We start from the raw sequence: 57671 nt of genomic DNA on the forward strand, positions 1-57671 counted from the left end.
AAACGTAGGGTTAAGCAAACACAACACACAGCTTAAAGATGAAATTTAGCCGCCTGAACGTAATGACCACAACCATTATTATTACCGACATCACCATTGTTGGGGCAGGCTGCTAAGTAAAAGAAATTAAAAAAAGGCCTGTATCCCAACAGATACAGGCCTTTTTTTATACCAGTTTTTTATAATTCGGAGAGGAAGGGATGCGAGTATTAAAGTTTGGTGGTTCTTCACTGGCTGATGCAGACCGTTTTTTACGGGCGGCGGATATCATCGCCAATAACGCCCAGCAGGAAGAAGTAGCCGTCGTTCTATCGGCGCCGGGTAAGACAACCAACAAGTTGGTTGCGATTATCGAATGCGCGATGCGAAATGGCGAAGCAGAATTACAAATTAAAGAGTTAGAAGAGTCATTTCGCGAACTGTTTCAAGCGATTAAAAAAACATTGCCAAGTATCGATGGCAGCGCTTTTCAGCAGCAAGTACAGACATCGATGCTGACTTTACGTCAGTTCGTGCACGGAATTAGCTTATTGGGTATGTGCCCAGACAACGTTAACGCTCGAATCATCAGTAAAGGTGAACGCGTATCGATTGAGTTGATGAAAGCGGTCCTAGAAGCCAACGGCCAACCAGCGCATTTGATTGACCCGGTTAAATACTTACTTGCGAAAGGCCCACACCTTGAAGCGATGGTCGATGTCGACCTCTCTACTCAGAACTTCCGTCACAACCCTCTTCCAGAAGGTCACGTCAATATCATGCCAGGCTTCACAGCGGGTAATGAAAAAGGCGAATTGGTCACCCTTGGCCGTAATGGCTCTGACTACTCGGCAGCAGTGCTGGCCGCATGTTTACGCGCGGATTGCTGCGAAATCTGGACTGACGTCGACGGTGTCTACAACTGCGACCCACGCCTCGTTGAAGACGCACGCTTATTGAAGTCATTGAGCTATCAGGAAGCGATGGAACTTTCTTACTTTGGCGCCTCGGTTCTGCATCCCAAAACCATCGCACCGATTGCCCAATTCCAAATTCCATGTTTGATCAAAAACAGCTTTAATCCCCAAGGCGCGGGTACTTTGATTGGTCAGGACACTGGTGAAGATAAACTGGCAATCAAAGGTATCACCACGCTAAGTGATTTGACCATGGTGAACGTGTCTGGCCCAGGCATGAAAGGCATGGTTGGCATGGCAAGTCGCGTGTTCGGCTCAATGTCGGCGGCAGGCGTTTCGATTGTTCTTATTACGCAATCTTCTTCTGAATACAGCATCAGTTTCTGTATTGAAGCGGCCGATAAAGCCCGCGCTCAACGTGCACTGTCGGATTCCTTTGAACTTGAATTGAAAGACGGCTTACTTGAGCCTGTTGATTTCATCGATGATGTGGCGATTGTTACGCTAGTCGGTGACGGTATGCGTACGTCTCGTGGTGTTGCTTCGCGTTTCTTCTCTGCGTTGGCGGAAGTGAACGTCAATATCGTTGCGATTGCTCAGGGCTCATCTGAGCGCGCAATCTCAGCGGTCATTCCAGAAGATAAAGTCTCAGAAGCGATCAAAGCATGTCACGTCAATCTATTTAACTCTAAGCACTTTATCGATGTGTTCGTCATTGGCATTGGTGGTGTTGGTGGTGAGCTTGTTGACCAAATTCAGCGTCAGCAGCTTAAGTTGTCTGAGAAAGGCATCGTGATTCGTGTTTGTGGTTTAGCAAACAGTAAAGGTCTGCTGCTCGATAGCGAGGGTTTACCTCTAGAGCATTGGCGCGATCGCATGGCGGGTGCAACCGAAGAGTTTAGCCTCGCGCGCTTAATTGCGCTGGTACAACGTAATCACATTATTAACCCTGTGCTGGTGGACTGTACGGCCAGTGACGTGATTGCTAACCAGTACACTGATTTCTTATCCGCCGGTTTCCACGTTGTAACACCAAACAAGAAAGCCAATACCGCGAGCATGGCTTACTACCATCAGTTGCGTGAAGTTGCGCGCCGTTCGCGTCGTAAGTTGATGTATGAAACAACGGTAGGTGCTGGTTTGCCAGTCATCGAAAACTTGCAAAACCTCATTTCTGCAGGTGATGAGCTGGAGCGTTTTAGCGGCATTTTGTCTGGTTCACTGTCGTTTATCTTCGGTAAATTGGATGAAGGTATGACGCTGAGCCAAGCAACCAACATCGCGAAAGACAACGGCTTTACTGAGCCGGATCCTCGTGATGATCTCTCGGGTATGGATGTAGCGCGCAAACTATTGATTCTGGCTCGTGAAGCGGGTATCGCTCTGGAGTTGGAGGATGTGATTGTCGATCAAGCACTGCCGCCAAGTTTTGATGATTCCGGTAGCATTGAAGAATTTATGGCTCGTCTACCACAAGCTGATGCTTACTTTAGTGACTTGGTCGCCAAAGCCAAAGATGAGGGCAAAGTGCTGCGCTATGTGGGTGAAATCGCCGATGGAAAATGCCGAGTGAGCATTGCTTCGGTCGATGAAAATGACCCAATGTTTAAGATCAAAGATGGCGAGAACGCGCTGGCATTTTACAGCCGCTACTACAATCCAATTCCATTGGTATTACGTGGTTACGGAGCAGGGACGGAAGTAACCGCAGCGGGCGTGTTCTCCGATGTAATGCGAACTCTGGGTTGGAAATTAGGGGTTTAATTGAATGAGTAGTGATATGGATGTAGTGGTGTATGCTCCAGCATCAATTGGTAACGTCAGTGTTGGCTTTGATGTTTTAGGCGCAGCCGTTTCGCCAGTCGATGGCACTTTGCTGGGCGATCGCGTTGAAGTGAAGGCATCGAATGAGCCATTCAGTTTGGCAACCGCAGGAAGTTTTGTTGCAAAATTGCCCGACAATCCGAAAGAGAATATTGTTTACGACTGCTGGCAAGTCTTTGCTCGCGAGCTAAAAAAGAAGTCTGTTGAGCTTAAGCCTTTAGCCATGACGCTTGAAAAAAATATGCCGATTGGTTCTGGGTTAGGTTCGAGCGCTTGTTCTATTGTTGCCGCTTTAGATGCATTAAACCGTTTTCATGGTCAACCACTTTCTGAAATGGAGCTTTTGGCTCTGATGGGCGAAATGGAAGGCCAGATCTCAGGTGGTGTGCATTACGATAACGTGGCGCCATGTTATCTCGGTGGCTTGCAATTGATGCTTGAAGAGCTTGGTATCATTAGCCAAGAAGTCCCTTGCTTTGATGATTGGTACTGGGTGATGGCTTATCCGGGCATCAAGGTTTCGACTGCTGAAGCGCGTGCGATTTTGCCATCTCAGTATCGTCGCCAAGATATCATTGCTCATGGTCGTCATTTGGGCGGTTTTATTCACGCTTGTCACTCAAAACAAGATGAATTAGCCGCCAAGATGATCAAAGATGTCATCGCTGAGCCATATCGTGAAAAACTGCTGCCAGGTTTTGCCAAAGCACGCGAGTACGCTGCTTCTGCTGGTGCGCTGGCTACCGGAATTTCTGGTAGTGGCCCAACGCTGTTTAGTATCTGTAGGCAGAAAGATGTCGCCGAGCGTGTTGCCAACTGGCTTGAAAATAACTATGTCCAAAATCAAGAAGGATTTGTCCACATTTGTCGCCTCGACAAACAGGGCTCAAAAGTAACGGGAAGTAAGCTATGAAGCTTTACAATATAAAAGAAAATGATGAACAAGTTTCCTTTGGCCAAGCCGTGCGCCAAGGGTTAGGCCGCAATCAAGGGCTATTTTTTCCATCGTCTCTGCCAAGTTTTGACGATATCGATGCGCTGCTTGACGAAGATTTTGTCAGCCGCAGCAGCAAAATTCTTTCTGCTTTGATTGGCGATGAACTGAGTAAAGAGCAAGTCAGTACGCTAGTTGAGGCTGCTTTTCAGTTTCCAGCGCCTCTAAATAAAGTCAAAGATGGTGTCTACGCGTTAGAGTTGTTCCACGGTCCAACTCTGGCGTTTAAAGACTTTGGCGGCCGTTTTATGGCGCAATCTTTGGCGGCGGTATCGAATGGTGGAAAAATCACTATTCTGACTGCAACCTCAGGTGATACCGGTGCGGCTGTCGCGCACGCTTTCTACGGTATGCAAGACATCAACGTGGTGATCCTGTATCCGAAAGGCAAGATCAGCCCACTGCAAGAAAAGCTGTTCTGTACGCTGGGCAAAAATATCCACACGGTTGCAGTGGATGGCGATTTTGATGCTTGCCAAGCACTAGTGAAGCAAGCGTTTGATGATGCTCAATTACGCCAAGATGTTGGTCTAAACTCGGCTAACTCAATCAATATCAGCCGCTTAATGGCGCAGATTTGTTACTACTTTGAAGCCGCAGCGCAATTGAGCAAACAAGAGCGTGAAAACTTGGTGATTTCAGTACCAAGCGGCAACTTTGGTAACTTAACCGCAGGCCTACTTGCTAAAGCGCTCGGTTTACCAGTAAAACGTTTTATCGCGGCGACCAATGCCAACGATACGGTGCCACGTTACCTAGAAACCGGTAAATGGGATCCCAAGCCAACAGTGGCAACCACATCCAATGCGATGGATGTGAGCCAGCCGAATAACTGGCCGCGCATTGAAGAACTGTGCCGCATTAAAGATTGGGGCTTAGAAACGCTAGGCAAAGGCGCGGTCAGCGATGAGCAAAGCGCGCAATCGGTTAAAGAGCTGTTTGAACTAGGCTATTTGTGTGAGCCACACGGTGCGATTGCTTATCGTGTTTTGGATGAGCAACTGCAAGCAGGCGAAACCGGCCTGTTTTTGTGTACGGCCCATCCGGCGAAATTTAAAGAAGTGGTGGATGACATTCTGGGTGAGAACATCGAATTGCCAGCCCCGCTTGCCAAACATGCGGCGATGGAGCTTTTGTCTCAAGATCTGAATAACGATTTTGAAGCGCTAAAAGCGGTACTTTATCAAGTGCAGTAAGCGAAGTTTGGTCAGTTAAAAATAAAAAGGTCGCCTCGAGCGACCTTTTTTTACGTCTTCTAAGTTAGCGATTGAGCGCAAAGGTTGGTAGAGATAGGTGCCAACGAATAGCGCCCAGGCGTATCACTAGCGTCGAAAGCACTCCGGAAAGAAACGCGCTTGAGGTGCTGTAACCCAGCGCCAACGCACTGGTATGGAAAATACCGCCAATAATACAGGCTGTTGCATACACTTCACTTCGTAACACCATCGGAACTTCACGCGCGAGGACGTCGCGAATGATGCCGCCGCCGCAACCGGTGATTACGCCCATGATAATGGCCACGAGAGGTGAGCTTTGGTAGTTCATGGCTTTTTCTACACCAATGCCGACAAACACCGCCAAACCAATCGCATCGCACACGGGTAAAACCCACCAAGCAATACGTTTTGGCCGTCTGACCACCAGCATGGTTAGTACGCAGGTGACGAGTATCACCCACAAATAATTATTGTCGGTTACCCAAAATACGGGCATTGCGCCTAGCGACATATCTCGAATCGTCCCACCGCCAATCGCAGTGACGCTGCCTAATACGATTACGCCAAATGGATCCATTTTGATTCGCCCCGCTAACAGCACTCCTGATATGGCGAAAATAGCGGTGCCGAATAAGTCGATCAGATAAAGAAGTGTTGAATCCATAAAAGTAAGTATGCCGTTGCGTATAGACCTTTAATGTGGCGGATTGTACGCAAAATCATACTTAAGTGTTAGCGATTTTCTCGTACCTTTTTGAAGTGTTCGCACACTTCGGTAATGGCGTTGAGGGTGCGTGGGGTCGGGCGGTTAATCCAATCTGAATTGAGCGACCAAACGTAACCGTTTTTGACGGCAGTAAGCTGCTTTTGCCAAGACTGCCACATGGTGCCGTTTTTGATTGCGTGTTCGGAAGTGAAGATAACCTCTGGGTCACGAAGAATCACTTGTTCAATGCCCACTTTTGGATAGGGAGCTGAGCTATCGGCAAAAATATTCTCACCACCACAAAATTCAAATACTTCACTTGGCCATTTGCCTTTTGCCAACGTGATGACGGGTTTTTCCGCCAATTGATAGAAATATTTTACTTTGTCGTCGGTGGCGTATTTTTTCTTGAGCTCGTTAAGTTTAATGCGAAAGTCGCTGGCGGCTTGATGGCCGATAGTCGGATCATCGGCGTACTGGCTAAGTTGCTCGATGTTTTCGGCAATGTCTTCAAGTGAATCGGTTTGGGTGTAGTAAATGCTAAGGCCAAATTGTTTGAGTTTTTCCAGCTCGCGGATTGGATTTCCGGCCGGCCAAGCGATGATCAAATCTGGTTGCAGCGCGATGATTCGCTCGATGTTGATGCCCTGATAACTGGAAACCGCTTCGAGTTTTTGCGCAGCAGGAGGGTAATCACTGTGATCACTAACAGCAACAATTTTATCGCCTAAACCAGCGGCAAATGCCAGTTCTGTCGCGTGAGGAGCGAGGCTGATGATTCGTTTAACAGGTTGTTGCGCCCATACCGCTGAACTCAAGCAGCTCAAAAATAAAATGAAGGCCGTTAGGTGTTTTTGCATTCACACTCCTTGATAAATTAATCCCATCACAAGGCTTTGAATTACGACCCAGATTGCCGCTCGCCAAATCAGTAAGCGTCTCACTTGTGCGAGATGAATTGCCGACGGTGCAATACGTCCGCCAAGTTTGGCGCGAACGGTTTTTTTGTCATCGTAAATTGCGGGTCCGCCTAGCGACAGCTCCAGTTTGCTGCCGACCGATATCAATAACCAAGCCGGGCCGGGGAGTGGCCAAGAGCTTGATTGTTGGCGGATTGCATGCCAAATGTTGCTGGTGCGATGGCCCAGGCTAATCATCAGAGCATACAGTTTTAATGGGAGGTAATCCATTACAGCGAGCACTTTTATTACCGCTAAACCAAACGGTAAAAAACGGCTGCGTGAAGGAGACCAAGCGCGCGCGAGTTCGACCAGCAATCGGTAGCTTATCGCGCCAATGCCGCCGCCGACACCGTACCAAAATAGCACGCCGATGACATTGCGGCCGTAGCCCATGATCAATGTCTCTGCGCCTGCTTTTCCTAGCCCAAGGGGGGATAACGCTTGAGTTTCGCGGTTGAGCCACGGGGTAATGAGTTGCTTGGCGTGCGGTTTGTGTTGTTGCGCCAGGGCGTGGGTAAATTGAAAGGTGAATTTGTCGGTGTTGCGCCAATCGATAGCAAGCAGCAGCAGCGCCAAATTAAACAGTTCCGGTTTCCACACCAAAGGTTTGAGGGCAATCAAAACCGCCAATAAAGGCAGCATCATCAGTAGCATCGCTAAAGTGCCAGAAAGCTGACGTTGTGTGTAGCTGCTGTTGTTATTGACTTTATTCGCGAGCTGCTCGGCAAATTTGTGCCACAGCGTGGCGGGATGAGCTTCGCGGGGCAGCGGCAGTAGAGTGTGGATAATAAGAGCGCCCCACATGACGAGGAGCGCACCGTTGGCATAAATATGGTGAAAAAAATCGTTCATCTAAACGCCTAAAGTTAGCCGAGGATATCCACCATTTTGAACACCATTTCCGAAGAACTTTGCGCAGCAAGTGGCAAAAACTCTTCAAAGCTCATTGGCGATTGTTTATCTGCCACATCAGAGATAGCGCGAACCACCACAAATGGCATATTGAACTGATGACAGGTTTGCGCAATGGCAGACGCTTCCATCTCAACCGCAATCACGTTTGGGAAGTGTTGGCGAATAAAGGCTTGTTGATCAGGACGGCAGACAAAAGCATCGCCGGTACAAATCAGACCACGTACCGCGTGTTTGTCGCCGATTTCTGCGAGTGCTTGTTCTGCGGTTTGAATCAGTTTTTCATCGGCAGCAAAAGCGGCAGGTTGGCCAGCCATTTGGCCCATTTCATAACCAAATGCAGTAACATCAGCATCGTGATGACGTACTTCGGTTGAGATGACTACATCACCTAGGTTAAGCGTTGCATCAAAACCACCAGCAGAGCCAGTGTTGATAACGACATCTGGCTGAAATTGTTGAATAAGAAGCGCAGTGCCAACGGCCGCCGCGACTTTACCAATTCCGGATTGTAGCAATACGATTTGCTTGCCATTCAGCTCGCCAGTATAGAAAGTACTGCCGCCGATGCGTGTCTCTTGAAGCTGTTGTAGTGCGTCTTTTAGAATGGCGACTTCTTGTTCCATCGCGCCAATAATGCCGATTTTCATATAGGTTCTCTTGTGGGCATAACTATCGATAGCGAAAAGTGTATCATGAATTTTTCATCGGCCACGATTTTGCGAAAAATCTCTTGGCTTTAGCGCTCAATTTGGGCGCGAAATAGCAGTTGCGATAGTGATTCGATTCTCCTATAATTCGCGGCTCGCGTGTCGGCTGAATCAGAGATTGGCTGGCACAACGATAAACTTAACTCTTTAGGAGAGAATTATGTCTCTGAATGCAGAAACTAAAGCAGCAATCGTTGCTGAATACGCGCGCGCTGAAGGCGATACTGGTTCACCAGAAGTACAAGTAGCTCTACTGACTGCTTCTATCAACCATCTACAAGGTCACTTCAAAGCTCACAAAGGCGATCACCACAGCCGTCGTGGTCTACTACGCATGGTTTCTAGCCGTCGTAAGCTTCTAGACTACCTTAAAGGTAAAGATCTAGATCGTTACCACGACCTAATCAAACGTCTAGGCCTACGTCGCTAATCAGTGGCTGCATAGTACAGTTTGTTAAAAAAGGGGCTTTATGCCCCTTTTTTGTTGGCTATTATTTACTCGTCTAGTGTTATATGCCTAAGCTTTGCCGCCTGAAATTAGCATCTTGTAGCAACCGGGTATATACTACGCACGGCGAATTCCTCGCAAAGGATTCGCGTTCAATACTCACTACATTACAGTCAACCAAGTCGACCAAACGGTCGCGGCTATTCAAAGCGTGTTTGCGGATGTTTTTCTCATCGAGAACTCAGCGCGTTTTTACTAGTCGCGATTCGTAATGTGTGAGAGCAAAACTTACATAATCTGAGCACAATACTCAGAGCAAGGAATCAACATGTTCGAAAAACCAGTTGTTAAAACGTTCCAGTATGGTAACCACACGGTTACTCTTGAAACGGGTGTTATCGCACGTCAAGCAACAGCAGCAGTTATGGTCACTATGGATGACACCGCAGTGTTTGTTTCTGTCGTTGGTAAAAAAGAAGCGGTAGAAGGTCAAGACTTCTTCCCACTAACCGTAAACTACCAAGAGCGTACTTACGCGGCAGGTAAAATCCCTGGTGGCTTCTTCAAGCGTGAAGGTCGTCCTTCTGAAGGCGAAACTTTGATCGCTCGTCTTATTGACCGTCCGATTCGCCCACTATTCCCTGATGCATTCAAAAACGAAGTTCAAGTTATCGCAACTGTGGTTTCTGTAAACCCAGACGTTCAACCTGATATCGTTACTATGATCGGTACTTCAGCGGCTCTAGCTATTTCTGGTATTCCGTTTAACGGTCCTATCGGTGCTGCGCGCGTTGGTCATATCGATGGTCAACTTGTGCTGAACCCAAGCAACACTGAACTTGCGTCATCTAAACTTGACCTAGTGGTTGCTGGTACTGAATCTGCGGTACTGATGGTTGAATCTGAAGCAGACAACCTAACTGAAGAAGAAATGCTATCTGCAGTGGTATTTGGTCACGACCAACAACAAGCTGCGATTAAAGCGATCAACGAGTTTGCTGCTGAAGTTGCAACTCCAGCTTGGGATTGGACTGCGCCTGCTGAAAACACTGAGCTTAAAGCAAAAATCGCTGAGCTTGCTGAAGCGAAATTGGTTGAAGCTTACCAAATCACTGAAAAGATGGCGCGTTATGACCGTATCCATCAAATCAGCGACGAAGTTAACGAGCGTCTACTAGCGGAAGACGAAGAGCTGAACCTTAAAGAAGTTCACACTATTTTCCACGACCTAGAAAAAACAGTGGTTCGTCGTAGCATCATCGCTGGCAACCCACGTATCGATGGCCGTGAAAAAGACATGGTTCGTGCACTTGACGTTCGTACTGGTGTACTTCCACGTACTCACGGTAGCGCACTGTTCACTCGTGGTGAAACTCAGGCATTGGTTACTGCGACTCTAGGTACTCAACGTGATGCACAAATCATTGATGAGCTAACTGGTGAGCGTAAAGACCACTTCCTATTGCACTACAACTTCCCTCCATACTGTGTGGGTGAAACTGGCTTTGTTGGTTCACCAAAACGTCGTGAAATCGGCCACGGTAAATTGGCGAAGCGCGGTATTGCTGCGGTTATGCCTTCTGCAGATGAGTTCCCATACACAGTTCGCGTTGTATCTGAAATCACTGAATCTAACGGTTCATCTTCAATGGCTTCTGTATGTGGTACTTCTCTAGCGCTTATGGACGCTGGTGTGCCAATCAAAGCGTCTGTTGCGGGTATCGCAATGGGTCTTGTGAAAGAAGGCGAAGACTTCGTGGTTCTTTCTGACATCCTTGGTGACGAAGACCACCTAGGTGACATGGACTTTAAAGTAGCGGGTACAGCAACTGGCGTAACTGCACTGCAAATGGACATCAAGATCGAAGGTATCACTAAAGAAATCATGCAAATTGCGCTTAACCAAGCTCAAGGCGCACGTAAGCACATTCTTTCTGTGATGGATCAAGCGATCTCTGGCGCTCGTGATGATATCTCTGAATTTGCTCCGCGTATTCATACTATGAAGATCAGCGCAGACAAGATCAAAGACGTTATCGGCAAAGGCGGTGCGGTTATCCGCGCACTGACTGAAGAAACCGGAACCACTATCGAAATCGAAGACGACGGTACTATCAAGATTGCAGCAACTGAAGGTTCGGCAGCGAAAGAAGCGATTCGTCGTATCGAAGAGATCACTGCAGAAGTGGAAGTGGGTCGTATCTACACTGGTAAAGTTGCGCGTCTTGCTGACTTTGGTGCTTTCGTTACTATCCTTCCAGGTAAAGATGGTTTGGTTCACATTTCTCAAATCGCAGACAAGCGTGTTGAGAAAGTGTCTGACTACCTAACTGAAGGTCAAGAAGTTCAAGTTAAAGTACTTGAAATCGACCGTCAGAACCGTGTACGTCTAAGTATGAAAGAAGCGGTAGAAAAGCCTGCTGAAGAAGCTGCGCAAGACAACGCTGCACCAGAAGCGGAATAAACACCGCGCTTTTATGACGAAAAGCAGGGTTTTTACCCTGTAAACGTAAAAGCATGTTATAAAGGGAGCCCATCGCTCCCTTTTTTGATGCAGATAAAACGCTGACGGGAGGTCAGCAACAGGAGTATATATTTGTGAAATGGTTTCATACCGCTGCAATTAGCTTATCGCTGTTAGTCGTTTCTGGCTGTGCCTCTATCACTGGTAATGACGAACCGCAATGGCTATACCCGCCGATGGCTGTGCCTTTGCAGGCTGGCATTCAACAGGAAGTTCAAATTGCTCGTTTAACTCAGTTGCTGCAAAGAGCGGATCTTTCAGACCAAGTTCGAGCCAAAATGTTTTATGAACGTGGTAGCTACTACGATAGCGTCGGACTAAAAGATTTAGCACGCCTTGACTACGATCAGTCGCTGTCTTTGGAACCAGCTCAGCCTGAGCTGTATAACTTGCTTGGCGTGTACTACACCCAAGTGGGTGAATTTGATGCGGCTTATGACTCCTTTGATTCTGCATTAGAGCTTGATCCTCAAAACAGTTATGCCGCGCGTAATCGCGCCGTGGCGCTGTATTACGGCGATCGTATTCACTTAGCGATTGAGGACATCACCAAACACTACGAAGAAGATCCTTCAGACCCATTTCGTTCATTGTGGTTGTACATCATCAAATCTGAGCAAGATCCAAAGCAGGCGAGAGCCGAGCTTGAGCAAAGCTACCAAGAGCGTGATGATCAGTGGGGCTGGTTATTGGTTGCCATCACGTTACATGATGTCAATGATGACCAAGTGTTCAACGCAATTTTGCAAGGCACTCGTGACAACACCTTATTGGCTCAGCGCTTAACCGAAGCCTATTTCTACTTAGCTAAACGCTATCAGCAAGAGGGTGACTACGCGCAAGCGCTGTCATTGTATAAGCTCGTGCTGTCATTTAACGTTTACGAGTACGTGGAGCATCGTTATGCCTTGCTTGAATTAAGCCGTATCTATCACACCGTGCGTGATGAGCAGAAGCAGCAACAAGGTGATGATAACAGCGAGCAACAATAGCTTGTAAAACCCCAATAGACTGTACAAAACAATCGTCTGTAAAAACCAATAGACACTTAGCCGCTGCATTGAGTAGCGGCTTTTTTATGTTCTCTAGTTGCGAAACCCAATGCCTAAGCTTAAAATAATTAGCCTTGCTAACTAAATCAGTGACTCATGAGTTTAGAAAACAGCTTAGAGCAGTTAGAACGCTTCGCTTCCAAAGTGTGGCGTAAAAACAGTAAAGAAGATCCCATCTCGCAACTGAGTTTTAACGAGTACGATTATTTGAAAGTTGTACAGTTGGCGAATGAGCCGATTCGTTTAACCGATTTAGCCGCAGAGATGGAAGTGACGAAACCGTCCGCTTCAAATATGGTGACACGGTTAGTTCGCAAAGGGCTCGTAGTGCGCTGCGCTAGCCCAGAAGACGCAAGAGTAAAGCGCGTGATGTTAACGCCGCTCGCTCTTGAATATATGGATTATGAAACCAAGGTGTATCAAATTTTGGCACAGCAAGTCGTGAAAGGATTAACCGAAATAGAGACAGGGCAGCTTAACGCGCTTCTGGAGAAAGCGTTAAGTCGCTCTGAAATATAATTTTTCGCTCACTTAGTTAGCTTGGCTAATTAAATGAGCCAAGTGTGAGTTGTGGGTAGTGATATGAATCCATCTATTTATAAGCAATTTTGGCGCTATACCATTCCGACCTTAGCCGCCATGCTAGTCAATGGCCTCTATCAGGTCGTAGATGGGATTTTTATTGGTCGATATCTCGGCGCCGATGGTTTAGCGGGCATTAACGTCGCCTGGCCTGTCATCAGTGCGGTACTGGGGCTTGGTATGTTAATTGGCGTTGGTACGGGTGCGTTAGTTTCTTTGCGTCAAGGTGAAGGACAAATGGCGCAGGCCAAAAGTGAGTTAACCACCGGATTGTCGCTGTTGGTGATCGTCACGCCATTGGTGGCACTGAGTTTGTGGCGTTATAACGATACGTTTCTTGCTTGGCAAGGCGCGCAAGGCGGCGTGTTCGAGATGGGCAAACAGTACTTAGATGTGCTGATTGTGACCTGTATCTTTACGCTTGGCTCAATCGCGATGCCATTTTTGGTACGTAACGATAACAGCCCGAATTTTGCGACTGTGATGATGATTGTTGGCGCGGTGACCAACATTGTGCTCGATTATGTGTTTATCGTGCTATTGGATTGGCAATTAATCGGCGCTGCTCTGGCAACCGGGATTGCGCAGATGGTGGTGATGCTGGGTTGTGTTGGGTATTTTTTCTCGCCGCGAGCACAGCTACGTCTAACGCTGCGTCACTGGCAGGTCGATTGGCGAGGTATTCCGCGAATTTTTTCGATTGGGACTTCGAGCTTTTTTATGTATGCGTATGGCTCAATGATGGTCGGGTTACATAACTATCTGTTTGTGGAGTATGACAGTGCCTTGCTAATTGGCGCATACACCATCATTGGCTATGTCGTCACGGTTTATTACCTTGCGGTTGAAGGCGTCGCAAACGGTATGCAGCCATTGGTGAGTTTTAATCATGGCGCGAAAAAGCCGGCCAATATTTTAACGCTACTCAACATCAGTTTGGTGACCACAATTACTCTCGGAATCGTCTTTGTACTGTTGTTAAACAGCTTTCCGCAGCAAGTGATTGCCATCTTTAACCATAGTGATGACGAGTTGATTCGCAGTACCACTCATGGCATTCATCTGCACGTGTGGGCACTGTTTCTGGACGGCTTTATCGTGATTGCCGGCGCCTATTACCAAGCCACGAATCGTGGTGGCAAAGCCATGTTTGTTATTGTAGGTAATATGCTGATTCAACTGCCATTTCTGTATGTATTACCGAAATGGTTGGGGGTTGACGGCATTTGGCTCGCGTATCCGCTGTCAAATGTCACCTTAGCTTTGGTGGTGTTGGCGATGCTCTATGCTGACCGTAAGAAAATCAAAGCGCAGCTAGCTGCGCCTGCGACAAGCAACGCGTACGCTCAGTAATTTCGACATAGCCATTTAAATATCAAAAAACGCCACGGATAACGTGGCGTTTTTAGTTTCAGGCGCTGGTTGTAATTTAATTCACGCTGGTTTCTAAACCTGCGAGTTGATACCAGTAGCCGTTACACTGATGATGGGGCAGTTTGACAGGATGAGTGCCATCTTCATTGGCGATAAACTGACTGAGATGACTAAAGGTTTCATCGCCAAGCGGGCTTAAACGCACCACATCAACCAAATCACTCATTTCTGGCAGAGCATTGATCAAGTTGTAGCAGTAGCCTGATTGGGTTTGAATACCATTAAGATTAAACACTTGCTGGCCTTCTTGGCTCGCCACTTGCAGCCCAGTTGGGTATTTGATGCAGCAGGTTTCACACTCATCTTTGGCTCGATTTTCCGCCCGCGCGGTAAAACAGCGCGCCGAGTAGGCCAGTGGTAAGTAACCGTGGCTAAACACCTCGGTTTCAAATTGACCACGAATATTGAGCTCTTGACACTGAACTAGAACGTTACTGAGCCATTCTTTTGATAGCTCAACCGGCATACACCAGCGGATCATGCCTTGTTTTAAAAACAGTTTAAGCGTGTGGGCGTTGTAAGTGTTCACTGCCGGGCCAACCACAAAAGGCACCTTGTGCTCGCTGGCGAGTTGAATCGCCGATACATCATTGGCTTCAATCGCAAAATCGCCGTTATCGATGTATTTCTTGAGGATATTGACCTCACTTGGCGCTTCTAATAACGCCATGGTCGATAGCACCACTTGCTTGCCATTTAACGCCAGAGACTTGGCTACCTCAAGCCAATCGCCATGTTTGAGTTCCCGACGTTTCGAGCACACCGATTCGCCAAGATAGATGATATCGGCTGGGCTATTCGCGGCTTGGTGATAAAACGCTTCGACGTTTTGTTTTGGCCAGAAGTAGAGTAGCGGCCCTAGTGAGTATTTAAATTTCGATGACATAACGACTCCTTACTGCCACTTTCTATGATAGGCGCCCAACGTGGTTTGGGTACCTTCTGACACATTGGCGAGCGCGTTATCCCAACTCGGTTCTACGCGATAGTTGTCTGGCGAGGCGAGGTAATGATCGATCGCCGCGCGCCAGGTGCGAGTCACTTGTTCTACGTAAGCCGGGCTGCGTTGTCGCCCTTCAATTTTGACCGAAGCAACATTGGCGGCAAATAGCTCGGGCAGCAGTGATAGCGTATTTAGGCTGGTGGGCTCTTCTAGGGCGTGATAGCGCTTAGACTGATTGTCGATATTAGCGATAAATCGCCCCTTACACAGGGTTGGGTAGCCCGCGTTTTCACCATGCTGGTATTTGTCGATCAAAATGTTGTTGAGGCGAGATTCTAAACCGTCTGTGGTTTCTTGCCAGCGAACGTATTTCGCCGGCGAGCAAGCGCCAACGGTATTCGGCGATTCTCCGGTAAAATACGAAGACAAATAGCAGCGACCTTCTGACATAATGCATAAGCTGCCAAAAGCAAACACTTCTAACTCGACATCGCTAACCATGTTACGTGACAGTTGCTTTACTTGATGAATAGACAACACGCGCGGTAGCACCACGCGTTTGACATTGAAGTTTTGCTTGTAGAATTCAATGGCGGCAACGTTAGTCGCAGAGGCTTGGACGGAGAGGTGTAATTCCAAATTTGGATAGCGTGAAGAGGCGTATTCCAGTAAGCCAATATCGGCGATGATCAGCGCATCGACGCCCATATCTGCAGCCAAATCGACCGCGTTAGTCCAGCGAGAAAAGCGTTGCGGCTGGGCAAAGGTATTTAATGCGACGTGAATTTTTTTGTCGTGATCGCGGACGTATTGCACCGCTTTATCCAGTTTTTTGCCACTGAAATTCAGGCCCGCAAAATGGCGCGCATTGGTGTCATCCTTAAAGCCGATATACACCGCATCGGCACCGCAATCGACGGCGGTTTTTAAAGCAGGAAGGTTGCCTGCAGGGCATAGAAGTTCCATTGTTTCCATTCAAGATCATCAACATAGCCCCACATTCTAAGAATTGAGTTTTGAAGCAAACTTGATATAAGGCAGGTTTGGGTCAGTTAAGCGATGAAAATGCCTTTCATCGCTAATTTTTGTGACGTCGGTTTTGAGCAAACAGTTCTTCCACTTCGTGCTTGGGCTGCGGACGGTGAAAGTGGAAGCCTTGGATAGAGTGGCAATTCAAATTTGATAGCAGCGTCGCTTGCTGTGACGTTTCTACGCCTTCTGCGACCACATTTAGCTCCAACGATTTACCTAAGTTGATGATGTTTTCAATTACGGTAATTTGTTTTGGTAGCGTATCAATGCCAACGATAAAAGCACGGTCGATTTTCAGTTCATCGATCGGAAAGCGTGCCAAATACGAGAGTGATGAATAGCCGGTTCCGAAGTCATCAATTGAGAGTGAGAACCCGAGTTTTTTGATCGCATTGAGCATTTGCAATGTGTGTTCACTGTCGCTCATCACTGCGCTTTCAGTCAGCTCAAAGGTAATGTCGCTAGGATTAAGATTGGTGCTGCGCAGCAGCTTTTCCATGTAGTTAATCAGCTTCGGGTTACCAAATTGCTCGGGCGACAGGTTGATGGCTACACGGCCAGGTAAAATCCCCTGTAGGCGCCAACGTTTGACGGTATTAAACACATCGCGCATCACCACTCGGCCAAGATGTTCAATTAAACCGGCACGCTCAGCCACCGGTATAAATGCTCCGGGGCTAATATAGCCCTCAACCGGATGCTTCCAGCGCACCAAGGCTTCTGCACCGTTAATACTGAAATCGCGAGCGTTGACTTTGGGCTGATACCACACTTCCAAGCCATTTTGCTGCAGCGCTTTTTGCAATTCAATTTCCAGCCATAACCGCATACGCGCTTCTTTGTTCATCTGATCATTAAACTTCATCAGACGATTGCGTCCACGGTCTTTGGCTTCGTACATGGCGGTATCGGCATTTTGCAGCAAAATACGTGCATCAGTGCCATCTTCGGGGTAGGCCACGCTGCCAATCGAACAGGCTAGGCGTTTGCTAAAGTGGTGCAGATCGAAAGGTTGGTTAATCGACGAAATAATACGTTCTGAAAGGGTCTCAGCCATACGGCTGTGCTCTGGATTTGGCAAAATTAAGCCAAATTCGTCACCACCGAGATGGCCGACAACCGCAGAGTTTGGCAATAATCGCTTAAGGCGTTGTGCCACTTCTTTGATCACCCGGTCGCCGATGTGGTGACCTAATGAGTCATTGATATTCTTGAAGTTATCAATGTCTAAATAGAACAGCAGCAGCGGCGTTTTATTGTGAATAAACTGCTCAAGTCGTTTGGTAAAACCGAGGCGATTGAACTCACCAGTCAGCGAGTCGATATGAATATCTTCACTGGATAGCGCGGATTTAGTAATCAAATCACCATCTTGAACCAACACCAATTGCTGTGACTGTTGGCCAAAGAGCAGTGCTTGTTGAGCGCACAAGGTAATGCGCCGTTCAAAGCCACATTGCGAACTCGACAAACAGCTCAGTGGCTGTTCGCTGAGTAGGTTAACCAGCGGAGTGGCGAAAGGCGACTTCGTTTTCTCATCGACAAATAGCCGTGAGAGCTCTTCACCCAGCATTTCGGCGGGTTGACGAAAGCCAAGTAACCTTGCGCAAGCAGGGTTTGCCGAGATAATACAGTCATTTTCGACCAGCAATACGCCTTCGCTGAGTAAGTGCGTTAACTTACTAAATTTACCCTCAGATTCTTCGAGTGAACGAATCAGAAGATGTTTTTCCGTGGTATCAATAGCGTGAAATACGATGTGCGTAATGCGCTCATCCTGTGTGACTGGCGTGAGGCTAAAATGCAGGCTAGTTTCTAAATCAATCTCATCTAAAGTGATCTCGGCTTCTAAAGATTCGCCTTGAAAAGCTCTTTGATAATAAGGCTTTAAATGCTGGTAAAAGCTTGGGCCAAGAATATCACTGTCAGTCATGCCGATCATTTCAGACGCGACTAATCCGGCTATTTCACAGTAGCGCTCATTGACCATCGAATATTGATGTTGCTCATCCAAAATGGCGAAGAAAAATGGGCTGTTTGCTGTGAGCTCAGCAAACCAGTTGAGTAGTTGTTGTGAAGGCATTAATGATTCACCGGATCTCCAATCAGCATTGATTATTCAGACTGCGAATAATTATGCATGTCAAAATAACTATAACTGTGATCGCCTTAAAATTAAAGGCTTACAAGCCCGCAGGACGTTTTTTTGATACAACACAGGAATCGAATTTCGCGCATGTTTTATGATGCGTTCATGATTGATTTAACCTAACGGATAAGCCTCGTGATAAACAAGATTCGCACTCAATTAGTTCAAAATGCAGCAACAATTTTGAGATCTCCAGTCCAATTACTGCCAGTGACATTACAAAATCGTGCACTATTAGAGGGCATGAAAGCGGTATTTTCTGAAGCACTGGAAGACGGAGATTTTGAGTTTTTACAAGGTAAGTGGCTGAAAGTAGAAATAAAAGATATGAATCTGGCTTGGTTTATTAGTTTTAATAATGACAAGTTGGTTGTGGCGGATAAGCCTCAGCAACAGGACGTTTCGTTTAGCGGCAATCTCAATGACTTGGTGCTTATCGCAGGGCGCAAAGAAGACCCAGACACACTGTTTTTTCAGCGTCGATTGCAAATCGAAGGCGATACCGAACTAGGTCTAGAAGTCAAAAATCTAATGGATAGTGTGGATCTAGATTTACTGCCTAAGCCATTACAAATGTTGATGAATCAACTAGCGGAATTTGTTTATAAAGGAGTACAATCGCCGAAACCGACAAATGAGGTAGCGAATGCTTATTCGAACTGAAGCGCCAGCCGACATCCTAGTGATTGATCGACTGCTTAAATCGAGCTTTGACACTGATGCCGAAGCAAATCTGGTGATGACATTGCGTGAAAATAGTCAACTGACGTTGTCACTGGTCGCGTGCACCGATGACGGTGAATTGGTCGGGCATGTGATGTTTTCGCCGGTTATGCTCGATGGTCAAGATGACGGATGGCAAGGTCTAGCGCCACTGTGTGTTGCACCTGATTACCGTGGTCAAGGCATTGGTCGCCGTTTAGTTGAAGAAGGCTTAACATCACTCGGTGAATTGGGGTACCCAGCTTGTGTGGTACTGGGCAGTTCAGAATATTATTCACAATTCGGTTTTGAAGCGGCGCACCACTTTGATATGCGCTGTGAATGGGATGCGCCGCTCGACGCATTTCAAGTCAAAGCGCTGTATCCCGATGTGCTCAAAGACCGCCATGGTCTGATTACTTACAGCCAAGAGTTTTCCGTTTTATAGCCGCGCTTAGGTTTATAAATGCGATTAGGTTTATAACAGCGCTAGGTTTATAACAGTGATAGGTTAAGGCTTTTTGTTTGGGGCTTTTTGAATCTTTAGGCCCCAGACTTCCAATTTGGTGGTTTTGTCATTGGCAAACGAGCCTAAGGTTTTGCCTCCCCAGTTACTGTAACTGAGATTGAGCTTAGTCAGCTGGCTTTGCCTCGTTCCCGGTAGAGACAACGCACGAGTGGAAACGCCCTTGGTGAGAATATTAAAGGTTTGATAGTCGCGTTTTTCACCTGTTGTCATTTCGATATTCAGTGATTGAATGTCGACATCCCCTTGAACACAAGTGATTTTGATATGGCTGAAGTCACGGCGGCTGATGATCTTTTTCAAACTTAAACGTGCTTTTTGACTGCTAGGCGATAAGGTTACTGTGTCGATAAGCTCCCAATATGGCTGACTTTGATTAGCGAAACTTGTTGGGCTGATTAAGATTAGATATCCGAGCAATACACACAGTTTAAGATATTTCATCGTGCCTCTGACTTTTGAAAAAAAAATTGTTAGGATGGCGGCTCTTTCAGCAAAATGATTAGACGTTCATGTCACAACATACACTTTCGTACTTGCAAGAGATGGGGATCACTTCATTTCAACTGTTACATCCCGAAAGATTAGTAGGTTACACACCTAGTGAACTTATTTTGCCAGAATCCTGTCAACTGCTTTTGGTTTCTCCTCAATTTCCCGAAGGTGATTCAGCGCAGTTGTTTGAAAACATTTTAAAAACCATCAAACTCACCGTCGCCCAAGCGGCCCACATTTATCCTGCTCAGCTTGCTTCACTTCACCAGCATCAACTGAAATGGGTGTGGTTTGCCGGATGCCAAAGCCAAGCGCTTGAAGGTGTCAATCTGCTCAGCTCTGATAGCTTAGCGCAGATAGATGGTGATACTCAGCGCAAGCGAGCGCTGTGGCAGCAAATCCAACGTTATCAATAGAGTCCTTATGTCCACAAAATTGGTTGCTCTTCAAGCTCAATACCTTGAGCGTATCATTGAAATAGAGCGTGCGGCTCATTCTCACCCTTGGTCTGAAAGCTTATTAAGCGACATTCAAAGTCGCGGTGCTTGTCATCATGTGCTTTTGGTCGATGAGCAGGTTGTGGGCTATTTCTACGCTCAGAATATCGTTGGCGAAGTCACCTTGTTGAATATTGCGGTGGCTCCTGAATATCAAGGGCGTGGCTTTGGTAAAGCGTTGCTTAACGGATTTCTTGATATGTGCGAGGCTGCGAAGGCAGAAAGTGCTTGGCTGGAAGTGCGTGAAAGTAACCACAATGCTTACGGTTTGTATGAAGCGACAGGGTTCAATGAAGTGGATCGCCGCCGTAATTACTACCCAACGGCGCAAGGCAAGGAAGATGCGATCATTATGAGTTACCTGTTCTTCTAAGCTTGTTTCCCCTCAAGCTTTACGCCGCTCAAGAATATAGCCGCCTTTCGTCAAACGCTGCGTAGCGGCCTCACAGCAAAGCGGCTTATCAAAGACAAATCCTTGAAACTGTTGACACCCCAAGGCTTTAAGTGCATCAAATTGGGCGAGATTTTCTACCCCTTCGGCAATCACAGCCAGATTCAGCCGACTGGCGATCATAATGATCGAATCGACTATCGCTTGATCGTTTTCATTGTCGACTAAATGTGTGACAAACGAGCGGTCGATCTTGAGTACATCGACCGATAAGTGCTTGAGATAGCGTAGTGAAGAGTAGCCGGTACCAAAGTCGTCGATGGATATTTTGACCTGGAGCGCTTTGAGTTCGGCCATTTTTTGAATCGCGCTTTCGATATTTTCCAGCAATAAATTTTCGGTAATTTCCAACTCGATATGTTCGCCAGTCACGCCCGCATCGTTTAAGCATTGGCGAATGTGAGCGACAAAATTTTCTTGAGCAAATTGCACTGGGCTGATGTTGATCGCCAAACGTTCAAAGTGCCTGGGTAAAACCGCGAGGCGTTTCCAGTTCGCATACTGGTGGATGGCGTGTTCAATAATCCAATTGCCGATTTTTAAAATCTGCCCAGTCTCTTCGGCCACCGCCATAAAGTGACCGGGGTACAACAACCCTTTTTGTGGATGATTCCAACGAATTAATGCTTCAACGCCAATGATTTGATGGTCAAGGTTTACCTGTGGCTGATAGTGCAACTCAAGTTGCTGGAGTGAAAGCGCTTCATGTAACCCGCGTTCGATTTGTTGAAATGCTTCCACTTGGGCATGCATGGTGGGTTCATAGAACATAAAGTGATTACGCTGAGTTGCTTTGGTGCGATACAGCGCGGTATCCGCTTGACGCAAAATATCAATGTTATCGCCAATCTCAGCTGGAAAGGTGGCAATGCCGATACTGACCGTACAGTAGAGCTGATGCTCGTTGATGGTAAATGGATTGGAAATCAGTGTTAGCACTTGCTTGGCAATTTCTTCGGCGCGGCTTTTCGCAACACAAGGCAGCAAAATCGCAAATTCATCTCCGCCAATACGCGCGGTCAAACAGCCGGGTTTAATCCACGCCGCCAAACGTTCGGCAATCGCTTTAAGAAGCATGTCGCCAATGGTATGACCTAATGAGTCGTTGATGGTTTTGAAGCGATCTAAGTCGAGGTAAAACAGCGCTCCAGTTGATTGGGTGAGCTCGGTTTGATCTAAGGTTTCATCCAATTTTTGCAGCAGCAAACTGCGGTTTGCCAGCCCGGTGAGTGAGTCGTAATACGCCAGCTGATTCAATTTTGCTTCGGCAATTTCACGCTCTTGCCAAATATGCTGAAAAGTTGACGCTAAGTGGCTTAATTCATCTTTTCTGTGACTAAGAGGAATAGGAGTGGTCTGTTTGCTGTTTTGCAAAGATTGAACCCAATTGACCAGCACCATTAATGGCTTAGACAGTTTGTAATAAAAAAATACCAGTAAAATGCAAGTGAGAACTATGGTTCTTAGCAGATCAAACAGCAGCAGTTCGTGAGCTTTGGAAACAAACGTTTTCGCCAAACTGGAGCCATCGATAGTAAAACTCAATCTACCCTGCACCAGGTCGGAATCTGGTTGGTGAAGTGCAGTGGTAAACAGCGTTGAATCAGGCGTTAAGTAATTTGATAACGCGTTGATCATTATCCCATGTTGTTGATTGTCGCGTTGGCGCGCCGCGAGAGTATCACCGTAATCATCGACGATCTTAACGCTATTGACTGCAGGATCGCTCATCAAGGCGACGACCACCTGATTGGCGAGTAATGGATTAAGATGATACGTAGCTTGGCTGGCACTGACGTAGTGCTGCATTAATTGCAGTTGGTAATGTTTTTGGATGCGTTGTTGCTCTTGGTTGAGATCCAGCAAAATCATGTACACGCTAAACACCAATCCCAGCGCCACAGAGACGAGAAAGACAGTTTTGGCTTGGCGAACAGCGAGGGATGAAGAACGATGCATTGTGAACATTACAACCTGCGGAGTCTGGATTACTCCTTTAGTTATAGCTTAAAAAATTCGATGTTTTTAACTTGCCCAGCGCAAAGAATTTTGGCGGGAAACAAGATGGATTGTTGCTCAAGTGCACAAGATAGGGGAGAATACCGCGCAATTAATTTGAGCTATTGGCATCCCTGAAATGCCGATATCAAGCCTAAAAGAGCCGTAGTATGTCAAATGAAGCCTTTTTAAGCGAAGTATCCAAACGTCGTACGTTTGCGATCATTTCGCACCCGGATGCGGGTAAAACCACAATTACTGAAAAAGTTCTGTTATTCGGACGCGCAATTCAAACCGCAGGTACGGTGAAAGGTCGTGGATCAAACCAGCATGCAAAATCTGACTGGATGGAAATGGAGAAAGAGCGTGGTATCTCGGTAACCACCTCTGTGATGCAGTTTCCTTATAACGAATGTCTGGTTAACTTGCTTGATACTCCAGGGCACGAAGACTTCTCGGAAGATACCTACCGTACTTTGACCGCGGTTGACTCTTGTTTAATGGTGATCGACGCGGCGAAAGGTGTCGAAGATCGTACTCGTAAATTGATGGAAGTAACGCGCCTGCGCGATACACCAATCATCACTTTTATGAACAAACTTGACCGTGATGTTCGTGATCCAATGGAAGTGTTGGATGAAGTAGAAAACGAACTGGGTATGATGTGCGCACCGATTACCTGGCCAATCGGCTGCGGTAAAGAGTTTAAAGGTGTTTATCATATTCATCGCGACGAGACGATTCTTTATGAATCTGGTCATGGCCATGAGATTCAGGAAGTTCGTATCATCAAAGGTTTGGATAACCCAGAGCTCGATGAACAAGTGGGTGCCGATTTGGCACAAAGCGTCCGTGAGGAGTTGGAACTCGTTATTGGTGCTTGTCCTGAGTTTGATCTTGAGTCATTCCTGACGGGTGAACTAACGCCAGTTTATTTCGGTACTGCATTAGGTAACTTCGGTGTTGACCACATGCTCGATGGTTTGACTGAATGGGCACCAGCTCCGAAAACTCGTCAGGCAGTTGAGCGCGAAGTGGAAGCAACAGAAGAAAGCTTCTCGGGTTTCGTGTTTAAAATCCAAGCTAACATGGATCCAAAACACCGTGACCGTATCGCTTTCATGCGTATTGTGTCGGGTACTTATACTCAAGGTATGAAGATGAACCACGTGCGTATTGGCAAACAAGTCAATATTTCCGACGCCGTGACCTTCATGGCCGGCGACCGCTCTCGTGCGGAAAATGCCTACGCGGGTGACATCATTGGTCTACATAACCACGGTACGATTCAAATCGGTGACACCTTCACCCAAGGTGGCTCGTTGAAATTCTCGGGTATTCCGAACTTTGCACCAGAACTGTTCCGCCGTATTCGCTTAAAAGATCCGTTGAAGCAGAAGCAATTGCTTAAAGGTTTGGTGCAGCTTTCTGAAGAAGGTGCCGTGCAGGTGTTCCGCCCATTGCAAAACAACGATCTGATCGTTGGCGCAGTAGGTGTGCTGCAGTTTGATGTGGTGGTTGCGCGTTTGAAAGCTGAATACAACGTTGAAGCGATTTACGAAGGCGTTAACGTTGCGACAGCGCGCTGGGTAGAATGCCAAGATGGCAAGAAATTCGATGAGTTCCAACGTAAGAACCAAGCGAACTTAGCCCTAGATGGTGGTGATAACCTTACCTACATTGCACCAACTATGGTTAACCTCAACTTGGCTCAAGAGCGTTTTCCAGATGTTGTCTTCCGTGCAACACGTGAACACTAATTACAAGCTGATATAAGGCTGCGATGATTTATCGCAGCCTGTTGTAAATGTAAAAATGCCGCTCATTGAAGCGGCATTTTTTATGTGCTGAACACACTAAGCTTGCGTGTTGAGTCGCTTATTTTTTCTTAGCGACTTTCTTTTTGCTTTTCGCAGCGGCTTTTTTCTTGTCGTCTTTTTTCTTTTTCTTCTTAAACACAGGCTTTTTGTGTTTTGGACGTAATCCGTCAACAAAGCGCTCTTTGATATCTTCTTTCACGTAGCGAGCCACGCGATCCATCATTGGTTGGTCGTGGGCTTCAACCAGAGAAATGGCATTGCCTTTTTTACCTGCTCGCGCTGTACGACCGATGCGATGCAAATAAACATCGGCGCTGCGAGGCATGTCGTAGTTAATGACGTGGCTGATATCAGGAAGGTCGATACCGCGCGCTGCAACGTCGGTGGCTAGCAGTACGTTGACTGCGCCATCACGAAAACGGGCAATCGCGTTGTTACGACGATCTTGAGGCATTTCGCCTTGAATCCAAGCACATGGAATTTCCGCGCGTTCCAATTCGGTACGCAGCTCAGCCAAGCGTTCGCGAGTTTTCAAAAACACGATAGAGCGTTCAGCCTGGCTGGTCAGAATAGCTTTGAGCAATTCGAGTTTATGTTCGGCGGTGTCGGCGCGGTGATACCACTGGGCAATCTTTTTGCGCTCGCGACGTGAAGGCTCGGCATCCAGTTCTGCAGGCTCATTAAGTAGCCCAGCACTAAAACCTTCTACTCCTTTGCCTTCAAGCGTTGCCGAAAACAGCAAGGTTTGTTTGCGCCAGCGACATTCGGTTGAAAGCTTATCAACCACAGGGCCGAAACCCATATCCAACATACGGTCGGCTTCATCAAGGATCAGCCATTCAATCGCGCGACAATCAAAACGTTCCGCTTCGATGTATTCCATCAAACGGCCAGGTGTCGCTACCACGATATCTTGAGTCTTGGCCAGAATATCGGCGTGTTCTTGGTATTGAACGCCACCAGTGATAGTAAAGATATTTAGCGAGGTGTGTTGTGCCAGAGCACGAGCTTGATCAGCCACTTGCATCGCCAATTCGCGAGTTGGAGTTAGGATCAGTACGCGAGCCGGCCCTGGTTTACGACGCGGAAAATCTTGCAAAAACTGCAGCGCAGGAAGCACAAATGCGGCAGTTTTACCCGTTCCGGTCGGCGCAGAAGCTAACACATCACGGCCATCCAAGGCGGCTGGAATGGCTTGAGCTTGGATTTCGGTTGGTCGGCTGAAACCCATGCTTTCAATGGCTTGAAGCAAGTTTGGGTCTAGATCAAGTTCAGCGAAAGTTTTGATCACGTTAGTATCTCCGCAGGCCTAGTGGCGAAATAAGGGATAATTCAAAACGCCGTATTATACGGGCATTAGTGAGCAGGATCACAGGTAATTCTACATCTTTAGATAAAAATCTTTGGTCAAAGCGGTAAATTGGCCGCTGTAAGCTTGCTTTTCTCGAATCGTCAGCGTGCTTTTAACGCAGGTTTGCTGGTGTTTTCTCAGTTCGATCAGCAGTCGATTCGGCGCTTTGTGCTCGGTTGGCGATACTTGGCACACGCGAGATGCAAACAGCCCGTGGTGCTTGGCGCTTGCGATAAATGCTCGCCCTTCAACGACAGGTAAAATAAAACTCGCCTGTCCGTCTTCAGTCAGCCATTTTGCGCAGTTACTCAGCAGGATTTGATGGTCGAGATGATCACTATGACGAGCTTTGGCCCGCTGCGGCATTTGCGCTTGCTCACCGCTTAAAAAATAGGGCGGATTACAGATAATGACCTCAAAAAGATTGTCAAATTGCGCCTCTCGCGCATCGCTCTGAATGAGGGTAATTCGGCTTTGCCATGGGCTGCGTTCGATATTACCTGTGGCCGATGCTATCGCACAATCATCGATCTCAATCGCCGTAATTTGTGCGTGGGCTCTACGCTGTGCACACATCAAGGCTAACAAGCCTGTTCCGGTACCAATATCAAGTACCGTTTTCGCATCGTTAAGTTGAGTCCAAGCACCGAGCAGTACGCCATCAGTACTGACGGCCATTCCGGCACTTCCTTGTTCAACGGTAAATTTCTTGAAGGAAAAACGTTTGTTTTTCAATGTGCTATGCCTTGTATTTAACGCTATTAATTATGTGAAAATTAGATTGTTTTTCTGATTTTTAGTCTAACTCAGGATGATTGTACTAAATCTGATACAGTAAAATAGGAAAATTCTTAGAATTAAAATTCGAATATTCTTATTTTATTGGCTTATATATCTGGTTTTATAATTGTTGTCTGGATTTATATAGCGTTTTAATGGTTGAACTTGCGTATTGCTGGTTAGTTCGTCATGATCCCGCTCCCAGATTTTGCCCTGGGTGGGGTTGGAAAACCATTTTTACCCCGACACAACATCAATAATTTATATAAAAAGGGTTAGCTGTGAAGCAGACTTTAAAATTTTCAGACGTAACTGCAGTCGGCTTTATGCTGTTTGCATTTTTTCTAGGGGCGGGGAATATTATCTTTCCTCCATTTGCCGGGCAACTTGCCGGTGATCACCTGTTACCTGCCATGGTCGGTTTTCTACTCACTGCCGTGGGGCTACCTTTGGTGACTATCATTGCTATCGCATTAGCGGGTGGTACTTGGGAGCACATGACTCGCGATTTGCCGAAACAGGCTGCGACACTGATGGCGGCGCTGATTTTTATCATCATTGGCCCTGCTTTTGCCGCGCCGCGCACCGGTTTGGTTGCATTTGAAATGGGCGTTAATCCTTTTATTAGCGATTCAACTCAACTGCATCTGACGCTATTCTCCGTGCTGTTTTTTGCTGTCGCTATGCTGTTTGCTTGGTATCAAGGCCGCCTTATCGACATGATCGGCAAAATCCTCACACCAGTGTTGTTCATCGGTTTGATCATTTTGGCGGTAAGTGTGTTTGTTAATCCGCAAGGTGAAATCATGCCAGCGCAAGGTGAGTACCTGACGCACCCATTGCAAAAGGGCTTCCTTGAGGGCTACAACACCATGGATACCTTCGCTTCGCTGATGTTTGGCGTACTGATGGTAGATGCGCTGCGCGGTAAAGGTATTACTGAGCGCCGCGCGACGACCAAATACTTGATTAGCGCAGCATGCATTGCCGCAGCAGGTTTGGCGTTTGTGTACATTTCGCTGTTCTACCTAGGCGCAACCAGCTCTGCTGTGGCCGCTGGGGCGGATAACGGCGGTATGGTACTAAGCCAATACGTTCAAGCGCTGTTTGGCAGTCATGGTCAGCTGGTGCTCTCGCTGATTGTATTGCTGGCGTGTTTAACTACCGCTATCGGCCTGATTTCAGCGTGTTCGGATTTCTTTAGTACCCATACGCCGCTGTCTTACAAAACTTGGGTTCTGATTACCGGTATTGCGTGTGCGGTCGTTGCCAATGTCGGGCTTGCCCAGCTTATTTCTCTGTCGGTTCCGGCTCTGTTTGCTCTGTATCCGGTAGCGATCGCTTTGGTGGCGTTAACCTTCCTACGCAGCAAGTTTCCAAATCCCCGCTTAGCGTACCGTTTTGTTTTGCTGGTTTCGTTTCTGTTTGCATTGATTGATGCGGCGAAAGTGGCAGGTGTTAATGTCTCAGCACTGCATTTCCTTCCACTATTTGATGTTGGTATGGGCTGGGTACTGCCAACGATTGCTGCGATTGTAGTGATGTTTTTTGCGGGTAAAGCCACTGAGCCGCAAACCGTTCAAGACAACGCATAATAGCCGTCTTTGATTGTAAAAAATCCCTTGCCTTTGCTTAGGTGAGGGATTTTTTTTGTCTTAATGGAATGCCAATACCACAGAGTTGTCTTGGTGTCTGTGGTGGCGACAAAAATCCCTGTATCTTCCTCACATTTTTCAGTAGAATTCTGCGGTTAAATTCTACGCTAAAATGTTGAGCAAACATGTTTGAAATCAATCCTATTAAAAATCGTCTTCAGGACGTGTCTGAGCGCACGAAAGTCCTGAGGGGGTATCTTTGACTATGACGCCAAGAAAGAGCGTCTAGAAGAAGTAAACGCAGAGTTAGAGCAACCCGATGTCTGGAACGAACCTGAGCGCGCCCAAGCCTTAGGTAAAGAACGCGCGTCTCTTGAAGCCGTGGTTGAGACAATCGTCGAGTTAGATCAAGGCGTCGAAGACGTTGATGGTCTGCTTGAGCTAGCGGTTGAAGAACAAGACCAAGAAACCTTTGACGAAATTGAACCTGAACTCGCCGAGCTTGAAGAGAAGCTGGCGAAATTAGAGTTCCGTCGTATGTTCTCGGGTGATCACGACAGCTCTGACTGCTATATCGACTTACAAGCCGGTTCTGGCGGCACTGAGGCCCAAGACTGGACCAATATGATGCTTCGTATGTACTTGCGCTGGGCAGAAGCCAAAGGCTTCAAAGCGGAAGTGATTGAAGTTTCTGAAGGCGAAGTCGCTGGCCTAAAATCGGCCACGGTACGTATTTCTGGTGAATACGCATACGGTTGGTTGCGCACTGAAACGGGCGTGCATCGCCTAGTTCGTAAGTCGCCATTCGATTCAGGCGGCCGTCGTCATACGTCATTTGCATCTGCGTTTATCTACCCTGAGGTTGATGAAAACATCGATATCGATATTAATCCGGCGGATTTGCGTATCGACGTTTACCGCGCATCAGGCGCTGGTGGTCAGCACGTTAACACCACAGAATCGGCGGTACGTATTACCCACTTACCGACCAATACTGTTGTGCAGTGTCAGAATGACCGCTCTCAACACAAAAACAAAGACCAAGCGATGAAACAGCTGCGCGCTAAGTTGTTTGAGCTGGAACTGCAAAAGCAGAATGCCGAGAAACAAGCTAACGAAGACGCCAAATCGGATATCGGTTGGGGCAGTCAAATTCGTTCATACGTGTTAGATGACTCGCGCATTAAAGATTTACGTACTGGCGTTGAAAACCGTAACACGCAAGCGGTTTTAGATGGCGACCTAGACAAATTTATCGAAGCTAGCCTGAAATCAGGCCTGTAAGCTTTTCACCGACCACAGACAGGATAGATCGAAAATGACTGATGCTGTTCAAAACGAAAACCTTCAAGAAGAAAACAAGCTGATTGCTGAGCGTCGCGCGAAACTCGATGAAATTCGCAAGAATTGCAAAGCAAATGGTCACCCAAATGATTTCCGTCGTGACAGCCTAGCTGGCGACTTACAAGAACAATTCGGTGAAAAGACCAAAGAAGAACTCGAAGCGCTTAATCACGTTGTCGCGATTGCGGGCCGTGTGATGGCAAAACGTGGTCCATTCTTGGTAATTCAAGAAACCTCAGGCCGCATTCAAGCTTATGCTGCGAAAGATGTGCAAAAAGAGCTTAAAGCGAAATATCAAGGTTTGGACATCGGCGACATCATCGGTGTGAAAGGTGCGTTGCACAAGTCTGGTAAAGGCGATCTTTACGTCAACATGGAAGAGTACGAATTGCTGACCAAAGCGCTGCGTCCTCTACCAGAGAAATTCCACGGCTTGACTGACCAAGAGATGCGTTACCGTCAACGTTATGTTGATTTGATTGTGAACGAAGATTCTCGCCACGCGTTTATCATTCGCTCTAAGTTAGTGTCTGCGATCCGTAACTTCATGAGCTCAAAAGGCTATTTGGAAGTTGAAACGCCGATGATGCACGTGATCCCTGGCGGCGCAACGGCGCGTCCATTCGTAACTCATCACAACGCGCTCGATATCGACATGTACTTGCGTGTTGCTCCAGAGCTGTACCTTAAGCGTTTGGTGGTAGGTGGCTTTGACCGCGTATTTGAAATCAACCGTAACTTCCGTAACGAAGGTTTGTCTCCGCGTCATAACCCAGAATTCACTATGATGGAATTCTACCAAGCGTACGCCGATTACAAAGACTTGATGGATCTGACTGAAGAGATGTTAAGTACCGTGGCGATGGAAGTGCATGGTTCAACTTCAATGCCTTACGGTGATGAAACGGTAGAATTTGGTGGTACTTATGCCCGCATGAGCATGTTTGAAGCCATTAAACACTACAATCCAAACCACGAAGCGATTCAAAACCTGACCGAACAAGATCTGCAAGATCGTGAATTGATGGTGTCGATCGCCAAATCGGTTCACGTTGAAGTAGAAAGCTTCTGGACATGTGGTCAATTGCTTGAAGAGATCTTTGGTGAAACCGCTGAACCGAAATTGATCCAGCCAACGTTCATCACAGGCTACCCAGCTGATATCTCGCCATTGGCGCGTCGTAGCGATGACAACCCATTCTTCACTGACCGCTTTGAGTTCTTCATCGGTGGTCGTGAAGTTGCTAACGGTTTCTCTGAGCTTAACGACGCAGAAGACCAAGATGCGCGCTTTAAAGCTCAGGTTGATGCGAAAGATGCCGGTGATGATGAAGCGATGTACTACGATGCTGACTACATCACAGCACTTGAGCATGGTTTGCCGCCAACAGCGGGTCAAGGTATCGGTATTGACCGTCTCACGATGCTATTTACCAATACTCATACCATTCGTGACGTGATTCTATTCCCGGCAATGCGTCCACAAGCGTAATAGTTCGCCGCTAAAGTCGAAATGTTAAAAAAGCCATCGTCAGATGGCTTTTTTTATACGGCGAATATTTGCTCAATTTTCTATTCTGTTTTTCTATATGTCTTATGAATGACGCGCAATCGTTGCAATAAGTTTGTGAATGAAGGTCTCGTTCTCTTTGCGAAAACAAGTTATTAATCGCTTTGTCTTGAAGATGAGACAGATTATTTTCGCAAGTCTCGATAATGTAACGTCTAAACGACATGCGTTAGTTGGCGCTGTTTACAAACTAATAATTAAACATAAGGAACAGATAAATGGGTACTCAATTCCGGATGGATTCTGTCCCGGGTTCACTTATCGTCGTCGGTGGCACTTATGAACCTTGGCTTTCGGTTTTAGAGCAAGTCGGTTGGCGTTGCACCCAGTGTGCGGATTTACGTAAAGCAGATGCATTGTTTACAGAAACAGGTCCTTGCATCGGCATTGTTGATCTTAGCCACGATGAGTTCAGTCTTAATGGTATTGCGAACCTTGTGAGTAATCACAAGCAAGTTCGTTGGTTGGCGTTTATTCGTGAGTCACAGTTGAGCTCAGACACCATCTGCCAGTTCATCGTGAACTTCTGTATCGACTTCTTTACTGCGCCGATCCCAGATGCGCAATTGCTTAGCACCATTGGTCACCAATTGGGTATGCTCAAGCTTGAGAAGAAAGTATGGCCACACTACGGTAACAACAACGACATGGGCTTAATCGGCGATTCTATTCCGATGAAACGCCTTCGCGATCAAATTAAACGTATCGGTCCAACCGACGTGAGTATTTTGATTTATGGCGAAAGCGGTACCGGTAAAGAAACCGTTGCTCGCGCAGTACACAAAACTTCCGCTCGTGCGCAGAAAGAGTTTATCTCAGTCAACTGCCGTGCGATGTCAGAACGTCGCCTTGAGTGCGACCTATTTGGTATTAATCGCGAAGATGAAGCACAAATCTCAATGCTAGAACGTGCAGACGGTGGCACAGTGCTTCTCAATGACATTCTAACCCTACCGAAGTCGCAACAGCTTAACTTACTACGTTTCCTTCAAGAGGGCACCGTAGAGACCTCTAGCGGGCGTAAAGAGGTTGACGTACGAATTCTGGCGGCGAACTCGGCGGATATCGAAAAAGCATTGATTGACGGTGATTTCAACGAAGAGCTTTATCACTACATCAACGTATTGAGAATTAACGTACCTAGCCTTAAAGAGCGTGCAGGTGATATTGCGATTCTGGCGCGTCACTTCCTGCAAGAGTACTCAAAAGAGTTCAATGCCCAAGCGCGCAGCTTCACCGAAGATGCAGTACGTGCGCTGACTCGCTACCATTGGCCAGGTAACGTTCGCGAGCTGATGAACCAAATTAAACGTGTGGTTCTGATGTCGGAAACCGTCATGCTGGATGAGCCTCATCTTGACCTGCCAAAACGCAGTGATGGTAAACGTAGCTTGAAGAGCATTCGTGAGCGTAGCGAACGTGATGCTCTGCTATTGGTGCTTGAATCGCACGCAGGACAAGTGTCGATGGCGGCCAAAGAATTGGGTGTGTCACGTGCAACCATGTATCGTTTGTTAAACAAACACAACCTAATATCTTCAGATAGCACAATGTAGTGCTTATAAATGAATGACTTAAAGCCATACTTATTGAAGTGTGGCTTTTTTTTGCACCAAATAAAATGCCAAGGAATAAGATATTCTTAAGTGAAATATATCGATTAATTACTATCAAGTTCGGTGATTTTAGCGCAAAAACGTTTTTTTCACTGGGTGGGAAATATTTGATTGAATAATCATCTTATTCGCATACTATTTAACCATGAGCTCAGGGCTCATATCACATCTAAGTTTTGGACTAATTAATTGCTAGGAGGCGCAACATGAAACAACAACACGTTATTCATCACGTTTGCGCTTCGGTATTGGTCTTTGCTCTCGCAAAGGGCAATGATTTTATGCGCACCCAAGATCTGCGAATTTCGCGAGATCGCCGCGCGGATAAACCCGCAGATTAGTTAGTCCGTAACCTCTAAAGGCTGCGGAAGATGGCAGCCATGTATAGAGCGTTATTCCACACCCTTTTTGTCTCTGACTGTCATTTTCCCAGTAAATTTTTTATCTGGAGAAAACCAATGAGTCATTCAATTTATTTAAAACTTGCCACTCTATTCGTGGTGGCGGATCTCAAACGTGAAGAGCGTATTTGGAAGCGAAAAGTACGTCGCAGTGCGCATGATTTGCCATGGACAAATCAACATTTGCTACGCGATATCGGTTTAGACAGCGATGGTCGCCCGGTCGGATTTTCACAACCTGACACTGTCATCGCTAAACGTCGTGTTCATCATCTGCGTCGAATATTAAGTGCGCGAATACCGACGTAATAGTAAAGGGGTAGGCGAAAGCCTACCCCTGTAATTCGTAATACGCCCCGGTATTTATTAAGGGCAAGGGTTTGAGTAAACCGTGCTGATTTGTTGAATTTTAGTCAGCAATTCGTCACTTAGCGTGACATCCAAACTATCAATATTGGCTTTGAGTTGTTCCATGGTCGTCGCACCGAGAATCGTTGAAGCTACGAAAGGACGCTGATTGACAAACGCAAGAGCCATTTGCGCTGGATCGAGTCCAAACTCGTTAGCCAAATCGACATACGCTTGTGAGGCAGCAACACCTTGCGGTTTAGAGTAGCGTTGAAAACGTTCAAACAGAGTCAAGCGTGCACCGGCAGGTCGCGCGCCATTAGCGTATTTTCCAGTCAGCATTCCCATCGCGAGCGGCGAGTAGGCGAGCAGTTGGACACCCTCAAAGTGGCTGATTTCCGACAGACCAACTTCAAAACTGCGGTTGACCAAACTGTACGGGTTTTGAATTGAGACGATACGTGGCAAATCGTGTTTTTCTGCCAAACGCAGTAGCGTCATTACTCCCCAAGGGGTTTCATTTGAGACGCCGATATAGCGAATTTTGCCGGCTTTGACTAACTCTCCCAACGCTTCCAGAGATTCAATTAAAGTGACCTCTTCTTTGCCTTCTGGCATCGGGTAATTGAGTTGACCAAAGGTGTTGGTTTGACGCTGCGGCCAATGCAATTGGTACAAGTCGACGTAATCGGTTTTGAGCCGCGTTAAGCTGTCGTCAATCGCTTGATGGATATTGCGGCGATCGAGACACAAGTTATCGCGAATATACGGTACGCTACGTGGGCCGGACACCTTGGTCGCCAACACCACTTTTTCACGCTTGCCGCTTTTTTCTAGCCAGTTACCGATATATTGCTCTGTCAGTCCTTGGCTTTGCGCATTCGGTGGTACTGGGTACATTTCAGCGGTGTCGATAAAGTTGATTCCACGCTCAAGCGCGTAGTCAAGCTGTTGAAAGGCATCGGCTTGAGTGTTTTGCTCGCCGAATGTCATGGTACCCAAACACAGCTTACTAATTTCTAACGTTGAATGAGGCAGCTTAGTGGTTTGCATGTCACTTCCTTGATCAATGTGAGTTCTTTTGATCCCCACTATATGTGAAATTTCAGTAAGATGGAAAGCGGCATTCAGCACAAATTCGCATTTATTATCAGCTTAGCTACACTTTGGGTGGAGGTGAGTTATGCACAAATACCAATTGACTAAGTGGCTCCACGGAGAGCACAAGGATCGTCATCAGTCGCCAAAAGTGTATCTTATTGGGTGCTCTGATCTTTCGCAGTATCTGTTGGCCGTTGAGTACAAGCAGCGGCTTGAGCCTATCAAACAAGGATCGCGTATGGTGAAATACCCTTCGCTCACTCGAGCTAAGCAGGCGCTAAGCCAAATGGGCGTCGAGCGCGCTTACCTGCGTTTACATAATGCGTATGATGAATGTGGCGCAGGGCAGGGCAATCGGTATTGTGAAATGGCTTTGGCGCTCAGCGATTAATTTCGTGCTGCATGAATTTAGTTCCCTGCCGCATGAATATAGTGGTTTTGCAGAATTTGATCCGTGAATTGGGTTCTGAGATAAAACCCGCGCGGTCGAGTCTTAATGATTCGGCCGCTTGAGCCATACGCATCAGTCAGCGCTCTGCCATTCGCGGCTTTAGGCCGCAATTGCAGCACTTCACCATGTTTGGCGGTGATCTGTTCGACTTCGCCTAACACGATCATTTCCATTAATTCTTCCCAATCGGATTTCAATTGCTGCTCCTGCTCGGCGCTTGGCGACCAAATCAGCGGCGAGCCGACACGTCTTTCAGCCAGTGGAATTTCACGCTCACCTTCCACCGGCACCCACAAAATTCGCGACAATTTATTGCGTACGTGGCTGGTTTCCCAGGTGAGTCCGTGTACCCCCACTAAAGGGGCGACGCACACAAAGGTCGTTTCCAGCGGTTTACCTGAATAGCTGATGGGTATGCTTTTTAGTTCAATGCCCAGCTTTTCAAAATCTTGCGTAGGTTTACTACCAGCGGTCGCGCCTAAGTGCCACTCTAGCAATTGCCCGACCCAACCTTTGTCGCGTTTTAAGTCGGGCGGCACCGGCATGTTGGCTTCATCAGCCAGTTGCTCAAAGGTGATGCCAGCAATGGCAAAGGCACGATCTAATAGCTCTTGTTCGGTCTTGGGTTCTGATTTCATGTGTGGGGTGTTTTGACAAAAAATGCATTGTAACAGAATCGGTTTTTGGCATAACAGTGCGACGTGAATAAATAACGATCAATACGCACAAAAGATCAACACTTAACCGGTTATCCACAGGTGACGGGGGCTAGAGTCGATAAATTGAGAATGCTGGATCAATTAACAGGGGTTAATTGGGATTAAATTGCTTGATATTTCAAAGAATATCCAAAAATGCCATGTTGGAGTGTGGATAAAAGTCATGGTGGTGGATCTTTAACCGATCTGTTGTGTATAGGATCAAGCGATGGGTTGATAATGAGAGATTGATTTAAAAAAATAAATAACTTTATGTTTTTAATAGAAAATGGTCGTCTATGTATTTGGCTATCATTTTGGTAAATAATTCAATCTAAAGTATAAGATCGCTTTTACGCGAATTTTTCACATAGTTATACACAGAAAAGGTGAATAAATGTGGGTTATTAGCGCTTCCGGTGTTGATAACCTCAAATAAGATTAAAAGTTATCCAGACTATGTCGATGACATCATAAATTAAGCCGGAATAACGCTAGGAAGTTTGCTCCGGCTGGGGATATGTGGAAAAATCACAGCTATTAAGATTTTATTAGAGGTTGGCCAGTGATAGATGGCGATGGTTACCGCTTAAATGTGGGAATTGTGATTTGTAACAACCATGGTCAGGTCTTCTGGGCAAAACGATACGGACAACACTCATGGCAGTTTCCTCAAGGGGGAATTGATGATGGTGAAACTCCTGAACAAGCAATGTTCCGCGAGTTGTATGAAGAGGTTGGTCTTACAAAAAAAGACGTAAAGATCGTCGCTTCGAGCCGACATTGGTTGAGGTATAAATTACCAAAACGTTTGGTTCGTTGGGATTCAAAACCGGTCTGTATTGGCCAAAAACAGAAATGGTTTCTGCTGCGTTTGGATTGTGATGAGTCACGAATCAATATGCAAAGTGGAAACTCTCCTGAATTTGATGGTTGGCGTTGGGTCAGTTATTGGTATCCAGTGCGACAAGTCGTTTCTTTCAAGCGCGATGTATATCGCCGTGCGATGAAAGAGTTTGCATCAATGGCAATGCCGTTTAAAGAACGTAAAACCAAAGGCAAACGGAAAAATCGAAGAGGATAGACATGCTTTCTCAGCTGAGAGATATCGTAGAGCAGGTTTCAAAAGTCGAAGACGTCCACCAGGCGTTGGAAATTTTTGTTCAGCAAACCTGTTTAGCGATGCACACGGATTGTTGCACTGTCTATCTTGCTAATGAACAAATGCATCGTCTTGAATTGATGGCAACCCAAGGCCTGAAATTTGAAGGCGATGAAATTCACATCGACTTTAACGAAGGTTTGGTCGGCTTAGTCAAGCGAACGGCTGAACTGCTAAACCTTGCTGAAGCGTCAAAACACCCCAATTTTAAATACTTTTCTGAACTCGGCGAAGAGATCTATCAAAGCTTTCTTGGTACGCCAATTATTCATCGTAAACAAGTGCTTGGTGTGCTGGTGGTACAGCAAAAAACACCGCGTCAATTCGATGAAATGGAAGAGTCTTTTCTCGTTACGCTAGCCGCGCAGTTGGCGGTGATTGTGGCGCATGCTCAAACGCAAGGTGCTTGGCGACTAGAGAAAAAACAGCAAGAAATTGTCGGGATTCCGGCATCAACTGGTATCGCGATTGGTGAGCTGTGGTGGGATGATAGTCAACCTAAGTTGGCCAATGTTTATCCCGCTTCGACATTAGATGTCGATAAAGAACAAGAGTGGCTACTGCTTTCGATTGAAGCGGCGCTAGGCGACTTTCGACGTATGCGTAAGAAGCTCGACAGCGAAATTCATAAAGACACACTGGCTATCTTTGACCTTTTTACCCACTTGCTCAATGATCCGATGCTGAGAAAAGATCTCAAAGCGCAGATTCAAAAAGGGGATCGCGCTGACTGGGCACTCAGACAAGTGGTTGAGGCTTACTCCAACCGTTTTGCCAAAATGTCAGATGTGTATTTGCGTGAGCGTGCGCAAGACATTCGCGAGCTCGGGCAACGCCTGCTGTACTTTCTCTACAATACCGAAAACGAAGAGCGCAGTTTTGAAAACCCAGTGATCTTAGTGGTGCAAGAGCTTACTGCCTCGCTGCTTGCCTCTGTGCCTAAAGATAAGTTATTGGCGGTCGTTTCGCTTGAAGGTGCCGCCAATTCCCATGCGGCGATTTTAGCTAGAGCTCTTGGTGTACCGGCGGTTATGGGCGTCAACATGAACCTCAAAACTGTTAACGGTCGCAAAGGCATCGTCGATGGTTATAGTGGTAAAGTTTTCGTCGCGCCAAATAAGCAATTGTTGCGCGTTTATAAGTCGCTGCATAACGAAGAGCGCCAATTGGCGAGCTTGGTCAATGAACGAATTGAAGAGCCAGCGGCGACGCACGATGGTCAACGGATTGAAGTGCTGCTCAACTCCGGGCTTAGTGCGGATGCCAATATTGCGATTAACCAAGGCGTCGATGGCGTAGGACTTTATCGCACCGAAATTTCGTTCTTATTACAGCATCGTTTCCCATCAGAAGAAGAGCAGACTCAGCAATATCAAAGCGTATTACGTAGCTATCCAGATAAGAAAGTCGTCATGCGTACTCTGGATGTTGGCGGCGATAAAGCGCTGCCTTATTTGCCGATTGAAGAAGATAATCCATTTTTGGGTTGGCGCGGCATTCGCTTTACTCTCGATCACCCAGACATCTTTTTAATGCAAATTCGCGCCATGATGCGCGCCAGTGCCGAGTATCAAAACCTCAATATTTTGTTGCCTATGGTATCTGGTGCCCAAGAGCTCGATGATGCATTAGCGATCATTGATCGCGCTTATCAAGAGATCTCCAAACTTGATCAGCGCGTCAAAATGCCGCAGATCGGTGTGATGGTCGAAGTGCCTTCGATGTTGTATTTGTTACCGCTTATCGCCGATAAGATCGATTTCGTCTCGGTGGGTACCAATGACCTTACCCAGTATTTGCTGGCGGTTGACCGTAATAATGCTCGCGTGGCGGGCGTTTATGAAAGCGTGCACCCCGCTGTGGTGATGGCGCTGAAACACATTCAAACCACTTGCCAAACGCTGAATCTACCAGTGTGTGTCTGCGGTGAGCTCGCAGGCGACCCAATTGGCGCTTTGTTATTGGTAGGATTGGGCTATCGAACCCTCAGTATGAACACATCAAACGTCGCTAAAGTGAAATACCTACTTCGTAACAGCGACATGGCTGAATTGGAAGCATTAGCGCAGCAAGCATTAAAGCACCCCTACGGTAAAAATATTTATGCTATGATGCAGGCCTTTTTTGAAGATAAAGGTTTTGCCGGATTTATTCGCGCGGGCAAGAAATAGCGATTCAAATAAAAGCTGGCGACGAGTTTGCTTCGACGCCTTGTCTTGGTGTTTGCTGGCTTGAACTTTTATCTAGTGCGAAATAAGCGCGAATGCTTGCTTTGGCCATTTTCACTTAGCTTCTTGACTCGGTCTTCACGAGTGAGCTAATGGCCACGGAAAAGCGGTGACGAGTTTTTCTGCTGATGGCTGGAACTAAGCGAGCACAACGTCATCTTATAATCTAAATCAATAAATTAAGAGTAGTTTTTATGTCTCAGGGATATATGGAATTTCCAAATATCGACCCAGTTTTAGTCTCGATTGGTCCGCTTTCGATTCGTTGGTACGGCTTAATGTATCTGGTTGGATTTGCCTTTGCTATGTGGCTTGCAAATCGCCGCGCTGATAAAGCGGGCAGTGGCTGGAATCGTGAGCAAGTGTCGGATCTACTGTTTGCCTGCTTCCTTGGGGTTGTGATTGGTGGTCGCATCGGTTACGTGCTGTTTTACAATTTCGGTCTATTCCTTGACGACCCATTGTATTTGTTCAAAGTGTGGACCGGTGGTATGTCATTCCACGGCGGCTTGCTTGGGGTAATTACCGCCATGATTTGGTACGCGCATAAGAATGGTCGCACCTTCTTTGGCGTCGCCGATTTTATCGCACCTTTGGTTCCGTTTGGTCTTGGTATGGGCCGACTCGGTAACTTTATGAACGGTGAACTGTGGGGACGTGTAACCGATGTACCATGGGCGATGATTTTCCCAAGCGGTGGCCCACTGCCTCGCCACCCATCTCAGCTCTATGAGTTCTTCCTTGAAGGTGTGGTACTGTTCCTCATTCTTAACCTGTTCATTCGTAAGCCGCGCCCACTTGGTGCTGTCTCAGGTCTATTTTTAATGGGTTACGGCATTTTCCGCTTTATAGTTGAGTATTTCCGCGAACCCGACGCACAATTGGGTCTATTTGGTGGTTTCATTTCGATGGGACAAATTTTATCAACGCCAATGATCTTCCTCGGTATTGCGATGATGGTATGGGCCTACCGTCGTGGTCTGTACCAAGATGTGGCAGTAAAAAACAGCAAAAAAGTTAATTAAGGTTTTGATGTGAAACAGTATTTAGATCTTTGTCAACGCATTGTTGACCAAGGCGTTTGGATTGAAAATGAACGGACTGGTAAACGCTGTTTAACCGTCATTAATGCAGATCTTAGCTATGATGTGGCGAATAACCAGTTTCCGCTGGTGACTACGCGCAAGAGTTTTTGGAAAGCGGCTGTCGCTGAGTTACTTGGTTACATTCGTGGTTACGATAACGCGGCAGATTTTCGCAAGCTCGGCACCAAAACCTGGGATGCCAACGCGAACTTAAACGATGCTTGGCTTAATAACCCATATCGAAAAGGTGAAGACGATATGGGTCGAGTGTACGGCGTTCAAGGACGTGCTTGGGCAAAGCCTGATGGCGGCCATATCGACCAATTGAAGAAGATTGTTGATGATTTGACTCGTGGCGTCGATGACCGGGGTGAAATTCTCAATTTTTACAATCCGGGCGAGTTCCATATGGGGTGCTTACGCCCGTGTATGTACAGCCACCATTTTTCGTTGCTTGGAGATACTTTGTATCTGAATAGCACTCAACGCTCTTGTGATGTGCCACTTGGACTCAATTTCAACATGGTTCAAGTGCATGTCTTTTTGGCAATCATGGCGCAAATCACGGGTAAGAAGCCAGGAGTGGCTTACCACAAAATCGTCAATGCGCATATTTATGAAGATCAGCTTGAGCTGATGCGCGATGTGCAATTGAAACGAGAGCCACTTGCCGCGCCAACCTTCCACATCAATCCAGATATTCGTTCGCTTGAAGATTTAGAAACTTGGGTAACGTTGGATGACTTTAGCGTTGAAGGCTACGAGTGCCACGATGCGATTAAGTATCCGTTCTCAGTGTAATGAAGTGAGAAATAAAAAAAGAGCCCTTAGGGGCTCTTTTTTTTGCGATGGTATTGGGTATTCAAACGTAGCCTTTAAGCAGATAAGGCCAAAATTGCACCTGGTATTACGATAAATACAGAGAGCAAGTAACCCGCCACAACCGACTTATTTTTTACCGCCATCTCAGCAATCGCTTCCGCGCCTTTTAGTGGCAATTCGCGCAGTACTGGAATACCAAAGATGAGCAGTGTCGCAAGCACGTTAAACGCAAGGTGAACTAGGGCAATCTGCAACGCAAATACCGCAAACTCTCCTGAAACCGCTGTTGCAGCGAGTAGGGCGGTGATACAAGTACCAATGTTCGCACCGAGTGTGAACGGGTAAATATCACGTACTTTCAAAACACCAGAGCCAACCAAAGGAACCATTAAACTGGTTGTTGTGGATGATGATTGTACCAATACTGTCACGATTGAACCCGATACGATACCGTGGATTGGGCCGCGACCGATGGCGTTTTTCAAAATATCGCGAGCACGGCCAACCATCAGGCTCTTCATCAATTTACCCATCACTGTGATGGCGACAAAGATAGTCGCAATACCGAGTAAAATCAGCATTACTCCGCCAACGGTATCGCCAAAGCTGTGGAGTGGCTCTTTAATCAAGCTGACAACTGGTTTCGTGATCGGTTTAATGAAGTTAAAACCTTTCAAACTCATGTCGCCAGTGGCGAGAAGTGGTGAAACTAACCAGTGTGAAATTTTCTCTAAAATGCCAAACATCATTTCGAGTGGTAGGAAAATCAACACCGCGAGTAAATTGAAGAAGTCATGCACTGTTGCACTGGCAAAAGCGCGCTTAAACTCTTCTTTACAACGTACGTGACCAAGGCTGACGAGCGTATTGGTTACTGTGGTACCGATATTCGCACCCATAATCATAGGAATGGCGGTTTCAACCGGTAATCCGCCAGCAACTAAACCGACGATGATCGAGGTCACTGTGCTGGAGGATTGAATCAGCGCGGTGGCAACCAGACCAATCATTAAGCCAGCAATAGGGTGGGATGCAAATTCAAATAGAACTTTCGCTTGATCGCCAGTTGCCCATTTAAAGCCGCTGCCGACCATAGATACTGCGAGTAGCAGTAGATATAACATGAATGCCAAGTTAGCCCAGCGCAGCCAACGCATGCTGTTTGCAGGTGTTACTGCTGTTGTCGCTTGGTTCATAATAATTTCTCCGTGGACCCAATCTAATACAAAAGTCGTGGGTTGGTAGTTAAACTCGGGGCGATAGTAGAGCGGAAATATTTCAGTAATATTACAAAGTGATGTCATAAACAGAAATTAACTGTGCTTTGTATAGTGTAATGAAAAGTGGAACTAAATTATGTTGTTAACTATATGATAATTAAGTGGTTTATTGCTTTTTCTGTAATGTGACTGAATTCACGTTTTTGATGATATTTTTTCATTTTAGCTAGTCATACTCGGCGGTTGACAGAAATAAATCGTCATATAAGCTAACTTATAATTCGGTAAAACTTACGTATTAATTTAAAATCTTCGATAATTCCGATTTATGGTTGTCATGTTTGTATTCGGTGAATTATTGAGCCTATTTAAAGGTCTTTAATGCCATGTCACATTTGAACTATAACCATCTCTACTATTTTTGGATGGTATGTAAACAAGGGTCGGTGACCAAAGCTGCTGATGCGCTGTTCCTCACTCCGCAAACAGTCACTGGGCAAATCAAAGCGCTTGAAGAACGCATGTCAGGCAAGCTGACTAAGCGCAACGGTAGAACGCTTGAGCCTACTGAACTGGGGCAGCTTGTCTATAAATACGCCGATCGAATGTTTGGCTTAAGCTATGAAATGCTCGACATTGTCAATTACAGCCAGCGTTCAAATATGCTGTTTGATGTGGGCGTGGCCGACGCTTTGTCAAAGCGTTTAGTCAGCAAAATTTTGATGACCACTGTTCCTGAAGACGACAGTATTCATCTGCGCTGTTTTGAATCCACCCACGAAATGCTGTTAGAGCAACTTTCCCAGCACAAGCTCGATATGATTTTGTCTGATTGTCCCGTTGATTCAGGCCAGAGCCCGGGCTTGTATAGTAAAAAGCTTGGCGAAAGTAGTATGAGCTTTTTCTGTACTGGCAATATTGATGACCTCGAGTTTCCCCAAGGTCTAGAGCAGCGTAAGTTGTTGATCCCGGGTAGTCGTACTTCGATGGGGCGTAAAGTGCTGCAATGGTTTGATAAACAGGGATTACAGCCTAATATCCTCGGCGAGTTTGATGATTCGGCGTTAATCAAAGCGTTTGCTCGTTATCATGACCAAGTGATTTTTCTTGCGCCGACCTTGTACGCAAAAGAAGTTGATGATGAGCTTTCACTAAGAACCATAGCCCAACTTGATGATCTCAAAGAGGAATATTACGTTATTTTTGCCGAGCGAATGATTCAGCATCCAGCGGTAAAAAATGTTTGTGATGCGGATTTTCGCAATCTGTTTGAAACTTAGTTTATTCACTAAGCGATATCGATTATTATTAAACCTACTTTATATCTATTTTATAAAATCCAACACTAACTTTTGTATGGTGTACTAGGATAAGTTGTTATTCCAAGGGGTTAATCGCCAATGAAGCTAGAACAAATGGAGCAAAACTCTGCGAAAGCGGTGGTATTGCTCAAAGCCATGGCGAACGAGCGACGACTGCAAATACTGTGTCTGTTGCACGACAGTGAATTATCGGTTGGGGAGTTGTGTGCGAAGCTGGCTTTAAGTCAGTCTGCGTTATCGCAGCACCTTGCTTGGTTAAGACGTGATGGCTTAGTTGTGACGCGTAAAGAAGCGCAAACGGTGTTTTATACGTTGAGCAGCAGTGAAGTCAAAGAAATGATTCAGTTATTGCACCGTTTATATTGTGAGTAACTGATAATGACGAGTAACTGAGAAAATGAAGAAATAAAAAAACCGGCTGACGCCGGTTTTTTTCACTGTCTATCAAAAGCGAATTAAAGCGCTTTGATACGAGCAATGAAGCGAGACTTATGACGAGCTGCTTTATTCTTGTGAATAAGGCCTTTAGTTGCCATACGGTCTAGAATCGGTGTAACTGCAGCGAAGGCTGCTGTAGCCGCTTCTTTGTCGCCTGCTTCAATAGCAGCAACAGTTTTCTTCATGTAAGTGCGCATCATAGAACGACGGCTAGCATTGTGCTGGCGACGTTTCTCAGCTTGGATAGCGCGCTTCTTAGCAGATTTACTATTTGCCAAGGGTCTAACTCCCAAAAACTTAGTTCGGTGACATTTTAAGGGCGAGGAATATCCCCTATTTGCTCTTAAATGTCAAATGATTTGTGCAAAAACCCAGCGAGTCCAAACAATCTTTGGATTCAAAAGGTCTTCACGGTTAAGATGGCGGGGATTCTAACAGTATTTTTTTTCCAATGCTAATAATTATCTGCTCTTCTCGATGACTTTAGGTCTTCCGAGCAGCTTCGTCGGTTGTATTTATATATTGAGGTTACTGTGAGTAAAGGTCTGCTCAAGTCCGGTGCTATTGTCAGCGCCATGACGCTCGTTTCGCGAGTGTTAGGATTAGTTCGTGATGTGGTGGTTGCCAATTTAATGGGGGCAGGGGCAAGCGCTGATGTATTCTTCTTTGCCAATAAAATCCCGAACTTTTTACGTCGCCTTTTTGCTGAAGGTGCATTTTCACAAGCTTTCGTTCCAGTCTTAACGGAATATCATGCAACGGGAGACAAAGACAAAACTCGTGAACTTATTGCCAGTGCCGCAGGGACGCTCGGGGTTATCGTTACCTTAGTTACGCTTGTTGGTGTGCTGTTCTCCGGTGCGATTACCGCAGTGTTTGGCGCGGGTTGGTTTATCGACTGGTTACACGACGGCCCGGCTGCAGGTAAATTTGAGCTTGCCAGCTTTATGCTTAAAATTACTTTCCCATATCTATGGTTCATCACTTTTGTCGCGTTATCTGGGGCAATTTTGAACACTATGGGTAAGTTTGCCGTGTCATCATTCACGCCGGTATTTCTAAATATCACCATCATCGCGGCGGCGCTGTTCATTTCACCTAAATTAGCTCAGCCCGAGATTGGCCTTGCGATCGGTGTCTTTATCGGCGGTATGGTGCAGTTTTCGTTTCAAATTCCATTTCTGATCAAAGCGGGCGTTTTGGTTAAGCCTAAGTGGGGCTGGCATCATCCTGGGGTGGTAAAAATTCGCACCTTGATGATTCCAGCGTTATTTGGTGTCTCGGTCAGTCAAATCAACTTGCTGTTTGATACGTTTATCGCCAGTTTCCTTGCCACCGGTTCGATCAGTTGGCTTTACTATTCTGATCGCTTATTGGAATTTCCACTTGGCTTATTTGGTATTGCGATTGCAACTGTGGTGCTCCCCGCTTTATCGCGCAAACATGTAGACGCAGAGGCAAAAGGCTTTGCTCATACGATGGACTGGGGTGTGCGCATGGTGACTTTACTTGGCCTGCCAGCCATGCTGGGGTTGATGGTGCTGGCCAAACCTATGTTGATGGTACTGTTCATGCGCGGTGAGTTTTCCGCCGAAGACGTTCATCAAGCGTCTATGTCGTTGACCGCTTATGCCTCAGGCCTGTTGAATTTCATGTTGATCAAAATTCTCGCGCCAGGCTATTACTCGCGCCAAGATACCAAGACGCCGATGAAATATGGCATCGTTGCGATGATCTCGAATATGGTATTTAACGCAATTTTTGCATGGTTCTATGGATATGTTGGCTTGGCGATAGCAACAGCGCTATCTGCTTTTATTAACATGGCGCTTCTTTATCGTGGCTTACATATTCAATGTGTCTACCGTGTATCACGTCAGACGGTATGGTTTATTGCGCGTCTTATTATTGCAGGAGCCATCATGGCTAGCGTGGTGTATTGGCGCTTGGAAGATATGTCGGTATGGCTTTCGTGGGGGCTGTCACAACGCGCGCTTATGTTAGTGACGTCGATTGCCATGGCGGTGGGAATTTACCTGCTTAGCCTATTGATTTTAGGGATTCGATTAAAAGACCTAAAAGCAGCGACAGATTAAGTACGATTAGTATATAATCCGTCGGTTTCACCCTTAGCCAACTAAACACGGGATATTTAGCAGCATCCAATGGAATTGATTCGAGGTAGACATAATATTCAATCTAGACACCATGGTTGTGTGTTGACGATAGGAAATTTTGATGGCGTCCATTTAGGTCACCAACAAGTGTTACAGCAGGTCAGTGAGCAAGCCAAACGTTTGGGTTTGCCGTCGACTGCCATGACCTTTGAGCCTCAGCCGTTGGAGTTGTTTGCTAAAGAAAAGGCACCAGCAAGGTTGACCCGTTTACGCGATAAATATGTGCAGTTAAGTAAATTGGGCATTGAGCGTTTATTGTGCATCAATTTTAATGCTCATTTTGCTAACTTGACTGCGGACCATTTTATCCGTGACTTGTTGGTAAAGCGTTTGGGTGTTAAGTTTTTGGTGGTTGGTGATGACTTTTGTTTTGGCAAAGGTCGAGAGGGCAACTTTGCGATGCTCGAACAAGCCGGGAAAAAATACGGTTTTGAAGTCGTTAGTACTCATAGCTTCTGTTTAGAACAGTTAAGGGTGAGCAGCACCGCCATTCGCGATGCGCTGGCTTGCGACCAACTGGATGAAGCGGCCAAAATGCTTGGCCGTCATTACAGTATCAGTGGTCGAGTATCGCACGGCCGAAAATTGGGCAGAACAATTGGTTTTCCCACGGCAAATATTCCGCTGAAGCGTCGAGTGTCTCCTGTCTCTGGAGTCTATGTTGTCCAAGTGTTAGGGCTTGGTGATAAACCGCTTGGTGGCGTTGCCAATATTGGCAACCGTCCTACGGTTAACGGCGTACGTCAGCAGCTAGAAGTTCATTTATTCGATGTTCAAGCCAATTTATATGGCAAACAGTTAGAAATTGAACTTTTACACAAACTTCGTAACGAAGAAAAATTCGCTTCTTTTGAAGCACTAAAACAACAAATTGAATTGGATGCTGAGGCAGCAAGGGCGTGGCTGCATCAGTGAGAACGTGAATTCTGATGGATTCACATAATGTCTAACATCCGCCCAAAATAACGGAATTAAGAATCGATGAGTGAGTATAAAGATACCCTGAACTTACCGGAAACAGGGTTTCCAATGCGCGGCAATCTGGCCAATCGCGAGCCAGAGATGCTTAATCGTTGGTACAAAGAAGACCTTTACGGTGCAATCCGTGAAGCGAAAAAAGGTAAAAAATCTTTTGTATTACACGATGGCCCTCCATATGCGAATGGTGACATTCACATGGGACACGCACTAAACAAGATTCTTAAAGACATTATTATTAAATCCAAAACGTTATCGGGTTACGACTCACCTTATATTCCAGGTTGGGACTGTCACGGCCTGCCTATCGAATTGATGGTAGAAAAGAAAGTTGGTAAACCAGGTCAAAAAGTGACAGCTGCAGAATTTCGCGAGAAATGTCGTGAATATGCTAATGGTCAAGTTGAAGGTCAAAAAGAAGCGTTTAAGCGTCTAGGTATTCTTGGTGAGTGGGATAAACCGTACCGCACCATGGATTTCGCGACCGAAGCGAACATAATTCGTGCGCTTGGTAAGATTGCTGACAACGGCCACTTGCTGAAAGGTTTCAAACCAGTTCACTGGTGTACTGACTGTGGTAGTGCGCTTGCTGAAGCGGAAGTGGAATACAAAGATAAGACCTCTCCGTCTATCTACGTGCGCTTTAAGTCAGTCGACGAAGCGGCGCTGCTTGAAAAATTCACTTTAGAAAACGGCCACGCAGGTGAAGGCACGATTTCAACGGTTATCTGGACTACCACTCCGTGGACCATGCCAGCGAACCGCGCGGTTTGTTTACGTGATGATCTTGAATATGCGCTAGTACAAGTGGAAGGCGAAACGCCCGAGCGTTTGATCGTAGCCGCTGAGCTAGTCAAAGATGTGATGGATCAAGCTGGCATCGAGCATTACCACAACCTTGGTTTTGTGAAAGGTGAAGCGCTTGAGCTTTCTCAGTTCCATCACCCATTTTACGATTTTACTGTCCCAGCGATCCTTGGCGATCACGTGACGACAGAATCAGGTACAGGTGTGGTTCACACAGCACCAGGCCATGGTCAAGAAGACTTCGCGGTTGGTCAAAAATACAATCTTGAAGTTGCAAACCCAGTTGGCTCTAACGGTGTTTACCTGCCAGATACTGAATTCTTTGCTGGTCAACACGTATTCAAAGCCAACGATTCGGTTATTGAAGTGCTTAAAGAGCATGGCTCATTGCTGCATCATCACGCATACGAGCACAGCTATCCACACTGTTGGCGTCATAAAACGCCGATCATTTTCCGCGCCACACCACAATGGTTTGTGTCGATGGACAAAGCGGGTTTGCGCGCTAAAGCACTCGAAGCTATCAAAGGTGTGCAATGGATTCCTGAATGGGGTCAAAACCGCATTGAAGGCATGATGGAAGGTCGCCCTGAATGGTGTATCTCTCGTCAACGTACTTGGGGTGTGCCAATTGCACTGTTCGTGCATAAAGAGACTGCAGAGCTGCATCCAAATACGCCAGCATTGATTGAACAAGTGGCGAAACTGGTTGAACAAAAAGGCATTCAAGCATGGTGGGATGTGGATAGTGCTGAGCTACTTGGCGCTGATGCTGACAACTACGAAAAAGTGCTCGATACCCTAGACGTATGGTTTGATTCAGGTGTGACTCACTCTTCTGTGGTTGATAGCCGTGAAGAGTTCAATGGCGCTCAAGCGGATATGTATCTTGAAGGTTCAGACCAACACCGCGGCTGGTTCCAATCTTCGCTGATCACCTCGATCGCGATGAAAGACAAAGCTCCGTACAACCAAGTGCTGACTCACGGTTTCGTGGTTGACGGCCAAGGTCGTAAGATGTCGAAATCGATCGGTAACGTGGTTTCGCCAAAAGATATCACCAACAAACTGGGTGCTGACATTTTGCGCTTGTGGGTTGCTTCGACCGACTACACTGGTGAAGTGGCGGTTTCTGATGAAATCCTAAAACGCAGCGCGGACTCTTACCGTCGTATTCGTAACACCGCACGTTTCTTCTTGGCTAACCTAAACGGTTTTAACCCAGCGACGGATATCGTGCCAGTTGAAGAGATGGTGGCACTCGATCGTTGGGCTGTTGGTCGCGCATTGGCGGCTCAGCAAGAGATTGTGAAAGCGTATGACGAATACAACACTCACGCAGTGATGCAGCGTTTGATGCACTTCTGTTCAATCGAGATGGGTTCGTTCTACCTTGATATCATCAAAGACCGTCAATACACCGCGAAAACTGGCGGCAATGCACAGCGCAGCTGTCAAACCGCGCTGTATTTCATTGTTGAAGCTTTGGTTCGCTGGATGGCGCCAATCATGTCGTTCACCGCTGACGAAATCTGGAATGAAATGCCAGGCGAGCGCGGTAAATTCGTATTTGCTGATGAATGGTTCGATGGACTATTTGGTTTGGCTGAAGGCGAAGAGCTGAACAACGACTTCTGGAATGACATTCAACACGTGCGTAGTGCGGTGAACAAACTGCTTGAAGCGGCGCGTAGCGAAAAAGTCATCGGTGGCTCACTACAAGCGGAAGTGACTTTGTTTGCTGATGATGCGTTAGCGGCGAAAATCAACAAGTTGGAAGACGAGCTACGCTTTGTGCTACTCACCTCAGGTGCTGTCGTTAAGCCGCTGAGCGACAAGACTGACAGCGCGCAAGCGACGGATCTTGAAGGTCTGTTTGTTGAAGTTAAAGCAACGGAAGCGCAAAAATGTGACCGCTGCTGGCACCACACTGCGGACGTTGGCACTATTGCTGGCCACGAAACCATCTGTGGTCGCTGTGTGACTAACGTTGAAGGTGAAGGCGAAGTGCGTAAATTCGCTTAAGATTTAGCGCTGAATATTAGGGTTAAATATGAGTGAACAAACGCTAACGTTAAAACAATCTGGGGTTCGCTGGCTGTGGCTGGCAATCCTTATTTTTGTTGCTGATATCGGCATCAAATTGGTGATCATGAACAGCATGGGTTACGGCTGGGAAAACCGCGTTGAGGTTTTACCTTTCTTTAATCTTCTGTATGTTCATAACTATGGCGCCGCTTTTAGTTTTCTCAGTGATGAAGAAGGTTGGCAGCGCTGGTTGTTTACCGCTATCGCCTTTATTGTCACCGCGATGCTAACTTACTGGATGAGTAAGTTGCCCGCCAAAGAAAAGTGGAACAACATTGCTTACGCGCTGATTATTGGTGGCGCAGTGGGTAATGTGTTTGACCGTGTTGTGCATGGTTTTGTGGTCGATTATCTCGATGTGTATTGGGGCAATTACCACTGGCCGGCATTTAACTTGGCGGACTCTGCTATTTGTATCGGTGCGGCGATGATCATCCTTGATGCATTTCGCAAAAAGCCCGAAAAGGCGTAAATAAGTCACCACCTACTTTAAGCGTCGTTCGTTGATTCGAACGGCGCTTTTTACTATCAAGGTTGCTCGGCCATTAGACATGAGCACCAAGTTTTATTATAAAAAATAATCAATTAAAGGAAGCTTAACGTGACAACAATTACCCAAGACTCTGCAGTTACTCTCCATTTCACCATTAAACTCAGCGACGGCTCGGTCGCCGACAGTACTCATAATATGGGTAAGCCCGCGAAGTTTGTGATCGGCGATGGCAGCATCAGCGACAACTTTGAGCAGTGCTTGATCGGCCTGAAAGAAGGTGAAAGCAAAGCCATCGAACTTAAAGCGCAAGATGCGTTTGGTATGCCAAATCCAGACAACATTCATCATATGGATCGCGCCAAATTTGTCGGTGACAACCAAGTTGAAGTGGGCACCATCATGGCTTTTTCTGGCCCCGATGGCGTTGAAATTCCGGGCATCATCACCGAGATCGCAGGTGACTCGGTTACGGTTGACTTCAACCACCCATTAGCCGGACAAGATGTTAGCTTTGAAGTTGAGATTTTAACGGTTGAGCCAAGTAATTCTTAAACTGACTCGCATCGAGAAGTGAGTTGAGTATAAAATAGCGAGCCTAAGTTTCCCCATGAGCAAGAACATGAAAATACTTTTAGCTAATCCGCGTGGCTTTTGCGCCGGCGTAGATCGCGCCATCAGCATTGTTGAGCGTGCTTTAGAAATGTATCAACCACCTATTTACGTTCGCCATGAAGTGGTGCATAACCGTTTTGTGGTTGAAGGGTTGAAGCAACGTGGGGCGATTTTCGTTGAAGAACTCAGTGAAGTGCCAGACGACAACATCGTCATTTTCTCCGCTCATGGTGTGTCACAAGCGGTGCGTAAAGAAGCCAAACAGCGTGATTTAACCGTGTTTGATGCAACGTGTCCGTTGGTGACCAAAGTGCATATGGAAGTGGCGCGTGCCAGCCGCAAGCATATGGAAGTGGTGTTGATTGGTCATGCCGGACACCCAGAGGTGGAAGGCACTATGGGTCAATACGCCAGTGACACGGGTGGCATGTACTTGGTTGAGAAGCCGCAAGATGTACTTGAGCTGCAAGCTAAAGTCAAAGATCCAAGCAATCTACACTACGTCAGCCAAACCACCTTGTCGGTGGATGAAACCGCCGATGTGATTGATGAGCTGCGCCGCGTGTTTCCGGATATTCAAGGTCCGCGCAAAGACGATATTTGCTACGCGACCCAAAACCGCCAAGATGCGGTGCGCGAAATGGCAAGCCAAGTCGATGTGTTGGTGGTTGTAGGGTCGAAAAACTCTTCTAACTCGACGCGTCTAAAAGAGTTGGCAGAAAAACTGGGTACGCCTGGTTATTTGACGGACTGCGCTGAAGATATTGAACCACAATGGTTTGACGGTAAAACCAGCGTCGGTGTTACCGCAGGCGCATCAGCGCCAGAAGAACTGGTCAATCAGATTCTCGACCGCATCAAAGAGCTTGGCGGCGAAAGTGTCGAAGAAGTTCAAGGTCGTGAAGAGAACATGTTCTTTGAAGTGCCAAAAGAGCTGCAAATCAAGCAAATTGACTGATACAGCTGTTATCTTTAGCGCCGAATAAAAAGGGCTCCCATTGGGAGCCCTTTTGCATTAATGAACAGACTTATCCATTAAGCGGTTTTGGTGACGACTTGCGGTTTTTCTTCATCCGCCAAATCCGTTTCACCTTTGCCCTTCGATACTTTGATAACGTAAGTTGCAACGGCTAGGGCAAATACCACACCGACGATAGTCGACGTTACCATTGGTAGGCCAAAGCCTAGTGTGCTGTTGTTAAGAATAAAGGTCACACACACTGAAGTCATAAAGCTGGCTGGAATGGTGGTGATCCAGTGCAGTTTGTTATGACGTAGCAAGTAAGCGGAAGCCGTCCAAAGCATCATTACTGCGGTAGTTTGGTTCGCAAAACCGAAGTAGCGCCAAATGATACCGAAGTCGACTTGAGTGAGGATGCCACCAATAATGAACAGTGGTGCAGCCATTAACAGGCGATTGCGCAGGCTCTTTTGTTCAACGTTAAAGTATTCAGCCAAAATCAAACGGCTTGAACGGAACGCAGTGTCACCTGAGGTGATAGGCAGAATCACAACACCTAGGAAGGCAATGATACCGCCAAATACGCCAAGCAGACCAAACGATGCGGTGTAAACCACGTTACCTGGTCCGCCGTTGGCAACTGCGTCTTGCAGTGAATCCAATGAGCCGAAGAAAGACAGTGCAATGGCACACCAGATAAGCGCGATAATGCCTTCACCGATCATGGCGCCAAAGAATACGAAGCGACCATTTTTCTCGTTTTCCATGCAGCGTGCCATCAATGGCGATTGAGTGGCGTGGAAACCCGAGATTGCACCACAAGCGATAGTGATAAATAGCGCAGGCCATAAAGGCATATCTTTAGGGTTAAGGTTGCTGAACATATCGCTAACGGCAAAGTCGCTCATGATGGTGTGTTCAGATGAGAATGCGATAGCCGTCATTAGACCAACCGACATAAAAATCAATAGCGCGCCGAACAGTGGGTAGAAGCGGCCAATGATTTTATCAACCGGAACAATCGTCGCCAGAATGTAGTAAGCGAAGATAATGCCGACCATAGTACCCATGCTGACTGTCCAATCGGTTTGGTCGTTAATCAGATTAGTGATCATGCCAGCCGGTGCTGAAACAAACACCACGCCAACCAGCAGCAATAGAACAATAGCAAAAAGGTTCATAAAGTGTTTTGCGCCATTGCCTAAGTAGCGGCCAGTGATGCTTGGCACAGAAGCACCGCCATTACGTACTGACAACATGCCAGAGAAGTAATCGTGCACGGCACCAGCAAAGATACAACCGAGTACAATCCACAGCATGGCTGCAGGGCCGTACAGTGCACCCATGATCGGGCCAAAAATAGGACCCACACCAGCGATGTTAAGTAGTTGAACTAGATAGACTTTCTTGGTTGACATCGGCACATAGTCAACACCGTCTTGTTTTGTATGAGCAGGAGTTTGGCGTTTCTCATTGATACCAAATACTTTTTCAACGAAAGCACCGTAGATCACGTAGCCACCGATCAGCGCGGCGACACAGGTTAGAAACCACAACATTGTTCTCGTCCTTTGTAATTATGTAATTAACAGTTTTATAACTTCAGGCTGGATACTACGCTCAGTTGTAGCCATTCGCATTGGCTAATCGATTGAGCGGTCGTATGGCAAAGCGAATGGTTAATAGCGCTATTTAGCGGTTTTTGGACCGATTGAGTGGTAATCTGATTGTGTGAGCGGCATCAATATCGCGTTGAAAAGTTAAGAGGTTAGTAATGAAAGTATTTTGGATCTGCGCTGTGTTAGGGTTAACCGCGTGCAGTGCGACCACAGAGCAACTTGCTGAGCAAGGCAATTGGCATCAAATCGGTTATCAAGATGGTATCGCCGGGCACAGTCAACGCACTCAGCGCAATTTGCAGTCAATGGGTAATGTCAATCAAGCCGATTACGCACAAGGTTATCTCGAAGGAGTACAAGAGTACTGTAATCCAGCCTTTGCCTATCAGATTGGCCTTTCCGGACAGTATTACGAAGGGGTTTGCGAAGGCACGCCACAAGGACAAAAATTTCGTATGGAATGGCAACGCGGTTGGAATGATTACAACCAGTAAGCTTGTATCATTTTTGAGCGTCTAACCAAGTGAGGATTTTTCTGACAGATTTGCATTGAGCGCTTTGCTAGTTTTTGGACGATTCATACACAGACGAAAAGATAGCCAAGTTTCATGTTTAAAAGAATGTTATTGCTGGTGGCGCTGCTGGTCCCTTTTGCGGCGCAAGTTCAAGCATCAGGGCCAGTGCGTGAAACCATCAAGGTAAAGCGCAAAATCAAAAGTGAAAAGCATAAGGTTAAGAAAACCGTTAACAACACCAAACGTACGGTGAACGAGTTAGAGCAAGGCACTTATGTTGAAAACAGCGTTAAACGTAAAGTTGATGATGTGACAGACCCAATTACCGATAAGGTCGATACTGTAAAAGACTTAACCGACCCTAACGAATTAAAAAAACGCGCAAAAGAGGAAGTGAAAGACAAAGAGCAAGAAGCCTTTGACGACTGGTTATATGAAAAATAGCCAAACCGAGAAATAACGCCATATCTGGCGTTAATCGTCGTAAGTTTCCACAGCGCGGCGTAAAAAGCCATTTTGCGTCGCGAGCTGCGCTTTGGCTGCGGCTAGATCCAATCCGGTTAGCAGCATAAGTATTGCCAGTTTGACATCGTAATCGGTCACGACCAAGCTTTCAGTCGCTTGTTGCTCGCTGCAATCGGTCGCTTGCATGACGATGCGAGCGGCGCGCGCCACGAGCTTTTTGTTGGTTGCTTTCACATCGACCATCAGATTCTGATAACTCTTGCCCACACGTATCATCGACGCCGTGGTAAGCATATTGAGCACCAATTTTTGTGCCGTGCCAGACTTTAAGCGCGTTGAACCGGTTAATGCTTCTGGGCCGACCACTGGGCTTATTGCGATATTCGCCAGTTCAGCAATTTTAGACTCTGGATTGCAAGATAAAGCGACGGTGGTTGCGCCCAGTTGATTGGCGTATTCTAGGCCACCAATCACATAGGGCGTGCGACCGCTGGCGGCAATGCCGACCACCACATCTTTGCGGCTAAATTGAATGTCTTTAAGGTCCTGCGCACCAAGTTGAGGAGAATCTTCTGCGCCTTCTTGAGCTTTGAACATCGCAGCGCTGCCGCCAGCAATCAAGCCAATCACCAGTTGGTCAGACACTCCAAATGTCGGTGGGCATTCCGATGCATCCAGCACGCCTAAACGGCCACTGGTGCCTGCGCCCATGTAGATGAGTCGACCTCCGTTTTGGAAAGCCTCAGTAATGGCATCAACCGCACTCGCAATATCGGGCAGCACTTGTTCGACGGCGAGCGGAACTAACTTATCTTGTTGATTGAGGCGCTCGACGATTTCCAGAGATGAAAGTAAATCGATATCCATGGTATCTGGATTGCGCTCTTCTGAAACTAAGCGAGAAAGTGCGGAGATGAGTGCGTCGTTGGTCATGGTAATCCTTGTTAATCAGCGAAATAGGCCGTGCAGAAAATACGTTGTTCAGTCTGTGAAATAGATAACGCCTAATGAGGCTAGCTTACTGGCTCCGGTGACATCGGGCAAATTACTCGACAAGTTATGAATACGGCGCTGAGCAAGCCATGCGAACGCCATGGCTTCCATGTAGTCGCCATCGATGCCCTTATCGGTGGTTGGCGTCACTAGCCAATCATCCAATAACACCGTCAAACGTCCCATAAGCAGTGGATTACGTGCGCCGCCGCCGCAGACCAATAGCTCTGGATTTGGGCCTTGTTGGTAACGTCGCACCTCGTTTGCGATACTCTGAGCGCTGAGCTCACACAGAGTACTTTGTACATCATGGGCAAAAAGATCATCGGTGGTCAAATGCTGCTTAAGCCAGTCGAGATTAAACAGCTCCCGACCAGTACTCTTAGGTGCTGGCAGAGAAAAATAAGGCTCTTGCAACAGACGAACAAGCAGCGCGTGGTTCACTTGTCCTTGCAGTGCAAAGTAGGCGTCTTGATCAAAAGGTTTTCCAGTGTGTAACTGACACCAAGCGTCCATCAGCATATTTCCTGGTCCAGTATCATAACCGACGACAGGGCCATTCACGGGCAGAACGGAAATATTGGCGATGCCACCGATATTAAGCACCACCACACTTGAATCTTGGCTGGCAAAGATTTGTTTATGGAAAGCAGGAACCAGCGGCGCACCTTGACCGCCCAACGCCATGTCTTTACGGCGAAAGTCGGCGACAGTATCGATGCCAGTTTTTGCCGCAATGATGTTGGCATCGCCAAGTTGAATGGTAAACGGCACTGCGCTGTTTGGCTGATGAAAGACTGTTTGACCGTGATTGCCAATCGCGCGTATTTCGCTTGGGCTGACATTAGCTTTAGCCAATAGTTGGTTAACTGCATTGGCAAATAGATGGCCGAGCAAATGGTCAAGCTCCCCAATTTCAACCAAATTGGTTTCTTGGCCGGTACAAATCTGCAATAAACGCTGCTTGAGCGCGTCGGGCATCGGCGTATCGTGATGGGCAAGTAATTCGATTTTATCGCCATCGATTTCGACTAACGCGCTGTCGACGCCGTCCATGCTGGTTCCTGACATAACGCCGATATACAGTTCTCTCATTCCTGTCTCGCTGTGCAAATGTTTCTCGTGTCTATTGTAATGGATTGTTAAAGCGAATAATCTCGAAAATTCGTTAATTTAAGAGACTGTATAGAGAAAAGTATGGGACCCTTGTGGCTAGACGTAGCAGGCTATGAACTGACTGCGGAAGACAAAAACATTCTTGAGCACCCAACTGTTGGCGGTGTGATCCTATTTTCACGCAATTTTCACGACAGTCAGCAGTTACTGGCTTTGAATCATGAGATTCGCAAAGCGGCCAAACGACCAATTCTGATAGGTGTGGATCAAGAAGGGGGGCGAGTCCAACGTTTTCGCGACGGTTTTTCTTTAATTCCTCCCGCGCAGCTTTATGCGCAAAGCCGTGATGGCGAAACTTTAGCCAAGCATGCTGGCTGGTTGATGGCGGCAGAACTGATTGCTCACGACATTGATTTAAGTTTTGCTCCGGTGCTGGATAAA

The 57671-nt window shown here is 46.7% G+C and carries 53 protein-coding genes and 1 other annotated feature (1 of these 54 only partly in view); of the genes, 35 read left to right on the plus strand and 18 right to left on the minus strand.

Features of this window, described 5'->3' with window-relative positions:
* Window positions 1-51 precede the first annotated feature (51 nt).
* Window positions 52-169, plus strand: a sequence feature (Thr leader region).
* A gap of 31 nt (window positions 170-200) precedes the next feature.
* The 3 genes from thrA to thrC are packed head-to-tail and all read left to right on the plus strand — an operon-like array spanning window position 201 to window position 4910.
* Window positions 201-2660, plus strand: a complete 2460-nt coding sequence (thrA, locus tag BLS03_RS11355; protein WP_093273728.1) for a bifunctional aspartate kinase/homoserine dehydrogenase I — start codon at window positions 201-203, stop codon at window positions 2658-2660.
* A 16-nt stretch (window positions 2661-2676) separates the two neighbouring features.
* Window positions 2677-3633, plus strand: a complete 957-nt coding sequence (thrB, locus tag BLS03_RS11360; protein ID WP_093273730.1) for a homoserine kinase — start codon at window positions 2677-2679, stop codon at window positions 3631-3633.
* A complete protein-coding gene (gene thrC, locus BLS03_RS11365; RefSeq protein WP_093273732.1) occupies window positions 3630-4910 on the plus strand; it encodes a threonine synthase in 1281 nt (426 codons plus the stop codon). The genes thrB and thrC overlap by 4 nt, the downstream gene beginning before the upstream one ends.
* Before the next feature lie 64 nt (window positions 4911-4974).
* Here the strand turns inward: thrC and BLS03_RS11370 are convergent, their stop codons facing one another.
* The 4 genes from BLS03_RS11370 to mtnN all read right to left on the minus strand — a co-directional run bounded on the left by BLS03_RS11370 (window position 4975) and on the right by mtnN (window position 8161).
* Window positions 4975-5595 (minus strand): TRIC cation channel family protein, encoded by a 621-nt coding sequence (locus BLS03_RS11370; RefSeq protein WP_093273734.1) that lies wholly within the window; start codon window positions 5593-5595, stop codon window positions 4975-4977.
* Window positions 5596-5663: 68 nt separating this feature from the next.
* Window positions 5664-6497: a vitamin B12 ABC transporter substrate-binding protein BtuF gene (gene btuF, locus BLS03_RS11375; RefSeq protein ID WP_093273736.1), complete on the minus strand. Its 834-nt coding sequence runs from the start codon at window positions 6495-6497 to the stop codon at window positions 5664-5666.
* Entirely contained in the window at window positions 6498-7451 is a 954-nt protein-coding gene (locus BLS03_RS11380) for a cobalamin biosynthesis family protein (RefSeq protein ID WP_093273738.1), read from the minus strand.
* A 14-nt stretch (window positions 7452-7465) separates the two neighbouring features.
* A complete protein-coding gene (gene mtnN, locus BLS03_RS11385) occupies window positions 7466-8161 on the minus strand; it encodes a 5'-methylthioadenosine/S-adenosylhomocysteine nucleosidase (RefSeq protein WP_093273740.1) in 696 nt (231 codons plus the stop codon).
* A gap of 220 nt (window positions 8162-8381) precedes the next feature.
* On the opposite strand from mtnN, the gene rpsO reads away from it, so the two are divergent.
* The 5 genes from rpsO (at window position 8382) to BLS03_RS11410 (ending at window position 14180) form a co-directional block, all read left to right on the plus strand.
* Window positions 8382-8651: a 30S ribosomal protein S15 gene (rpsO, locus tag BLS03_RS11390; protein ID WP_093273742.1), complete on the plus strand. Its 270-nt coding sequence runs from the start codon at window positions 8382-8384 to the stop codon at window positions 8649-8651.
* A 346-nt stretch (window positions 8652-8997) separates the two neighbouring features.
* A complete protein-coding gene (gene pnp / locus BLS03_RS11395; protein ID WP_093273744.1) occupies window positions 8998-11133 on the plus strand; it encodes a polyribonucleotide nucleotidyltransferase in 2136 nt (711 codons plus the stop codon).
* Window positions 11134-11267: 134 nt separating this feature from the next.
* The gene (nlpI, locus tag BLS03_RS11400) at window positions 11268-12185 is read left to right on the plus strand and encodes a lipoprotein NlpI (protein WP_093273746.1); all 918 of its coding nucleotides are present in this window, start codon (window positions 11268-11270) and stop codon (window positions 12183-12185) included.
* 156 nt (window positions 12186-12341) lie between these two features.
* Window positions 12342-12764 carry a MarR family winged helix-turn-helix transcriptional regulator gene (locus tag BLS03_RS11405; protein ID WP_093273748.1) on the plus strand — a complete coding sequence of 141 codons (423 nt, stop codon included), beginning with the start codon at window positions 12342-12344 and terminating at the stop codon, window positions 12762-12764.
* Window positions 12765-12827: 63 nt separating this feature from the next.
* Entirely contained in the window at window positions 12828-14180 is a 1353-nt protein-coding gene (locus BLS03_RS11410) for an MATE family efflux transporter (protein WP_093273750.1), read from the plus strand.
* 76 nt (window positions 14181-14256) lie between these two features.
* On the opposite strand, the gene BLS03_RS11415 is transcribed toward BLS03_RS11410, so the two are convergent.
* The 3 genes from BLS03_RS11415 to BLS03_RS11425 all read right to left on the minus strand — a co-directional run bounded on the left by BLS03_RS11415 (window position 14257) and on the right by BLS03_RS11425 (window position 18319).
* Window positions 14257-15147: a U32 family peptidase gene (locus BLS03_RS11415; protein WP_093273752.1), complete on the minus strand. Its 891-nt coding sequence runs from the start codon at window positions 15145-15147 to the stop codon at window positions 14257-14259.
* A 9-nt stretch (window positions 15148-15156) separates the two neighbouring features.
* Window positions 15157-16170, minus strand: coding sequence for a ubiquinone anaerobic biosynthesis protein UbiU (gene ubiU, locus BLS03_RS11420; RefSeq protein ID WP_093273753.1), 1014 nt, complete (start codon window positions 16168-16170; stop codon window positions 15157-15159).
* Between the two features lie 112 nt (window positions 16171-16282).
* Entirely contained in the window at window positions 16283-18319 is a 2037-nt protein-coding gene (locus BLS03_RS11425) for a sensor domain-containing protein (RefSeq protein ID WP_093273755.1), read from the minus strand.
* Between the two features lie 201 nt (window positions 18320-18520).
* Between BLS03_RS11425 and ubiT the strand changes: the two genes are divergently transcribed.
* Together ubiT and BLS03_RS11435 are read left to right on the plus strand one after the other, a co-directional pair.
* Complete coding sequence (gene ubiT / locus BLS03_RS11430; protein WP_093273757.1) at window positions 18521-19048, plus strand: ubiquinone anaerobic biosynthesis accessory factor UbiT; 528 nt, start codon at window positions 18521-18523, stop codon at window positions 19046-19048.
* Window positions 19032-19535, plus strand: a complete 504-nt coding sequence (locus BLS03_RS11435) for a GNAT family N-acetyltransferase (protein WP_093273759.1) — start codon at window positions 19032-19034, stop codon at window positions 19533-19535. The genes ubiT and BLS03_RS11435 overlap by 17 nt, the downstream gene beginning before the upstream one ends.
* A gap of 63 nt (window positions 19536-19598) precedes the next feature.
* On the opposite strand, the gene BLS03_RS11440 is transcribed toward BLS03_RS11435, so the two are convergent.
* Window positions 19599-20057 (minus strand): hypothetical protein, encoded by a 459-nt coding sequence (locus BLS03_RS11440; RefSeq protein WP_093273761.1) that lies wholly within the window; start codon window positions 20055-20057, stop codon window positions 19599-19601.
* 68 nt (window positions 20058-20125) lie between these two features.
* Between BLS03_RS11440 and BLS03_RS11445 the strand changes: the two genes are divergently transcribed.
* Both BLS03_RS11445 and rimI read left to right on the plus strand, forming a co-directional pair.
* Window positions 20126-20524: a DNA polymerase III subunit psi gene (locus BLS03_RS11445; protein ID WP_093273764.1), complete on the plus strand. Its 399-nt coding sequence runs from the start codon at window positions 20126-20128 to the stop codon at window positions 20522-20524.
* A gap of 7 nt (window positions 20525-20531) precedes the next feature.
* On the plus strand, window positions 20532-20978 hold the full coding sequence (rimI, locus tag BLS03_RS11450) for a ribosomal protein S18-alanine N-acetyltransferase (protein WP_093273766.1): 447 nt from the start codon (window positions 20532-20534) through the stop codon (window positions 20976-20978).
* 12 nt (window positions 20979-20990) lie between these two features.
* On the opposite strand, the gene BLS03_RS11455 is transcribed toward rimI, so the two are convergent.
* Window positions 20991-23024, minus strand: coding sequence for an EAL domain-containing protein (locus BLS03_RS11455; RefSeq protein ID WP_093273769.1), 2034 nt, complete (start codon window positions 23022-23024; stop codon window positions 20991-20993).
* A 200-nt stretch (window positions 23025-23224) separates the two neighbouring features.
* Between BLS03_RS11455 and prfC the strand changes: the two genes are divergently transcribed.
* Complete coding sequence (gene prfC, locus BLS03_RS11460) at window positions 23225-24814, plus strand: peptide chain release factor 3 (RefSeq protein ID WP_093273771.1); 1590 nt, start codon at window positions 23225-23227, stop codon at window positions 24812-24814.
* 118 nt (window positions 24815-24932) lie between these two features.
* Here prfC and srmB read toward each other — a convergent pair whose 3' ends face one another.
* Both srmB and BLS03_RS11470 read right to left on the minus strand, forming a co-directional pair.
* Complete coding sequence (gene srmB, locus BLS03_RS11465; RefSeq protein WP_093273773.1) at window positions 24933-26165, minus strand: ATP-dependent RNA helicase SrmB; 1233 nt, start codon at window positions 26163-26165, stop codon at window positions 24933-24935.
* Window positions 26166-26255: 90 nt separating this feature from the next.
* Window positions 26256-26960 (minus strand): tRNA1(Val) (adenine(37)-N6)-methyltransferase, encoded by a 705-nt coding sequence (locus BLS03_RS11470; RefSeq protein WP_281241230.1) that lies wholly within the window; start codon window positions 26958-26960, stop codon window positions 26256-26258.
* A 326-nt stretch (window positions 26961-27286) separates the two neighbouring features.
* Here BLS03_RS11470 and brnQ point away from each other — a divergent pair, with 326 nt between their 5' ends.
* From brnQ to BLS03_RS11495, 6 genes are all read left to right on the plus strand, one after another.
* The gene (gene brnQ, locus BLS03_RS11475) at window positions 27287-28600 is read left to right on the plus strand and encodes a branched-chain amino acid transport system II carrier protein (RefSeq protein WP_093273777.1); all 1314 of its coding nucleotides are present in this window, start codon (window positions 27287-27289) and stop codon (window positions 28598-28600) included.
* 185 nt (window positions 28601-28785) lie between these two features.
* A protein-coding gene (prfB, locus tag BLS03_RS11480; RefSeq protein ID WP_143015622.1) for a peptide chain release factor 2 occupies window positions 28786-29884 on the plus strand; the annotation gives its coding sequence in 2 pieces (ribosomal slippage) (window positions 28786-28860 and window positions 28862-29884; 1098 coding nt in all).
* A gap of 34 nt (window positions 29885-29918) precedes the next feature.
* Window positions 29919-31436 carry a lysine--tRNA ligase gene (lysS, locus tag BLS03_RS11485; RefSeq protein WP_093273778.1) on the plus strand — a complete coding sequence of 506 codons (1518 nt, stop codon included), beginning with the start codon at window positions 29919-29921 and terminating at the stop codon, window positions 31434-31436.
* A gap of 296 nt (window positions 31437-31732) precedes the next feature.
* Window positions 31733-33070, plus strand: a complete 1338-nt coding sequence (vpsR, locus tag BLS03_RS11490) for a cyclic-di-GMP-binding transcriptional regulator VpsR (protein ID WP_093273780.1) — start codon at window positions 31733-31735, stop codon at window positions 33068-33070.
* Window positions 33071-33336: 266 nt separating this feature from the next.
* A complete protein-coding gene (locus BLS03_RS26025) occupies window positions 33337-33471 on the plus strand; it encodes a hypothetical protein (protein WP_281241231.1) in 135 nt (44 codons plus the stop codon).
* 117 nt (window positions 33472-33588) lie between these two features.
* On the plus strand, window positions 33589-33840 hold the full coding sequence (locus tag BLS03_RS11495) for a DUF1127 domain-containing protein (protein ID WP_093273782.1): 252 nt from the start codon (window positions 33589-33591) through the stop codon (window positions 33838-33840).
* A 57-nt stretch (window positions 33841-33897) separates the two neighbouring features.
* Here the strand turns inward: BLS03_RS11495 and BLS03_RS11500 are convergent, their stop codons facing one another.
* Complete coding sequence (locus BLS03_RS11500; RefSeq protein WP_093273786.1) at window positions 33898-34932, minus strand: NADP(H)-dependent aldo-keto reductase; 1035 nt, start codon at window positions 34930-34932, stop codon at window positions 33898-33900.
* 130 nt (window positions 34933-35062) lie between these two features.
* Between BLS03_RS11500 and BLS03_RS11505 the strand changes: the two genes are divergently transcribed.
* Window positions 35063-35371 carry a DUF6482 family protein gene (locus BLS03_RS11505; RefSeq protein ID WP_093273790.1) on the plus strand — a complete coding sequence of 103 codons (309 nt, stop codon included), beginning with the start codon at window positions 35063-35065 and terminating at the stop codon, window positions 35369-35371.
* A gap of 17 nt (window positions 35372-35388) precedes the next feature.
* On the opposite strand, the gene mutH is transcribed toward BLS03_RS11505, so the two are convergent.
* Window positions 35389-36069 carry a DNA mismatch repair endonuclease MutH gene (gene mutH, locus BLS03_RS11510; protein ID WP_093273795.1) on the minus strand — a complete coding sequence of 227 codons (681 nt, stop codon included), beginning with the start codon at window positions 36067-36069 and terminating at the stop codon, window positions 35389-35391.
* 625 nt (window positions 36070-36694) lie between these two features.
* Here mutH and rppH point away from each other — a divergent pair.
* The 4 genes from rppH to BLS03_RS11530 all read left to right on the plus strand — a co-directional run bounded on the left by rppH (window position 36695) and on the right by BLS03_RS11530 (window position 41405).
* Window positions 36695-37213: an RNA pyrophosphohydrolase gene (rppH, locus tag BLS03_RS11515; RefSeq protein ID WP_093273797.1), complete on the plus strand. Its 519-nt coding sequence runs from the start codon at window positions 36695-36697 to the stop codon at window positions 37211-37213.
* 2 nt (window positions 37214-37215) lie between these two features.
* Window positions 37216-39462: a phosphoenolpyruvate--protein phosphotransferase gene (gene ptsP, locus BLS03_RS11520; RefSeq protein WP_093273799.1), complete on the plus strand. Its 2247-nt coding sequence runs from the start codon at window positions 37216-37218 to the stop codon at window positions 39460-39462.
* A gap of 251 nt (window positions 39463-39713) precedes the next feature.
* Complete coding sequence (lgt, locus tag BLS03_RS11525; RefSeq protein WP_093273802.1) at window positions 39714-40544, plus strand: prolipoprotein diacylglyceryl transferase; 831 nt, start codon at window positions 39714-39716, stop codon at window positions 40542-40544.
* 9 nt (window positions 40545-40553) lie between these two features.
* A complete protein-coding gene (locus tag BLS03_RS11530; protein ID WP_093273804.1) occupies window positions 40554-41405 on the plus strand; it encodes a thymidylate synthase in 852 nt (283 codons plus the stop codon).
* 74 nt (window positions 41406-41479) lie between these two features.
* On the opposite strand, the gene BLS03_RS11535 is transcribed toward BLS03_RS11530, so the two are convergent.
* The gene (locus BLS03_RS11535; protein WP_176765582.1) at window positions 41480-42622 is read right to left on the minus strand and encodes a Na/Pi symporter; all 1143 of its coding nucleotides are present in this window, start codon (window positions 42620-42622) and stop codon (window positions 41480-41482) included.
* Window positions 42623-43032: 410 nt separating this feature from the next.
* Between BLS03_RS11535 and nhaR the strand changes: the two genes are divergently transcribed.
* Together nhaR and BLS03_RS11545 are read left to right on the plus strand one after the other, a co-directional pair.
* A complete protein-coding gene (gene nhaR, locus BLS03_RS11540; RefSeq protein WP_093273807.1) occupies window positions 43033-43926 on the plus strand; it encodes a transcriptional activator NhaR in 894 nt (297 codons plus the stop codon).
* Between the two features lie 120 nt (window positions 43927-44046).
* Window positions 44047-44340: an ArsR/SmtB family transcription factor gene (locus tag BLS03_RS11545; RefSeq protein ID WP_093273809.1), complete on the plus strand. Its 294-nt coding sequence runs from the start codon at window positions 44047-44049 to the stop codon at window positions 44338-44340.
* An 83-nt stretch (window positions 44341-44423) separates the two neighbouring features.
* Here the strand turns inward: BLS03_RS11545 and rpsT are convergent, their stop codons facing one another.
* The gene (gene rpsT, locus BLS03_RS11550; protein ID WP_093273812.1) at window positions 44424-44684 is read right to left on the minus strand and encodes a 30S ribosomal protein S20; all 261 of its coding nucleotides are present in this window, start codon (window positions 44682-44684) and stop codon (window positions 44424-44426) included.
* A gap of 255 nt (window positions 44685-44939) precedes the next feature.
* On the opposite strand from rpsT, the gene murJ reads away from it, so the two are divergent.
* The 6 genes from murJ (at window position 44940) to ispH (ending at window position 52519) form a co-directional block, all read left to right on the plus strand.
* On the plus strand, window positions 44940-46502 hold the full coding sequence (murJ, locus tag BLS03_RS11555) for a murein biosynthesis integral membrane protein MurJ (protein ID WP_093273815.1): 1563 nt from the start codon (window positions 44940-44942) through the stop codon (window positions 46500-46502).
* A 69-nt stretch (window positions 46503-46571) separates the two neighbouring features.
* The gene (gene ribF / locus BLS03_RS11560) at window positions 46572-47498 is read left to right on the plus strand and encodes a bifunctional riboflavin kinase/FAD synthetase (protein WP_093273817.1); all 927 of its coding nucleotides are present in this window, start codon (window positions 46572-46574) and stop codon (window positions 47496-47498) included.
* Window positions 47499-47564: 66 nt separating this feature from the next.
* Window positions 47565-50393, plus strand: coding sequence for an isoleucine--tRNA ligase (gene ileS / locus BLS03_RS11565; protein WP_093273820.1), 2829 nt, complete (start codon window positions 47565-47567; stop codon window positions 50391-50393).
* A 28-nt stretch (window positions 50394-50421) separates the two neighbouring features.
* Window positions 50422-50928 (plus strand): signal peptidase II, encoded by a 507-nt coding sequence (lspA, locus tag BLS03_RS11570; RefSeq protein ID WP_093273823.1) that lies wholly within the window; start codon window positions 50422-50424, stop codon window positions 50926-50928.
* A gap of 129 nt (window positions 50929-51057) precedes the next feature.
* The gene (gene fkpB / locus BLS03_RS11575; RefSeq protein WP_093273826.1) at window positions 51058-51501 is read left to right on the plus strand and encodes an FKBP-type peptidyl-prolyl cis-trans isomerase; all 444 of its coding nucleotides are present in this window, start codon (window positions 51058-51060) and stop codon (window positions 51499-51501) included.
* A 55-nt stretch (window positions 51502-51556) separates the two neighbouring features.
* Window positions 51557-52519 carry a 4-hydroxy-3-methylbut-2-enyl diphosphate reductase gene (gene ispH, locus BLS03_RS11580; RefSeq protein ID WP_176765583.1) on the plus strand — a complete coding sequence of 321 codons (963 nt, stop codon included), beginning with the start codon at window positions 51557-51559 and terminating at the stop codon, window positions 52517-52519.
* A gap of 77 nt (window positions 52520-52596) precedes the next feature.
* Here ispH and BLS03_RS11585 read toward each other — a convergent pair whose 3' ends face one another.
* Window positions 52597-54081: a carbon starvation CstA family protein gene (locus tag BLS03_RS11585; protein ID WP_093273831.1), complete on the minus strand. Its 1485-nt coding sequence runs from the start codon at window positions 54079-54081 to the stop codon at window positions 52597-52599.
* 215 nt (window positions 54082-54296) lie between these two features.
* Between BLS03_RS11585 and BLS03_RS11590 the strand changes: the two genes are divergently transcribed.
* Window positions 54297-54635 carry a DUF2799 domain-containing protein gene (locus tag BLS03_RS11590; protein WP_093273833.1) on the plus strand — a complete coding sequence of 113 codons (339 nt, stop codon included), beginning with the start codon at window positions 54297-54299 and terminating at the stop codon, window positions 54633-54635.
* A 114-nt stretch (window positions 54636-54749) separates the two neighbouring features.
* Window positions 54750-55100: a hypothetical protein gene (locus BLS03_RS11595; protein WP_093273836.1), complete on the plus strand. Its 351-nt coding sequence runs from the start codon at window positions 54750-54752 to the stop codon at window positions 55098-55100.
* A gap of 30 nt (window positions 55101-55130) precedes the next feature.
* On the opposite strand, the gene murQ is transcribed toward BLS03_RS11595, so the two are convergent.
* Window positions 55131-56054 (minus strand): N-acetylmuramic acid 6-phosphate etherase, encoded by a 924-nt coding sequence (gene murQ / locus BLS03_RS11600; RefSeq protein WP_093273838.1) that lies wholly within the window; start codon window positions 56052-56054, stop codon window positions 55131-55133.
* Between the two features lie 48 nt (window positions 56055-56102).
* The gene (locus BLS03_RS11605; RefSeq protein WP_093273841.1) at window positions 56103-57209 is read right to left on the minus strand and encodes an anhydro-N-acetylmuramic acid kinase; all 1107 of its coding nucleotides are present in this window, start codon (window positions 57207-57209) and stop codon (window positions 56103-56105) included.
* Between the two features lie 102 nt (window positions 57210-57311).
* Between BLS03_RS11605 and nagZ the strand changes: the two genes are divergently transcribed.
* On the plus strand, window positions 57312-57671 hold the 5' portion of the coding sequence (gene nagZ, locus BLS03_RS11610; RefSeq protein ID WP_093273845.1) for a beta-N-acetylhexosaminidase. It continues 627 nt past the right edge of the window; only the first 360 of its 987 coding nucleotides appear in the window; its start codon is at window positions 57312-57314; the stop codon falls past the right edge of the window.

It is taken from the genome of Vibrio xiamenensis (assembly GCF_900100015.1).
Taxonomy (GTDB): Bacteria; Pseudomonadota; Gammaproteobacteria; order Enterobacterales; family Vibrionaceae; genus Vibrio; species Vibrio xiamenensis.

Excerpts from the sequence above, each read along its gene's own strand:
- pnp (WP_093273744.1), top strand. The coding sequence starts at position 8,998 with ATGTTCGAAAAACCAGTTGTTAAAACGTTCCAGTATGGTAACCACACG.
- ileS (WP_093273820.1), top strand. The coding sequence starts at position 47,565 with ATGAGTGAGTATAAAGATACCCTGAACTTACCGGAAACAGGGTTTCCA.
- ribF (WP_093273817.1), top strand. The coding sequence starts at position 46,572 with ATGGAATTGATTCGAGGTAGACATAATATTCAATCTAGACACCATGGT.
- BLS03_RS11585 (WP_093273831.1), bottom strand. The coding sequence starts at position 54,081 with ATGTTGTGGTTTCTAACCTGTGTCGCCGCGCTGATCGGTGGCTACGTG.
- BLS03_RS11605 (WP_093273841.1), bottom strand. The coding sequence starts at position 57,209 with ATGAGAGAACTGTATATCGGCGTTATGTCAGGAACCAGCATGGACGGC.
- rpsO (WP_093273742.1), top strand. The coding sequence starts at position 8,382 with ATGTCTCTGAATGCAGAAACTAAAGCAGCAATCGTTGCTGAATACGCG.
- lysS (WP_093273778.1), top strand. The coding sequence starts at position 29,919 with ATGACTGATGCTGTTCAAAACGAAAACCTTCAAGAAGAAAACAAGCTG.
- thrB (WP_093273730.1), top strand. The coding sequence starts at position 2,677 with ATGGATGTAGTGGTGTATGCTCCAGCATCAATTGGTAACGTCAGTGTT.
- BLS03_RS11425 (WP_093273755.1), bottom strand. The coding sequence starts at position 18,319 with ATGCCTTCACAACAACTACTCAACTGGTTTGCTGAGCTCACAGCAAAC.
- BLS03_RS11435 (WP_093273759.1), top strand. The coding sequence starts at position 19,032 with ATGCTTATTCGAACTGAAGCGCCAGCCGACATCCTAGTGATTGATCGA.
- ptsP (WP_093273799.1), top strand. The coding sequence starts at position 37,216 with ATGCTTTCTCAGCTGAGAGATATCGTAGAGCAGGTTTCAAAAGTCGAA.
- BLS03_RS11535 (WP_176765582.1), bottom strand. The coding sequence starts at position 42,622 with ATGAACCAAGCGACAACAGCAGTAACACCTGCAAACAGCATGCGTTGG.
- vpsR (WP_093273780.1), top strand. The coding sequence starts at position 31,733 with ATGGGTACTCAATTCCGGATGGATTCTGTCCCGGGTTCACTTATCGTC.
- BLS03_RS11410 (WP_093273750.1), top strand. The coding sequence starts at position 12,828 with ATGAATCCATCTATTTATAAGCAATTTTGGCGCTATACCATTCCGACC.
- BLS03_RS11590 (WP_093273833.1), top strand. The coding sequence starts at position 54,297 with ATGAAAGTATTTTGGATCTGCGCTGTGTTAGGGTTAACCGCGTGCAGT.
- rimI (WP_093273766.1), top strand. The coding sequence starts at position 20,532 with ATGTCCACAAAATTGGTTGCTCTTCAAGCTCAATACCTTGAGCGTATC.
- BLS03_RS11595 (WP_093273836.1), top strand. The coding sequence starts at position 54,750 with ATGTTTAAAAGAATGTTATTGCTGGTGGCGCTGCTGGTCCCTTTTGCG.
- mtnN (WP_093273740.1), bottom strand. The coding sequence starts at position 8,161 with ATGAAAATCGGCATTATTGGCGCGATGGAACAAGAAGTCGCCATTCTA.
- nhaR (WP_093273807.1), top strand. The coding sequence starts at position 43,033 with ATGTCACATTTGAACTATAACCATCTCTACTATTTTTGGATGGTATGT.
- ispH (WP_176765583.1), top strand. The coding sequence starts at position 51,557 with ATGAGCAAGAACATGAAAATACTTTTAGCTAATCCGCGTGGCTTTTGC.
- lspA (WP_093273823.1), top strand. The coding sequence starts at position 50,422 with ATGAGTGAACAAACGCTAACGTTAAAACAATCTGGGGTTCGCTGGCTG.
- BLS03_RS11415 (WP_093273752.1), bottom strand. The coding sequence starts at position 15,147 with ATGTCATCGAAATTTAAATACTCACTAGGGCCGCTACTCTACTTCTGG.
- BLS03_RS11405 (WP_093273748.1), top strand. The coding sequence starts at position 12,342 with ATGAGTTTAGAAAACAGCTTAGAGCAGTTAGAACGCTTCGCTTCCAAA.
- BLS03_RS11500 (WP_093273786.1), bottom strand. The coding sequence starts at position 34,932 with ATGCAAACCACTAAGCTGCCTCATTCAACGTTAGAAATTAGTAAGCTG.
- BLS03_RS11370 (WP_093273734.1), bottom strand. The coding sequence starts at position 5,595 with ATGGATTCAACACTTCTTTATCTGATCGACTTATTCGGCACCGCTATT.
- BLS03_RS11505 (WP_093273790.1), top strand. The coding sequence starts at position 35,063 with ATGCACAAATACCAATTGACTAAGTGGCTCCACGGAGAGCACAAGGAT.
- murQ (WP_093273838.1), bottom strand. The coding sequence starts at position 56,054 with ATGACCAACGACGCACTCATCTCCGCACTTTCTCGCTTAGTTTCAGAA.
- mutH (WP_093273795.1), bottom strand. The coding sequence starts at position 36,069 with ATGAAATCAGAACCCAAGACCGAACAAGAGCTATTAGATCGTGCCTTT.
- BLS03_RS11445 (WP_093273764.1), top strand. The coding sequence starts at position 20,126 with ATGTCACAACATACACTTTCGTACTTGCAAGAGATGGGGATCACTTCA.
- BLS03_RS26025 (WP_281241231.1), top strand. The coding sequence starts at position 33,337 with ATGAAACAACAACACGTTATTCATCACGTTTGCGCTTCGGTATTGGTC.
- prfC (WP_093273771.1), top strand. The coding sequence starts at position 23,225 with ATGTCAAATGAAGCCTTTTTAAGCGAAGTATCCAAACGTCGTACGTTT.
- btuF (WP_093273736.1), bottom strand. The coding sequence starts at position 6,497 with ATGCAAAAACACCTAACGGCCTTCATTTTATTTTTGAGCTGCTTGAGT.
- BLS03_RS11545 (WP_093273809.1), top strand. The coding sequence starts at position 44,047 with ATGAAGCTAGAACAAATGGAGCAAAACTCTGCGAAAGCGGTGGTATTG.
- BLS03_RS11380 (WP_093273738.1), bottom strand. The coding sequence starts at position 7,451 with ATGAACGATTTTTTTCACCATATTTATGCCAACGGTGCGCTCCTCGTC.
- lgt (WP_093273802.1), top strand. The coding sequence starts at position 39,714 with ATGTCTCAGGGATATATGGAATTTCCAAATATCGACCCAGTTTTAGTC.
- thrA (WP_093273728.1), top strand. The coding sequence starts at position 201 with ATGCGAGTATTAAAGTTTGGTGGTTCTTCACTGGCTGATGCAGACCGT.
- thrC (WP_093273732.1), top strand. The coding sequence starts at position 3,630 with ATGAAGCTTTACAATATAAAAGAAAATGATGAACAAGTTTCCTTTGGC.
- ubiU (WP_093273753.1), bottom strand. The coding sequence starts at position 16,170 with ATGGAACTTCTATGCCCTGCAGGCAACCTTCCTGCTTTAAAAACCGCC.
- BLS03_RS11495 (WP_093273782.1), top strand. The coding sequence starts at position 33,589 with ATGAGTCATTCAATTTATTTAAAACTTGCCACTCTATTCGTGGTGGCG.
- BLS03_RS11440 (WP_093273761.1), bottom strand. The coding sequence starts at position 20,057 with ATGAAATATCTTAAACTGTGTGTATTGCTCGGATATCTAATCTTAATC.
- BLS03_RS11455 (WP_093273769.1), bottom strand. The coding sequence starts at position 23,024 with ATGTTCACAATGCATCGTTCTTCATCCCTCGCTGTTCGCCAAGCCAAA.